Origin of the sequence: Bacteroides xylanisolvens XB1A (assembly GCF_000210075.1) — a bacterium.
Lineage (GTDB): Bacteria > Bacteroidota > Bacteroidia > Bacteroidales > Bacteroidaceae > Bacteroides > Bacteroides xylanisolvens.
This window is the reverse complement of record NC_021017.1, coordinates 5516356-5564990: the sequence shown is the minus strand read 5'-3', so window position 1 is coordinate 5564990 and position 48635 is coordinate 5516356. Positions and strand designations below refer to the sequence as shown.

The following is a 48635-nucleotide window of genomic DNA, read 5'->3' as shown; positions in this document are numbered from 1 at the left end:
TGTGCGGATATGAATTAAATTTTGGTGCGGTTGCCCTGGATAAAATATCAATAGACTAACTCAATAAAATGCATTGTTCGACACCAATTTCCTGAATAAAATAATTGTCGTGTGAGATTGCTATCACAGTACCTGCATAATTTTTGATAGTAGCAGTGATAATTTCAATACTTTGTATGTCCAAATTGTTGGTAGGTTCATCCAGGATAAACATATCAGGGGTATTGTTACTAATCATCAGACAGCAGAAAGCGAGACGCATTTTCTCACCACCACTAAGTTTCCGGCAGGATTTTGTCCCATTCGGATGCAGGAAACAAGTAACGGTTTAGAATAATCTTTATTTCATGCTCCGGCAGATTCCGGCTGTTGAAAGCGTAAGCCTGTTCAAGAATACTGTTCCGGTCGTCAATGATCGAATACTCTTGATTCAAATAGACATAGCTAAAGTCCGTCCGTGTCAGGGTTCCTTCCTGTGGTTGAAGTTGGCCGGTGATTAATTTCAATAGAGTTGTCTTCCCGCTACCGTTGGCTCCTTCTATACGGAGGCGGTCTCCGCTCTTTAGCTGAAAACTGACAGGAGCTTGCCAAAGCTGTTGTTTTGAGATACTATTTTCCTGAATATCATTGCTATTCGGATTGGGATGATAACCTGTGTCAGACGAATTTATTTCATCATTCGTCAGAATATCATTGTTAACCGAATTGGAATGATAACTGAAGTTAATCTCTTTTGCTGTCACTAATATCTTCCCGGTATGAAGCGAGGAACTATTGAAGTCGGTTTTTAATGCAGCAGTCGGAGAGAGCGAACCTCGAAGCTGGTTGCGTTCATTTGTTAACTTCTCGGCTTTCTCCTGATGAACGCCAGTCAGTTTACTGGTGCTCTTCTCGGATTTCCCTTGGAGTGCGTTCAATACAATGCGTGGAACTCCTTTTTTTATATTACTCTTTTCGCCGCGTACATTCTGTTTGTCCCTGCGTTCGGCCGTTTCGCGAGCCACTTTACGGGCAATACGTAGTGCCTTTTCTTTTTCTTCAATACGTTGTTGTAATGCTTCCTGCATCAGCGTTTTTTGTTCTTTGTAGAATTCGTAATTTCCGCCATAATAATTGATTTGATGCTTCTTTAGTTCGCAAATCTCGGGGAGAAGATTGAGCAGGGTGCGGTCATGACTTACCACCAACAGGGTGGAACGATATTTTTCTACCCAGTCATATAAACGTTGTCTGCCGGAAGAATCGAGATGATTGGTCGGTTCATCCATAAGTATGACAGATGGATGATGAATGTCCATACCTGCCAGGAATACGCGGGTCTTTTCGCCGCCACTAAGCAGATTCATCGGGTAGGATAGCGTAAACTGTCCTAATCCCCATAAATCGAGAGCGGCGATGGAACGTTCTTCGATATTCCAGTCATCATTTAGAATGGTGAAATTCTCGTTTGAGACATCTCCTGCCAGGATGGCGTGCAGAGCTTGCTGTTTACGCTCTATTTGAAGAGCTTGTGCAATGGTCAGTGAATCATATTGCCCGAAATGTTGCGGGATATAATATAGGTCGTCCGGGCGGACAATGACACCGGAAGAGGGTGATAACTGTCCGGCAATAATTTGTAGCAAAGTAGATTTGCCACAACCATTGTTACCGACTAATCCCAATTTCTGCCCTTTACTGATGGCGAAATTGAGGTCACTGAATAATACTTCTTTATCCGGATGGATATAGCTGATTTGTTGGATACTGATAGACATGACGATCTATTGGGTTTGAGGTTGAAAATAGAGTGAAAAAAAACACAGGATAGGGGGAACGACAAACACAATACTGGCTAAACAACACGGATTTCGTGATGCTTAACAAAATAGAAAAAGCATATAAGAAAAGTGATGTTTACTTAGAAGTGTTGTCTTACTTAGTAATTCTCATTGCGGTAGGTATATAGTTTAACTTGGCGGCAAAGATAACACTTTCTATTAGATTTCACTCTATTAAGACTGAAAAAGAATGAATTTCATTTATTTAGAGGCTCCGTTTACCTCATTCAGAGCCTCCGATTACTCCAAATAGAGCCTCTGTTTACCCTATTCAGAGGCTCTGTTTTAGAAGTGAGTTATACTCTTTCTTATTCTTATACATCAAACAGTTGATTTAATCCCTCACTCATACTGGGATGCGTGAAGATAAAATCGCGCAAGAATGTAGAGGTTTGCCCTGTTTTTATCGCCATAGCTACGATATTGATGATTTCTGAAGCATCGGCGCAGAATAGAGTACAGCCCATAATCTTCCCGTTATGATTATTGATGATAGCTTTTAGCATACCATCTGTCTGCCTCAATGTACGGGTACGGACGATGGAGGAAGCCGGCAACCGGGAAACCTTAAATGAATATCCTCTTTTCAGAGCTTCTTCTTCACTGATTCCGATATGTGCCAATGGCGGATCAATAAACACTGCATATTGCACAGGATCACGGTCTCCGATATCACGTTTCTTGTCGCCGAAGAGCTGATCGCGGATAATCCGGAAATCATCCAGCGAGAGATATGTAAATTGCGATCCGCCTTTCACATCTCCCATTGCCCATATATGAGGAACAGTAGTGCGTAACTGATCGTTTACGATGATAGCTCCGTGAGCATCAACTCCTACACCCGCTGCTTGCAGATTCAATCCCTCAATCATCGGTTTACGTCCCGTTGCGATAAGAATGGCATCTCCATCTACATAATAAGGAGTACCGTCGGATATGTCCGAGTAAGTCAGTGTCACTCCGTCATTCGTGTCATGGATAGACTGTGCACGAGCGTTCAGATGGATTTCAATACCTTTCTTCTCCATCACTTCTTTGACGCTGTTTGCAATATCCCGATCTTCGCGAGGCATAAATTTGTTTCCTCCTTCGAGTATCGTCACTTTACTGCCGAAACCGGCATACATAGAAGCGAACTCCAGTCCGATATATCCTCCACCTATGATAATCAGGTGATGAGGAAGTACACTTAAGTCCAAAAGCGCACTACTGGTATATACGTGCTGACTTTGCTGAATACCATCTATTGCAGGGATAATGGGAGTAGACCCCGTGTTGATAAATATCTCTTTTCCTTTCAGTTCGATTTCTCCTTCGGGAAGTTCCACTTTTATGGTATCGGCGGATATGAAAGACCCCGTTCCAGTATAGATAGTCACATTAGGACGTTTGCTTAGTCTTTCGTAATTATCATTCCTAAGAAAGGAAGTGAGGCGGTTCTTTCGGCCGATGGCCTGTTTGTACATATTCGCCTGCTTCGGAAAATCATCGTGGTAAAGCAAAGCGGAAACCTCGGCTTCATGCACCAGCGTCTTTGTTGGGATACAGGCTACATTCGGACAGCTTCCTCCATACATCATGTTGGAACGTTCTACGATGGCCACTTGCCATCCGCGGTTGGAAAGTTCGGCAGCCAGGGTTTTCCCTGCCTTGCCGAATCCTATAATAATTGCATCATATTGTTTCATAACTTCTTGTATTAATGATTTGTATGAGACTATATAACAGTCTGAAAATACGATTTGTTCCGCAATGGCAAGAAGTCAGAATCCTCTTTAGTGGTTGTCTTAGTCTTTTTTAAGTGTTTTGAGTACGCGTTGTGACGAGTCGGATAATAACACTACGGCACTGGCCAGGATCACAATGTCTTTAATCACCAACCGCCCTGCACCGGATAGTAATGGGAAACCGAATTCTCCGCTTCCCAAGTCGGGAACCCAGACTTCCGGGGTGGTGACAAGAAAAGAAAGTGTGCCGAGCGTCATGATAATGGCGAGGGTGTCGCCTGCCAATCCCACTTTTGGGAAAAAGATTCCCAAGAATACCAGTATGCCGATCCCCATAATAAGAGCTCCCAGTCCGTAAGAGAAAGTATAAGTGCGGTTTGCTTCGTGCCATGCACGATTTTCCGGGACAAAAGCACCTTCCGCATTTTTATGTTCTTTGTATTCGGGTGCACCTTTAGCATAGAAGAAACTCATAAAAGGACTGTTGGCAACAAACGGAACAATCCCGTCGGCTTCATAATGGAAATACTTCAATCCGCCTATCCATACAAATACTACCAGGATGGCAACGCGGATAAATTTCATACCAAAACTTTTCAGACTTGAAGTGAAGGTCAGTAAAGCGATCAATTTCTCTTTCATTTTGTTGGGGTTTTAATGGGTTTATCTTATGTTGCAAAGGTCGTCCATTTCCACTACCCCCAAAATAGCAATACTTCCGTATGCCTTGTCAATTTTTCCCTTCCTGTGTGTTTCTGAATTGCACGGCGCTCTGTCCAGTCATATTTTTGAAGAAACGGCTGAAAGAAGCCTGGTCTTCAAATCCCAGAATATCGGCAATCTCTTTGGCGCTTTTGTTGCTGTAAAGCAGGAGACGTTTAGCTTCCGCTTCCACCCGTTCGTGGATAACCCGAAGCGGCGAAGGCAGTTTGCAGGTAGAAAAGATGTTCGATAGTGTCTTGGGAGATTTATGCAACATATTGGCATAGTCCTGCACCTGTTTCTTCGTCCGGTAATGCTCGTCGACCAAGTTATAGTATTGGCGGACAATCTCAAAACCGGATTCTTTTTCACGGGTGATATTCATGCGGTGACGTGCAATTCGGGTACATTGGATAATGAAACGTTTTAGCAGGATGCGTAGCATCTCCTCCTGCAGGCTGTCGGAAACGGTAAACTCGTTTTCCAGTGCTTCGGTAATGGTGTCGAGTTCTTTACGTTCTTTTTCATTCAGGGTAAAACGGATCAGGTGAGAAGAACCGTTGAACAGGAAACCGCTGCATGACACTTCATGGTCGTTGCCATAGATACAATAGAAATTGCTGTTGAACAACAAAGTCAGGTATTCACCATCAATCGATTTAAATTCGAGGTGTTGCAGATGAGTGAGTGAAATCACTTCATCTTGGGTAAGTATCATTTCCTGATGGTCGATTTCTACTGTGATGCTTCCGTTGCGTACCCATATAAATTTATAAAGCCCTTTTTCTTTTTGCAGTGCTTTTTCTGTCAGATAAGAGTCTGTAAGTGCGAGTGTTCCTTTTAGTTTCGTGTGATATTGTTGTAACATAATTAATCCTCCATTGCTGATGCGTCAAATGATAACGGCAGTAGATCGCCTATACTTTTTACTTCGTAGATACATTCTTTGCCATATAATAGGATGCGGATGGGTTGTTTGTAACGCTTTTCCGTTTCCAGAATCACTTGCCGGCAAGCACCGCAGGGAGGAATCGGATGGTCGATGAAGTCCTTTTCCGTTCGTGCCGCAATGGCAAGAGTGACAACCGGTTGGTCGGGATATTGGGAGTTGGCATAGAATAGGGTAGTACGTTCTGCACAAAGCCCCGACGGATAGGCCGCATTTTCCTGATTGGTTCCTGTCACTACTGTCCCGTTGCCCAATAGCGCAGCGGCACCTACGGAGAAATGGGAGTACGGAGAATAACTACGAGCTGTTGCCTCCATGGCAGTCTTTATAAGTGACCGATCGCCCTCATTCAACTCATCATATTGATATACTTTAATAATAGCGGTAATTGTGAGGTCTTTCATATACGTCAGGGTATTGGTTTCTACAATTAATGTTACAAAGTTAGGAAAGAGATTGATAATCCCAATTATTTTTCAGATTTTTGTGCCATCTAATTCACATCTGAATAAAAATGGAGAATAAACTGCATAGACTTATCTTTTTAACCGTTGTTTTTTTCTTTGCCGTAGGAGTGCAGGCACAGAAACGGAATGCCCGTTACGTCGAGTATATAAATAAGTATAGTGATTTGGCTGTTGAACAGATGAAGCTTCATAAGATTCCGGCGAGTATTACATTGGCACAAGGATTGCTGGAAAGCGGTGCCGGATACAGCCAGTTGGCACGAAAGAGTAATAACCACTTTGGTATTAAGTGTGGTGGCAGTTGGCGGGGACGTACGGTTCGTCATGATGATGATGCCCGTAACGAATGTTTCCGTGCTTATAAGCATCCGCGTGACTCTTACGAAGATCATTCCGACTTCCTTAGAAGAGGTGCCCGTTACGCTTTTCTTTTTAAACTGGACATCACCGATTATAAAGGCTGGGCGCGTGGACTGAAAAAAGCAGGCTATGCTACCGATCCTTCTTATGCTAATCGTCTGATTACAATTATCGAAGATTATGACTTGTATAAATACGACCGTAAGGGGGTATATTCGGAACGGAAACTGAAAAAGAATCCTTGGTTGATGAGCCCGCATCAGGTGTATATCGCTAATGATATTGCTTATGTGGTAGCCCGCAACGGTGATACCTTTAAAGATTTAGGCAAGGAATTCGATATTAGTTGGAGGAAACTTGTGAAGTACAACGACTTGCAGCGTGATTATACCTTGATGGAAGGAGATATCATCTACCTGAAGAGCAAGAAGAAAAAGGCTTCCAAACCTTATACTGTATATGTTGTGAAAGATGGAGATTCCATGCATGGCATCTCTCAAAAATATGGTATCCGCCTCAAAAATCTGTATAAGATGAATCGTAAGGATGGTGAGTATGTTCCGGAAATCGGAGATAGATTGCGTCTGCGGTAGAGACTTCTCTCAAAAGTTTCGAATTTCGGAAACTTAATGACTCATTCATGTGTTATTATCTTGATAAAACATGATTAGAATATGAGTCTAAACATTGCAAAAAGTAATAAGAAACGTGTCGTCATAGTAGGCGGTGGTTTCGGTGGCTTGAAACTGGCTAACAAGCTGAAAAAGTCAGGCTTTCAAGTCGTATTGATAGATAAAAACAACTATCATCAGTTTCCTCCTTTGATTTATCAGGTGGCTTCGGCTGGTATGGAGCCAACTTCCATATCCTTCCCCTTCCGTAAAATATTCCAGCATCGGAAAGATTTCTTTTTCCGTATGGCGGAAGTACGTGCCATTTTCCCGGAAAAGAATATGATACAGACTTCCATCGGAAAAGCAGAATATGACTATCTGGTGTTAGCAGCAGGTACTACAACCAACTATTTCGGTAATAAACATATCGAAGAGGAAGCCATGCCGATGAAAAATGTGTCAGAAGCGATGGGATTGCGAAACGCTCTTCTGGCTAATCTGGAACGAGCGCTGACCTGTTCAACGAAGCAGGAACAACAAGAGTTATTGAATATTGTAATTGTGGGAGGTGGAGCTACCGGGATAGAAGTAGCCGGAATACTTTCCGAGATGAAGAAATTTGTCTTGCCGAATGATTATCCTGATATGTCCAGCAGTCTGATGCACATCTATTTGATTGAAGCCGGGCCGCGATTGCTTGCCGGAATGTCGGAAGAATCATCTGCACATGCTGAACAGTTTCTCCGTGAAATGGGAGTAAATATCCTGTTGAATAAACGCGTTGTGGATTATCGTGACCATAAAGTAGTACTCGAAGATGGTACAGAGATTGCCACGCGTACTTTTATCTGGGTGAGTGGTGTCACCGGTGTGACTATCGGAAATCTGGATGCCTCTCTGATTGGGCGTGGAGGACGTATTAAAGTCGATTCATTTAACCGTGTAGAAGGGATGAATAATGTGTTTGCTATTGGCGACCAATGTATTCAGTTAGCTGATGAAAATTACCCGAACGGGCATCCTCAACTGGCACAAGTGGCGATCCAGCAAGGAGAACTATTGGCAAAGAATCTGATTCGTATGGAGAAAGGACAGGAAATGAAACCTTTCCATTACCGCAATTTAGGTTCGATGGCGACTGTCGGGCGCAATCGTGCCGTAGCAGAGTTTAGTAAAGTAAAGATGCAGGGATGGTTTGCCTGGGTGATGTGGCTCGTTGTTCATCTGCGTTCTATCCTTGGAGTACGCAATAAGGTTATTGTACTCTTGAATTGGGTATGGAATTATTTCACTTACGATCAGTCTATGCGTATGATTGTCTATGCCCGTAAAGCAAAAGAGATTCGTGATCGTGAAAAGGTGGAGGAAACTACCCATTGGGGAAAAGAACTGATACAGGAACCGAAGCAACACTCTCCGCAGGAGATTCAGCAAGCTTCCGAACAAGAGAAAAAATAGTCAATGAGAAGTCATTATACCGTAGTTGACAATCCGGCATTATCCAGGTATACTGACCTTCCGCCGACAGGTGGATAGATTCATATTCTGAACAGTAAATTCGTACAGGGTGTCCGATATCGGACACCCTTGTTTTTTGTTACATTCTATTTATCAATTACTTATGATTTTGGCATAGATTTGGTATATGAAATGCTAAATTGATACATGATAAAATCGTAAACGATCAGATATGGACAGAGAAATTCCTAAAGAAATACGTCAGAAAGAACGTAACAAGAAGATCATTCGTTATTCATCCATCGGGGTGGCAAGTATTGTTGTCATTGGTGTACTTATATCTGTACTAAGGGCAGGAGTGGAGGCAAAAGATCTTGTCTTTTCCACAGTCGATACAGGAGTTATTGAGGTAAGTGTCAGTGCTTCCGGCAAGGTGGTTCCTGCATTTGAAGAAATAATCAATTCTCCAATCAACAGTCGTATTCTTGAAGTTTATAAAAAAGGAGGAGATAGCGTAGATGTAGGTACTCCGATTCTGAAACTAGATCTTCAGAGTACGGAAACCGAATATAAAAAGTTGCTGGACGAAGAGCAGATGCGTCGGTATAAGCTCGATCAGCTTCGTGTCAATAATCAGACGAAGCTTTCCGATATGGCGATGCAGATTAAAGTTTCGGCAATGAAATTGAGTCGTATGAAAGTGGAGTTGAGAAATGAACACTATCTGGACAGTCTCGGTGCAGGAACAACGGATAAGGTACGCCAGGCTGAATTGAGCTATAATGTGGCTCAATTAGAGTACGAACAACTTCAGCAACAATATAAAAATGAGAAGGAAGTAGCTGCTGCCGAACTAAAAGTTCAGGAGCTTGATTTTAATATCTTCCGCAAGAGCCTTTCCGAAAAGAAACGTACTTTGGATGATGCGCAAATCCGTTCTCCGCGCAAAGCTATTCTTACCTATATTAATAACCAGATTGGTGCGCAGGTTTCCGAAGGCGGACAAGTCGCTATCATTTCCGATTTAAGTCATTTTAAGGTAGAAGGCGAGATTGCTGATACGTATGGCGACCGTGTGGCAGCTGGAGGAAAAGCAATTGTTAAGATAGGAAGCGATAAACTGGAAGGAACGGTCAGCAGTGTAACACCGTTATCCAAGAATGGCGTCATATCATTCACGGTTCAGTTGAAGGAAGATAATCACCGTCGTCTGCGCTCCGGATTGAAGACAGATGTTTATGTGATGAATGCCGTGAAGGAAGATGTGATGCGTGTTGCCAATGGCTCTTTCTATGTGGGGCGTGGTGAATACGAATTGTTTGTCTGCAACTCTGACAATGAACTGGTCAAACGTAAGATACAGTTGGGTGATTCAAACTTTGAATATGTAGAAGTTTTGAGTGGATTGCAACCGGGTGACAGGGTAGTGGTAAGCGATATGAGTGCATATAAGAACAAGAATAAGCTGAAGATTAAATAATTTAAATACTAGAAGTTATGATAACATTGAACTCTCTTTCCAAAATTTATCGTACTGATGAGATTGAAACGGTAGCGTTGGAAAATGTGAATCTGACGGTAGAACGTGGAGAATTCCTAAGTATAATGGGACCTTCCGGGTGCGGAAAATCTACATTGTTGAATATAATGGGATTACTTGACGCACCTACCATGGGAATAGTGGAAATCAATGGAATACGTACCGAAGGAATGAAAGACAAAGAATTGGCCGTTTTTCGTAATAAAACGCTTGGTTTTGTGTTTCAGTCTTTTCATTTGATTAATTCGTTGAATGTGATGGATAATGTGGAGTTGCCTTTACTTTATCGCCGTGTTGGCAGTAGTGAGCGAAAGCGGTTGGCGCAAGAGGTATTGGAAAAAGTAGGGTTAAGCCATCGTATGAGACATTTTCCTACACAACTTTCCGGTGGGCAGTGCCAACGTGTAGCTATTGCCCGTGCTATTATCGGTAATCCCGAAATAATCCTTGCCGATGAGCCGACAGGTAACTTGGATTCAAGGATGGGAGCCGAAGTCATGGAACTGCTTCACCGACTGAATAAAGAAGACGGACGCACCATCGTCATGGTTACCCATAATGAAGAACAGGCGAAGCAGACTTCGCGTACCATCCGTTTCTTTGACGGACGTCAGGTGCAGTAGAACCTGCGTTTTATACATAAAACTAAATAGAAAATAGATTAATATCTCTCTAAATTAAAAACCACCATGACAAAGAATATTTTTATCGTTGCGATAGCTGTCCTGTTAAGTGTTGCTTTTTGTTCGCTATCGGCACAAAATGTGAGTAAAGATTATAATGTAGGCGACTTCTTTGCCATCAACCTGCAATCTGTCGGAAATATTATTTTCGCTCAATCGGCAGAATGTACCTGCCGTTTGGGAGGGCCTTCTGAATTTGTAGAGAAAACCCGGGTAACGGTGAAGAACGGCACACTGGTTATCGATTATAAAGAGAAGAACGTAAAGAATGTCAAGAATCTGATTTTTTACATCACTGCTCCCGATTTGAGTAAAGTGAAAATCGACGGGGTAGGGAACTTTGATGCAAAGGAAAAATTGAATCTTAAAAATATAGCTTTCGAACTTGACGGAGTGGGAAATTGCAACGTGAAAAATCTTCATTGCGATGAACTGAAACTCGATGTCGACGGAGTAGGCAATATGAAAATGAATGTTGACTGTGGCCTTATCAAGGCTAAAGTGGATGGAGTAGGTAATATCACTTTATCGGGTAAGACTGATACTGCATTCTTTAAAAAGGATGGTGTTGGTAAAATCAATTACAAAAACCTGAAATGTAAGGATATAACAAAGAAGGGATGGAATTTCTAATATGGAACGTTCTTTGACGAACTTCTGTGGAACCTAATCGAAGAAGAATAAAAAAGACGAGTAAGAAATATACTGAACTCTATACTGGTAACGATCATGATAAAACTCTATTTTAAACAAGCATTCCATCTGTTGGGAGAAAATAAACTGCTTTCATCTATTTCCATTATTGGTACAGCTTTGGCTATTGCTATGATAATGGTAATTGTGATTACTTTACGTGCGACTATTGCTCCCTTTGCACCGGAAACCCATCGTGACCGGATGCTTATTTTCCGGTTTGCCGGACTTCAAAGTAAGTCCAACGTGAATTGGCAAAGCAATGGCCCTATCGGATACAATACGGCAAAGGCTTGTTTCAAAGCAATGACAATTCCCGAAGTTGTTTCCATAACCAATATCTGGCAGGAAACAATGCTGGCTGCTAAACCGGCAGGTGAGATGGAAAGTTGTAGTGTGTTGCAAACAGACGATGCTTTCTGGAAAATATTTGAATTTGAGTTTCTATCCGGTAAACCGTATGATAATGCCGATTTTGATGCCGGAGCAGCAAAAGCTGTGATTTCCGAAGATATGGCTCGCCGTTTGTTCGGAACGTCAGAAGTGGTTGGAAAGACATTCCTTCTGAATCATTCGGCTTATATTGTTTGCGGAGTGGTACGTCCGGTCTCTAAACTGGCGAAATACGCCTATGCGCAAGTTTGGATTCCTTTGAGTTCAACAAGTGCCTTCACAGCCACTTGGGGCGATGACAATATCATGGGTATGACTGCCGTCTATATACTGGCTAAATCGAAAGACGATTTTCCGGCTATTCGTCAGGAGGCAGACCGCTTGCGGGCTATCTTTATGGCAGGGCATCCCAATTTCGATTTACTCTATCGCGGACAGCCTGATACTTATTTCGTAGCCGCGCAACGCTATTCCGCCAACAATCCTCCTGCTGTGAAAGAAGCAGTACGGCAATACATACTGACATTACTTGTCTTGTTGATTGTTCCTGCCGTCAACTTGTCCGGACTTACTTTGTCACGCATGCGTAAGCGTATCTCCGAAATAGGAGTGCGAAAAGCCTTTGGTGCCCCCAGACGGGAGCTTATGATGCAGGTACTATCTGAAAATATGCTTTATTCCCTGTTCGGAGGAATTCTCGGACTGGTATTAAGTTATGTCGCCGCTTTCCTTTTGGGAGGAATGCTTTTCTCCGTAGACTTTGTATCCAATGGGGTGGAAGATTTGCGGACCATGTGTGTAGACTTACTGTTCGATCCTACCGTATTCCTGCTGGCATTTCTGGCTTGCTTCCTACTCAATTTATTAAGTGCCGCCATTCCGGCATGGAGAGTAACTCGCACCAATATTGTGGATGCCATCAACGAAAGATAATTCTTCAACTCATCTAAATTCTAAAGAAAATGCAACTATTAAAACAAATATGGAACGAGCGCCGGTCAAACGGGTGGTTGTGGTCAGAACTATTAATTGTTTTTGTGGTCCTGTGGTATGTGGTCGACTGGACGTATGTGACAGCGCGTACTTATTACGAACCGGTAGGATTTGATATTACCGATACGTATTATTTGGAACTAAGCCTGAAAAACGACAAGAGTAATTCCTATCTTTCGAAAGAGCAAAAGAGTACATCTTTAGGACAAGATATTATCGAGTTGACTAATCGTCTCCGGAGATTGCCGGAAGTGGAGGCCGTTTCAATATCCAATAATGCGCGTCCCTATATCGGGAGTAACTCCGGTAGTATGTTACGTATCGATACATTAGTTAGTAATCCGCTACGGCGTTCGGTAACCCCTGACTTTTTTCAGGTCTTCCGTTATCAAAGTGCTGATGGGCGTGGTTATCAGCCGTTGGTGCAAGCTTTAAAGAATGGCAATGTCGTTGTTGGTGAAAATTTCTGGCCCAAAGATTATAAAGGCGATCGTACGCTGTTGGGTAAAGAAATGGTCGATGTGGATGATTCTACGAAAGTGTACAAGATAGGGGGAGTTTCGAAGAAGGTGCGTTACAATGACTTTTGGCCTAACTACAGTGATCGGTATGTAGCCATTGAATTTCCTGAAAAGATAATGGTCGAACTTGACGATGAACTTTATCCTTCGAGTGTAGAAGTTTGTCTGCGGGTGAAACCGGGGACTTCCAGAGACTTTGCGGAACATTTGATGAAATTGTCCGCCAACCAGTTGAGTGTCGGTAACTTATTCATCCTGAAAGTGCATGATTATGAAGATCTGCGGAATGACTTCCAGCAAGGAAGTTATAATCAGGTACAGGTACGTTTCTGGATGATGGGCTTCTTATTGCTTAATATCCTGTTGGGTATTGTCGGCACCTTCTGGTTCCGTACGCAGCACCGTCGTGCCGAGTCTGCGCTTCGTATAGCAGTCGGGTCCAGCCGGATGCAGCTTTGGCAACGTTTAAATAAAGAAGGATTGCTATTATTGACTCTGGCTGCTTTGCCTGCCGCCGCCATCTGTTATAATACCGGCCATCTGGAGTTGACTGAAGGGTATATGGAGTGGGGAGTAGTGCGTTTTCTTATTACATTTGTCATAACCTACTTCCTGATGTCTTTAATGATTCTTATAGGTATTTGGTTTCCTGCCCGTCAGGTAATCCGCATACACCCTGCCGAGGCGTTGCGCGAAGAATAAAAAACTTGGGCTATCTGTTTGTTTTCAATAGATTTAACGTATCTTTGTCGGCATAATATTGAAAACACCGCAGGCTTTAATTATATGAATCGACGCTACTATTGTTTGCTTATCGTTCTGTTTTTTGCTGTTCTTATTCAGGCGGCAGCAGCGGAACGTACATACAATATCCTGTTTATACAGTCATACACCTCACAGACTCCTTGGCATAGCGACCTTAATCAGGGGTTGGTCAAAGGATTTAAAGAAAGTGGCCTGAAGGTGAATATAACAACGGAGTATCTTGATGCCGATTTTTGGGCATTCAACTCCGAGAAAGTAATTATGCGTCGTTTTTGTCAGCGTGCTCGTGACAGGCAGACCGATTTGATTATAACAGCAAGTGATGAAGCTTTCTATACTCTTTTTGCCTGTGGAGATTTGTTGCCTTTGCAGATACCGGTCGTGTTTTTCGGCATTAAGTATCCTGATATGGAGCTGATTGCTACTCATCCCAATGTTTGCGGGTTCACTGCCAATCCGGATTTTGATGTCATATTGCGTCAGGCGCAAAAGATATTTCCCCAGCGGAAAGAAGTGGTATGTGTGATAGATAACAGCTTTTTGAGTAACAAAGGCCTTGAAGATTTTGAAGAAGAGTGGAAAATCTTTCAAAAAGACAATCCGGATTATAGAATGAAAGTCTATAATACCCAAAATCATACAACGAGTCACATCATTGCTGCTATTTGTTACCCTCGTAACAGCTACGAACGTCTGGTGGTTGCTCCTAAATGGTCGCCTTTCCTTTCATTCGTTGGCAAAAACTCAAAAGCTCCCGTATTTTCGAGTCAGAATGTGGGGTTAACTAATGGCGTATTCTGTGCATACGATTCCGATAGTTATGCTTCAGCATTATCGGCAGCTCAAAGGGCTGCTTTAGTCTTAAAAGGTACATCTCCCCAAGAAATAGGAGTGACAGAAATCACGCAGGGATTCATCTATGACTATAAACAGTTGGATTATTTTCATATTGACCCTGATAAAGTATCCTCTAGCGGAACCATCGTCAACGAACCGTATTGGGAAAAATATAAATACCTTTTTATACTGCTCTATCCGTCTATCCTGGCGTTGCTGATAGCTTCTATCGTGTGGTTGATGCGTGCCAACCGGCGTGAGTCCAAACGACGGATTCAGGCACAGACCCGTCTGCTCGTGCAGAATAAACTTGTGGAACAGCGTAATGAGTTTGATAATGTATTTCATTCCATCCGTGATGGTGTGATAACGTATGATACCGATTTGCACATTCATTTCACAAACCGCTCCTTATTACAAATGCTGCATTTGCCGTATGAGTCAGGGGGCCGTTTTTATGAAGGAATGATGGCAGGCAGCATCTTCAAGATATATTATAACGGTCAGGATATTCTTCATTCTATGCTGAAGCAGGTAGCTGCTAAAGGAGAAAGTGTGAAGATACCCCAGGGAGCTTTCATGAAAGAAGTGCATAGTGATAAATACTTCCCGGTGTCGGGGGAAATAGTCCCGATCCGTTCAAAGGATACGATTACCGGTATGGCACTTTCCGCACGGAATATTTCGAATGAAGAAATGCAGAAGCGTTTCTTTGATATGGCAGTAGACGAAAGCTCCATCTATCCGTGGCAGTTTGATATGGAAACCAACTGTTTCATTTTCCCGCAAGGTTTCTTGAAACGTCTTGGATACGATGAATCGGTTACTACCATCTCCCGTGATGAAATGGATCGCACTATCCATCCTGATGATTTGAAGGAAATAAGTCCGTTATTTAATAGAGCATTGACAGGAGAAGATTCCAATACCCGTCTGAATTTCCGTCAGCGGAATGTCAACGGAGAGTATGAATGGTGGGAATATCGTTCTTCCGTAATCACGGGATTGACACAAGATTCATTGTACAATATATTAGGTGTTTGCCAGAGTATCCAGCGATATAAGACTGCCGAGCAGGAGATGAGAGAGGCTCGTGATAAAGCCCTCCAGGCTGACAAACTGAAATCGGCGTTCCTTGCCAACATGAGTCACGAGATTCGGACTCCGTTGAATGCGATTGTAGGTTTCTCCGATTTGCTAAGCGATACGAGTGGTTTTACAAGCGAAGAGATTGCCCAGTTTATCGGAACCATTAATAAGAATTGCGGCCTGTTACTGGCTTTGATTAATGATATTCTTGATTTGTCACGTATCGAATCGGGAACCATGGAATTTATGTTCGCCGAGCATAACCTGCCGCTGTTATTAAAGACCGTCCATGATTCTCAACGCTTGAATATGCCACCGGGAGTAGAACTGGTGTTGCGTATGCCCGAAAGTGATAAGAAATATCTTACGACAGATAATGTACGCTTGCAGCAAGTCGTGAATAATCTGATAAATAACGCTGCTAAATTTACGAGCAGCGGTTTCATTACTTTCGGCTATGAAGATGATGAGGTTCCCGGCTACACCCGCATCTTTGTGGAGGATACCGGAGTCGGTATTTCTGAAGAAGGTATCCGTCATATATTCGAACGATTCTATAAAGTCGATAATTTCACCCAAGGAGCAGGTTTGGGATTAAGTATTTGTCAGACCATCATCGAACGTCTGAATGGTACCATCTCCGTCACCTCCGAAGTAGGTAAAGGCACTCGTTTCACTGTGCGCCTTCCTAACTACTGCGAATAATCGAACGTTCACTTTTGGGCATAGTGTCCGAAAATGGACACTTTTCTTATTTTCTAATCTGTTGATAATAAAAACTTTACTTTTTTGGCACATCGTTTGATTCTCTCATAGTGGAAAATACTGTGTATAATGAAAAAGAAAAGTATATTGTTTGCTCTTGCTGCCGTTTGCCTGCCGTTGGCATTGTCGGCACAGAAGGAAAGGGAAATAACCTTGAATGAAGCTATTGCTATGGCGCGTATTCAATCTGTTGACGCTGCTGTTGCCTTGAATGAATTGAAAACGGCCTATTGGGAATTTCGTACCTTTCGTGCCGATCTTCTGCCGGAAGTCAACCTGACCGGAACCCTGCCTAATTATAACAAATCGTATAGTTCCTATCAAAATTCGGACGGTTCTTACGGTTTCGTCCGTAATAACACATTGGGGCTTACCGGTGATCTTTCTATCGATCAAAATATCTGGCTTACCGGTGGTAAACTCTCGCTGACTTCCTCTCTCGACTATATCAAGCAATTGGGAACCGGAGGAGACCGGCATTTTATGTCGGTTCCTGTCACATTACAACTTACACAACCCATCTTTGGAGTCAATAATATAAAGTGGAACAGACGCATCGAACCGGTTCGTTATGCCGAAGCGAAAGCAGCTTTTATCACTGCTACCGAAGAAGTGACGATGCGTGCCATCACTTATTACTTTAATCTTTTGTTGGCAAAAGAAAATCTTGGCACGGCGAAACAGAACCAGACAAACGCCGACCACCTTTATGAAGTAGCCCTTGCCAAACGCAAAATGGGGCAGATTTCCGAGAATGAACTCTTGCAGTTGAAGCTCTCCGCTTTGAATGCGAAGGCTGCATTGACGGAAGCAGAGAGTGATCTCAATGCCAAGATGTTCCAGCTCCGTGCCTTTTTGGGAGTAGGAGAGGATGAAGTACTAAACCCGGTTCTTCCCGAAGCTGTGGATGGCCCGAGGATGGAGTACAATCAGGTGTTAAATAAAGCATTGGAACGTAATTCTTTTGCACAGAATATCCGTCGCCGCCAGTTGGAAGCCGATTATGAAGTAGCTACTGCACGCGGAAATTTGCGTAGTGTCGATTTGTTTGCAAGCGTAGGGTATACGGGTGAGAACCGGAATTTTCCGGCCGTTTACAGGAACTTGCAGGACAATCAGATTGTTCAGGTAGGCGTTAAGATTCCGATTCTCGATTGGGGAAAACGCCGTGGGAAAGTCCGGGTAGCCAAGAGTAACCGGGATGTAGTGCTTTCAAAAATTCGTCAGGAACAGATAAACTTCAACCAGGATATTTTTCTGTTGGTGGAGCATTTCAATAATCAGGCACAGCAATTGGACATAGCCAAAGAAGCCGATGCGATAGCCCAGCAACGATATAAAACAAGTATTGAAACTTTCCTGATAGGTAAAATCAATACCTTGGATTTGAATGATGCGCAGAACTCTAAAGATGATGCGAGACAGAAACATATTTCCGAACTTTATTATTATTGGTATTATTATTATCAGATTCGCAGTCTGACACTATGGGATTTTCGTACCAATACCGAACTTGAAGCTGATTTTGATGAAATCATCCGGCAATAAAAAGGCTAGGAAAAAACTTTTGAATCTTATGGAGGAACTTGCTGGAGATTATGGGAAAAGTTTTTCAAGTCTGCAAACAGACTATTGCGTATTTATGCCTGATTCATTTGGTATTACGAACTATTTATAGTACCTTTGAAACTCGATTTTAACACTCGGGAAATGAAAAATACGTAAATAATACAGAAAAATTCATCCCCCATTATAAATAAAGAAATAAAAAAAGAAATACTTCTTCTTGGAAGATTGAAAAAACAGAAGAAGAAGTTTTCTTGGTAGAGGAATCTTGCAATTTTAACTATGATTCTGATAATTGATGACGACAGCGCAGTGCGTTCTTCGCTTAGCTTCATGTTGAAGCGGGCAGGATATGAAGCACAGACCGTTCCCGGTCCGCGGGAAGCTATGGAAGTAGTACGTTCCGTAGCTCCGGATTTAATCCTGATGGATATGAACTTCACTCTTTCTACAACGGGTGAGGAGGGTTTGACCCTACTCAAACAAGTAAAAATATTCCGTCCCGAAACACCGGTGATATTGATGACCGCTTGGGGAAGTATCCAACTTGCCGTGCAAGGAATGCAGGCAGGAGCTTTTGATTTCATAACGAAGCCCTGGAATAATGCTGCCTTGTTGCAACGCATCGAAACGGCACTCCAACTTTCGGGCACTCCACAGGAACCAACGCAGGAACAGAGCGATTCTTTCGACCGCAGCCACATCATCGGACGTAGCCAGGGATTGATGGATGTGTTGAACACGATTGCCCGCATAGCAAAGACCAATGCCTCTGTCCTCATTACAGGGGAAAGCGGAACAGGTAAGGAATTGATAGCCGAGGCCATTCATATCAACAGTCAGCGAGCCAAACATCCTTTTGTGAAAGTGAATCTTGGAGGTATCTCCCAAAGCCTGTTCGAAAGTGAAATGTTCGGGCACAAGAAAGGAGCTTTTACCGATGCTTCCGCAGACCGTATTGGACGTTTTGAAATGGCAAACAAAGGGACGATTTTCCTGGATGAAATAGGTGATCTCGACCCTTCGTGCCAGGTGAAGTTACTGCGTGTATTGCAGGATCAGACATTTGAAGTGCTCGGCGACAGCCGTCCGCGCAAGACGGATATCCGGGTGGTATCAGCCACCAATGCCGATTTGCGCAAAATGGTAGGCGAACGTACTTTTCGTGAAGACCTCTTCTATCGTATCAATCTGATAACAGTGAAACTGCCGGCCTTGCGCGAACGTCGTGAAGATATTCCCTTGCTGGCACGTCATTTTGCCGACCGTCAGGCGGTAACCAACGGATTGCCCCGTACGGAGTTCTCTGCCGATGCCCTGCAATTCTTGAGCCGTTTGCCCTATCCGGGGAATATTCGTGAATTGAAGAACTTGGTGGAACGTACCATTTTGGTAAGTGGTAAACCGCTGCTTGATGCTTCCGACTTTGATGCGCAGTATATTCGCCACGATGACGCAAGAGTGACCGAAGGCGCAGCTCTGGTCGGTATGACTTTGGATGAAATAGAACGCCAGACCATTCTCCAGGCGTTGGACCGTTACAAAGGAAATTTGAGTCAGGTAGCTACGGCATTGGGTATCAGCCGTGCAGCACTCTATCGTCGTCTCGAAAAATATAATATAACAATGTGATAAATTTAGGCACGTGCCTAATAATATTAAGATTAACCGTTAACCACAGATAACGTGCGTATAAAAGGATTCTTTTACATACTAGTCTTTCTGCTGCTGGCATTAGGTAGTGTATTGCTGTTCCTTTCCAGTCAACTGAATACAATCTTTTTCTACATAGGGGAGGGGCTGATACTTTTCATCCTCATTTATCTGACCTTTTTCTATCGTAAGATTGTGAAGCCGTTGAATACAATCGGAAGCGGTATGGAACTGTTGCGTGAGCAGGATTTCAGTAGCCGTCTTAGCCCTGTAGGCCAATATGAGGCCGATCGTGTGGTGAATATCTTCAACCGCATGATGGAACAGCTAAAGAATGAACGTCTCCGCCTGCGTGAACAGAATAATTTTCTCGATTTGCTGATTAAAGCTTCTCCGATGGGAGTGATTATAACTTCCCTTGATGAAGACCTTTCGGAATTGAATCCGATGGCTTTGAAAATGCTGGGTGTTCGTTTGGAAGACGTACAAGGCAAGAAGATGAAAGAGATTGATTCTCCGTTAGCGGTGGAATTGGCCAACCTCCCGAAAGGAGAGAAGGTAACCGCCCGTCTGAACGACTCGAATATCTACCGGTGTACTCATTCTTCTTTCATTGATCGTGGATTTCAACATCCCTTCTACTTGGTAGAAACCCTCACCGACGAAGTGATGAAAGCGGAAAAGAAAGCATACGAGAAAGTGATTCGCATGATTGCCCACGAAGTGAACAACACGACTGCCGGCATTACTTCCACACTGGATACGGTAGAACAAGCCCTTTCCAGCGAAGAAGGAATGGAAGACATCTGCGACGTGATGCGTGTATGTACCGACCGTTGTTTCTCAATGAGCCGTTTCATTACCCGCTTTGCCGATGTGGTGAAAATCCCCGAACCGACACTTTCTTCTGTCAATCTGAATGATTTGGTTTTCACCTGCAAGCGGTTTATGGAAGGAATGTGTAATGACCGTCGCATTACACTCCGCATGGAAATAGACGAAAGTCTGAAAGATGTGATGCTGGATGCCGCTTTGTTTGAGCAAGTACTCGTAAACATCATCAAGAATGCAGCGGAAAGCATTGAGACCGATGGGGAAATAATAGTCCGCACCCTCGCTCCGGCCACTGTTGAAGTGATAGATAACGGTCTGGGGATCAGCAAAGAAACAGAAGCTAAACTGTTCAGTCCTTTCTTCTCTACCAAACCGAACGGACAGGGAATCGGACTTATCTTTATTCGCGAAGTACTGATGCGTCATGGATGTACATTCTCTTTGCGAACCTATGCCGACGGACTGACCCGATTCCGTATTACTTTCCCCTAATTGTGTCAAATAAGAACATTTCTTCCGTCAAATAGACCTTTTTTTGTCTTGAAATCACTCCTACCTTTGCCCCGCTCAATTCAATAGGATTTAAGGTATGAGATTAATGAAAAAAGGCACATTGACGCTCTTTCTTTTATTGGCTATCAGTATTCCGCTTTGTGCGCAGTATGTGGTACAAGGGGTGGTGACTGATTCTCTGACCAAAGAGCCTTTGCCTTATGCATCTGTACGCTTAAAAGACACGACCGAAGGAACTACTACTGGAAGCGACGGACGCTTTTACTTCAAAACCCATCGCTCGGAAGCAGTGCTTGTAATCTCTGTAATCGGATATAATGACTATGTCCGCACCATTCGCCCTGCCGGTAATGCATCCTATAAAGTAGCGCTTGCGCCTACCGAATACGCGCTTGGTGAAGTGGTAGTCAAACCCAAACGTGAGCACTACCGAAAGAAAGATAATCCTGCCGTAGAATTTGTCCGCCGTATGATTGAAAGCCGTGACAACTACTCTCCCTACGAGAAAGACTTCTGGCAACGCGAACGTTATGAAAAGACCACCTTTGCGTTGAATAACTTCGATGAAGAGAAACAGAAAAAATGGTTATATCGTAAATTTGATTTCCTGACGGAATATGTAGATACTTCAGCCGTTACCGGTAAACCGATTCTGACGGTATCAGCCCGTGAACTGCTTGCCACAGACTATTACCGGAAATCTCCCCGTTCCGAGAAGCAATGGGTGAAAGGGCGCAAACAGGCCGGTGTCGATGAGTTTCTCTCTAAACAAGGGATGCAGGCAGCCATCAATGAAGTCTTTAAAGACGTCGACATTTACGAAAACAACATTTCCCTGTTTACAAATAAGTTTGTCAGTCCCTTGTCCCGTATCGGTACAGGCTTTTATAAATATTACCTGATGGACACGTTGCAGATTGCCGGAGAGCCTTGTGCAGACCTCGCTTTCACACCTTTTAATTCCGAGTCTTTCGGTTTTAACGGACACTTGTATGTGACGCTCGACTCTACCTACTTTGTCAAACGTGCCGTATTTAACTTTCCCAAAAAGATAAACCTGAACTTTGTAGACTACATGTTGCTCGAACAGGAATTTAAGCGTGCCGAAGACGGCACACGCCTGCTCGATCATGAAAGTATCACTGTTGAGTTTAAACTGACCGAAGGACAGGACGGTATTTTTGCCCGTCGTGTAGCGGATTACAGCAACTACACCTTTACGCCGACTGCCGAAGCCGACAAAGCCTTTACCAAACCCGAACGTATTATTGAAGAGACGGAAGCCCTGTCGCGTCCCGAAACATTCTGGGCGGAGAATCGTCCGCAAGCCGCCATCTCCCAGCAGGAAAACTCGGTAGACCGCCTGATGACACAATTACGCAGTTATCCGGTGTATTATTGGACGGAGAAAGTGCTTTCCATTCTCTTTACGGGATATATTCCCACCTCCAAAGAAGCGCCACTTTTCTATATCGGCCCGATGAATGCCACTATTAGCGGTAACACATTGGAAGGACCCCGTATCCGTGCCGGAGGTATGACTACCGCCTGGCTCAATCCGCACCTGTTTGGCAAAGGATATGTGGCTTACGGGTTTAAAGATGAAAGAGTGAAAGGATTGGCGGAACTGGAATATTCTTTCAAGAAGAAGAAAGAATACGCCAACGAATTTCCCATCCATTCATTGAAATTGCGTTACGAATCAGATGTGAACCAGTACGGACAAAATTACCTGTATACAAGCAAAGACAATGTGTTCCTGGCCTTGAAACGTGAGAAGGATGACCGTATCGGCTATTTCCGGCAGGCGGAGATGACCTATACCAATGAGTTTTATTCCGGCTTTTCTTTCCAGTTGACAGCGCGTACACGGCAAGATGAGTCCTCCTACCTGATTCCTTTTTTAAAGAAAGAAGGAGATACCTACACCCCGGTAAAAGATTTCTCTGTCAGTGCGGCAGAGTTGAAACTGCGTTATGCTCCGAACGAGAAATTCTTCCAGACCCAATGGAACCGTTTTCCCGTATCGTTGGATGCACCGGTGTTTACCTTGTCGCATACCATTGCCGGAAAAGGAGTGTTGGGCAGCGATTACACCTACAATCATACCGAAGCCGGTATTCAGAAACGCTTCTGGTTTTCTGCGTTCGGCTATACGGACGTTATACTAAAAGCAGGTAAAGTGTGGGATAAAGTACCTTTCCCGCTGCTTATCATGCCTAATGCCAACCTTTCTTATACCATCCAACCGGAATCTTACTCGTTGATGAATGCGATGGAGTTTATGAACGATGAGTATTTCTCGTGGGATGTTACTTATTTCCTCAACGGATGGTTGTTCAACCGGGTGCCGTTGTTGAAAAAACTTAAATGGAGGGAAATAGTTTCCTGTCGTGGATTATATGGACATTTGAGCGATAAAAACAACCCGGCTTTGAGTGACGGTTTGTTCGCTTTTCCGATAGAAAACACACAAACAATGGGAAAAACACCTTATGTGGAGGCGGGTGTAGGTATCGAAAACATTTTCAAGGTGTTACGTTTGGACTATATCTGGAGGCTCACTTATCGTGATTCGCCCGGGATTGACAGATCAGGCTTGAGAATAAGTCTCCACATGACCTTTTAAAAGTTAAATCCTGCTAATTGCAATGTTTATATGACAAATAAAGACTGTATTAGTAATTAATTAATCTTATTTTTGCATCAATTTTAGTTTAATTTTAATAGAATAGAAATGAAACAAGAAATTAAACCCGCTACCGGGCGTCTTGGCGTCTTGGTAGTCGGAGTGGGTGGTGCGGTAGCTACCACGATGATTGTAGGTACACTAGCCTCTCGCAAGGGACTGGCAAAACCGATAGGATCTATTACACAGTTAGCCACAATGCGCATGGAGAACAACGAAGAAAAACTCATCAAGGACGTTGTGCCCTTGACGAATTTGGAAGACATTGTTTTCGGAGGATGGGATATTTTCCCGGACAACGCATACGAAGCTGCTATGTACGCCGAGGTTTTGAAAGAAAAAGACCTGAATGGAGTAAAAGAAGAGTTGGAAGCTATCAAACCGATGCCGGCTGCTTTCGATCACAACTGGGCAAAACGTCTGAACGGTACACACGTGAAGAAGGCTGCTACCCGTTGGGAAATGGTAGAACAACTTCGTCAGGATATCCGCGACTTCAAAGCTGCTAACAACTGCGAACGCGTAGTGGTGCTTTGGGCTGCAAGTACTGAAATTTACATTCCGCTGTCTGACGAACACATGTCACTCGCTGCTTTAGAGAAAGCAATGAAGGAAAACAATACAGACGTGATTTCTCCGAGTATGTGTTACGCGTATGCTGCTATTGCAGAAGACGCTCCGTTCGTGATGGGTGCTCCTAACTTGTGTGTGGATACTCCTGCTATGTGGGAATTCTCTAAACAAAAGAATGTACCTATCTCCGGTAAAGACTTCAAGAGTGGTCAGACACTGATGAAAACCGTATTGGCTCCGATGTTCAAAACCCGTATGCTGGGTGTGAACGGTTGGTTCTCTACCAATATCCTCGGTAACCGCGACGGTGAAGTGCTCGATGATCCGGACAACTTCAAGACAAAAGAAGTCAGCAAGCTGTCTGTAATTGATACTATCTTCGAACCTGAAAAATATCCGGATCTCTACGGAGATGTTTATCATAAAGTACGTATCAACTATTATCCTCCCCGCAAAGACAACAAAGAAGCATGGGACAACATCGACATCTTCGGATGGATGGGCTACCCGATGGAAATCAAGGTGAACTTCCTTTGCCGCGACTCTATCCTTGCAGCTCCTATCGCTCTTGACCTTGTGTTGTTCAGCGACTTGGCAATGCGTGCAGGCATGTGTGGCATCCAGACTTGGTTGTCATTCTTCTGCAAGAGCCCGATGCACGATTTCGAACATCAGCCCGAACACGACTTGTTTACACAATGGAGAATGGTAAAACAGACATTGCGTAACATGATTGGTGAAAAAGAACCTGATTACTTAGCTTAATCAGTAACCCCAAATAATAAGTTGAGATTGAGATTTACCATCCTATAAAGACTGGTGGATACTCAACCTCAACTTTTACTTTTTTATTGTACAAATTCCCCATTCGTTTGGGGGACTCGTGACACAACCGACTCGTAGTTTGTAATTAGTAATTAGTAATAAATGAAGCGTCCTCCCTTTCTACCTGTTTTTATAGGCACGGGCTTTGGCTCCGGTTTTTCTCCTTTTGCTCCCGGCACGGCTGGGGCGTTACTGGCTTCTATCATTTGGATTGCACTTTATTTTCTCCTTCCTTTCTCTTGGGTATTATGGCTGACTGCCGCTTTGGTGATTGTATTTACATTCGCCGGCATTTGGGCTGCCGATAAGCTGGAGACTTATTGGGGAGAAGATCCTTCGCGTGTGGTAGTGGATGAGATGGTGGGAGTGTGGATACCGTTGTTGGCTGTTCCCAATGATGACAAATGGTTTTGGTACGTGATTGCGGCTTTTGCCTTGTTCCGCATCTTTGATATAGCCAAACCGTTGGGCATACGTCGTATGGAAAGCCTGAAAGGTGGGGTAGGGGTCATGATGGACGATGTTTTGGCGGGAGTGTATAGTTTTATATTGTTAGTGGGAGCGAGATGGGTGATTGGCTGAAAAAAGTTGCACGGATGATTTCCCAGAAAGGCGGCATCTTCATGTTTTTGAGGGCGCAGCTTTCTGCTCAAATGGCAACTATTGCAGACTTTCTCGTTACGATTCTTCTGGTCAGGCTGTTTGATGTCTACTATGTATATGCCACCCTGGCGGGAGCTATCTATGGAGGAATCGTTAATTGCGTTATCAACTATAAATGGACTTTTAAATCGAAAGGAAAGAAAACACACGTTGCTGTAAAATTTATCCTTGTATGGGTTTGCAGTGTTTGGCTCAATACGTGGGGAACGTATGCACTGACGGAATCATTAGCGAAGATTCCCTGGGTACGCAACACACTTAGCCTGTATTTCGGAGATTTTTTCATTATTCCTAAAGTGGTAGTGGCAGTCATCGTGGCACTGTTCTGGAACTATAATATGCAACGCTTTTTTGTTTACCGGAATATAGATATAAGAAGTTTGTTCGGAAAAAGAAACTGAAAAACGGATTGAAAAGACTGATGAGAAAACGAAAGAATTAGATATATACAGATTGAGAAAACAGAAGATTTAGATAAAAATAGCTATAAACAGATTTAAACAGATGAATTACAGAGATTATTTACAACAGTTGATTTATAAGATTATCAATCCCCTGATACGCGGAATGATTAAAATAGGAATCACTCCTAACTTTATCACCACTACCGGATTTATCCTGAATGTAGTAGCGGCAGGTATGTTTGTATATGCCGGCATATATGGCGGACAGAACGATTTGGCCATTATCGGCTGGGCAGGAGGTGTGATTTTGTTTGCCGGACTGTTCGATATGATGGACGGACGTGTAGCTCGCCTAGGCAACATGAGTTCCAAGTTCGGTGCGCTTTACGATTCAGTACTCGACCGTTATAGTGAATTGATGACTTTCTTTGGTATCTGTTACTATTTATCAATGAAAGATTATTTCCTTTATGCCCTCATTGCATTTGTGGCACTAATCGGCTCACTGATGGTAAGCTATGTGCGTGCCCGTGCCGAAGGCTTAGGAATTGAATGTAAAGTCGGATTCATGCAACGTCCGGAACGCGTAGTGCTGACCAGTCTCGGAGCTTTGTTCTGTGGCGTTTTCAAAGATATCACCGTTTTCGAACCAATCCTGATTATGATTGTTCCTCTGGCTTTTGTTGCCCTGTTTGCCAATATCACGGCATTTGCTCGTGTGAGACATTGCTACAAAGTGATGAAAGAATGAATTAATTTACTGTTGGACGATTTACTATTTACATCGTACATCCTAAATAGTACATCGTAAATAGTCCAATAGTAAATAGTCCAATAGTAAATAGTCTAATAGTAAATAGTCTAGTTGTCTAATCAAAACATTATAATGATAAAGAATATTCAAATGCCGTCGAAGAGAGAAGCCCTGACTGTGACAGTCATTATGGCTCTTTTCCTTTTGCTGACAAGTATCTTCATCGGGCTTCGTTCCGAGCACCTGTTAATGGCGGTACTCTATTTAGTTTTATTTTTTGCCGGATTACCTACTCGTAAGTTGGCTGTGGCCCTGTTACCTTTCGCCATTTTTGGAATCTCGTATGACTGGATGCGTATTTGCCCCAACTACGAAGTGAACCCGATTGATGTGGCCGGACTGTATAATCTCGAAAAGTCTCTTTTCGGAGTAATGGATAATGGTCTTCTGGTTACTCCTTGCGAATACTTCGCTGCACACAACTGGCCGATAGCGGACGTTTTTGCCGGAATCTTCTACCTTTGTTGGGTTCCCGTTCCCATCCTGTTCGGTCTTTGCCTGTATTTCAAGAAAGAAAGAAAAACCTACCTTCGCTTTGCGTTAGTATTCTTGTTTGTCAATTTGATTGGTTTTGCCGGTTATTATATTCATCCGGCCGCTCCGCCTTGGTATGCCATCAACTACGGTTTCGAACCGATATTAAACACACCGGGTAATGTTGCAGGATTGGGACGCTTTGATGCATTCTTCGGAGTAACCATCTTTGATTCTATCTACGGGCGTAATGCTAATGTTTTTGCGGCAGTGCCTTCACTGCATGCGGCCTATATGGTAGTTGCATTGGTGTATGCCATTATTGGTAAATGCAGGTGGTATGTGGTTACTCTTTTCTCTATTATCATGGTCGGCATTTGGGGAACAGCTATTTATTCATGCCATCATTATATCATTGATGTATTACTTGGCATCTCTTGCGCGTTAATCGGTTGGCTGGTATTCGAATACATATTGATGAGAATCCCGGCGTTCAAAAGATTCTTCGAAAGATATTATACGTATATAAAGTAAGATTATATGTGAATAAAGTGAGATATATACCCATACAAAAAGCAAGTATATACTCATATAAAAGCAGATATATACCCATATAAAAAATAGATATAAGTCTCACAAATAGTGAAGAACAAGTACCGTAATATATTTCTCGCTTTTGGTATCATTGCCGTTCTGATAATGATATTCACTTTTGATATGGATTATCAGGAGCTTTGGCTGAATTTGAAGCGTGCAGGGGTATATTTACCTTTGGTTTTGTTGCTATGGCTGTTTGTCTACCTTATTAATACAGTATCGTGGTACATCATCATCCGTAGTGGTGGTAAGACGGGGTTTTCATTTGTCCGGCTCTACAAATTCACAGTAACAGGTTTTGCGCTTAATTACGTGACTCCTGTTGGGCTGATGGGAGGCGAACCATATCGCATTATGGAGCTGAAACCCTATATAGGAATAGAACGCGCCACCTCTTCCGTGATTCTTTATGTGATGATGCATATCTTTTCCCACTTTTGCTTTTGGTTAAGTTCAGTGTTGCTTTACGTTTGTCTCTATCCGGTGGGGTGGATGATGGGGATAATCTTAGGAGCTATTACTGTCTTTTGCTTGCTGATTGTTATTCTTTTTATGAAAGGCTATCGGCAGGGGATGGCTGTGGCTTTTGTCCGTATGGGTGGTCGTATTCCTTTTCTGAAAAAGAAAGTATTTCATTTTGCAAACGCGCATAAAGAGAAGTTGGAGAATATAGACAAACAAATTGCCCTTCTCCACCAACAAAAGAAACAAACCTTTTATAGCGCCCTCTTACTGGAATATACCGCCCGTGTAGTCAGTTGTCTTGAAATATGGCTGATACTGAACGTGCTGACCACCCATGTCAGCTTTGCCGACTGCTGCCTGATTGCGGCTTTCTCTTCTTTACTTGCTAATCTGCTGTTTTTCCTGCCTATGCAATTGGGAGGTCGTGAAGGTGGCTTTGCCCTCGCCGTAGGCGGCCTTTCCCTTTCCGGAGCTTACGGAGTCTATGCCGCTTTGATTACCCGTATACGCGAAATGGTCTGGATTGTAATCGGACTTGTACTAATGAAAGTAGGAAATTTTAAACAATCAAAAGAAAGATATTCTGCTTAAATTTATAACTTTGTCTGATCTATAAAGACTCTTATGAAGGGCTCTATAAAAGAACTTATAGAAAAACTTGTCAAAGGAGTTCTATTTGGATCTATAGAAAAGACTGACGAAAAGACCTATAAAGAAAACGACAATGAATAATTTTATCTTTTACAGCCCTACTGAATTCGTGTTCGGTCGGGATACGGAAGCGCAGACCGGAGTGTTAGTACAGAAATACGGTGCACGCAAAATAATGATTGTTTATGGTGGCGGTTCCGTGATACGTAGCGGCTTGTTGGCCCGTGTTGAGAAATCATTGCAGGAAGTAGGTATTCCCTATTGCATGCTGGGTGGTGTACAGCCTAACCCGATAGACACGAAAGTGTATGAAGGAATCGATCTCTGCCGGAAAGAAAACGTAGACATGATGCTCGCCGTTGGTGGTGGCTCTGTGATTGATACGGCGAAAGCCATTGCAGCCGGAGTTCCTTACAACGGAGATTTCTGGGATTTCTACATCGGAAAAGCCATTGTGACGAAAGCATTGAAAGTAGCCGTTGTGTTAACGATTCCTGCTGCCGGAAGCGAAGGTTCCGGTAACACCGTCATCACGAAAGTCGATGGCTTACAGAAATTAAGCCTCCGTGCTCCCGGTGTACTACGTCCTGTTTTTGCCGTGATGAACCCCGAGCTGACCTACACACTTCCTCCTTTCCAAACCGCCTGCGGCATTGCCGATATGATGGCACACATCATGGAACGCTATTTCACCAACACGAAAGATGTAGAAATAGGCGATCGCCTGTGCGAAGGTACCCTGCTTGCCATCATCAAAGAGGCAACTACCGTCATGAAAGACCCCGAAAACTACGGAGCCCGTGCCAATCTGATGTGGTGCGGAACGATCGCCCACAATGGAACCTGTGGTGTAGGTTGTGAAGAGGACTGGGCTTCCCACTTCCTCGAACATGAAATCAGCGCCATCTATAACGTGACTCATGGTGCCGGACTCTCCGTAATCTTCCCTGCCTGGATGACATGGATGACAGAACACAATGTGGATAAGATAGCCCAATACGCCATCCGAGTGTGGGGAGTGGCAGAATCAGACGATAAAAAGGCGGTAGCCCTTGAAGGAATTTCCCGTCTGAAATCCTTCTTTACTTCCATCGGCCTGCCTGTGACCTTCAAAGAACTTGGCATTGAGAATCCCGACATCGACCGCCTTGCAGATAGTCTGCACCGGAATAAAGGTGAATTGGTAGGCAACTATGTCAAATTAGCGAAACAGGACAGCAAAGAGATATACCGTCTGGCATTATAAAAAAACAGATATAACCGACAGCTGCATCATTTGCCTTTTGATAGAGGATAAATGATGCAGTTATTCTTTTTGCTATTGATTAATACCTAAACAGAAGCAAAAAGATTTTGCTTTAATTATATTTTGGTATAATAGTTGTGTAAAATACCTAAAATTCGTGATTGCTCCGTCTATCATATAAGAATACTTTTGCGGGTGTAATAACTATATATATCCGTTATGCAAAAGCTAAATTCCGGGGCTTTGAATAGAATCTTATTGTTTGTATACATTTTATCACTATCTACTAATGCAATAGCCCAAAACAAAAATAATTCAAAAGAGACATATCTTCTTCCTCCACACGGAAATTATGTTTATGGCCGGGTGATTGAGAAACTCTCTAAAGAACCGATGGTAGGAGTGACGATTCGTTTGGATGGTCATTCTACTGGTGTAATTACCGATATAAACGGTTGCTATGTATTGACCCTGCCCGAAAAAGGCGGTCTGGTTATCTATTCCTACATCGGTTTTGAAACCCGTAAAATCAAAGTCACTTCCCGGCAGAAAGTCGATGTGCAGATGGTAGAAGCTACCGAAAGTATTCAGGAAGTGATTGTAACCGGCTATAACTCCATACAGAAAGAAAGTTTCACTGGAAATACCACAAAGATAGAGAAAGAAGACCTGTTAAAAGTCAACCCGAACAACCTGATTTCGGCCATTCAGACTTTCGATCCCTCTTTCAGAATACAGGAGAATCTGGCTGCTGGTTCCGATCCCAACAGCCTGCCTCAATTCGTCTTGCGTGGTCAGACCGGTATCGGAGAAACGACACTTGGGCAGACCTCCACCTCCTCCATTTCGCGGGAAGTGCTAAGCGGTAATTCCAACCTGCCTATCTTCATACTGGACGGCTTTGAAGTCGATGTAGAAAAGATATACGACCTCGATATGAATAGCATCCACAGCATCAATATCCTGAAAGATGCTGCCGCCACTGCCATGTACGGTTCACGTGCGGCCAACGGAGTAATTGTCATTGAACGGCGTGCGCCTGAAGCCGGAAAGTTCCGTGTACAGTATTCCGGAGTACTTTCTGCCGAACTGCCGGATTTATCCTCCTACAATCTGGTGAACGCCCGTGAGAAGCTGGAAACCGAACGCCTGGCAGGACTATATGACAGCAACACCCCGGAAATAGACCCCTATACCAACGGTTACTACCAACGACTCAATAATGTACTGACAGGTGTCGATACCTATTGGCTTTCTCAAGGACTACGCACGGCTCTGAACCATAAGCACTCCGTTTTCATAGACGGTGGAGAAAACGACGTGCGCTGGGGAGTGGAACTGGGATTCAGAGGAACGGAAGGAGTGATGAAACACTCTTCCCGTAAGAATGCCAATGCCGCTTTTTATGTAGACTACCGCATTGGCGGACTACAAATAAAGAACAAAGTGACCTACACTTATAACAAAAGTACAGATGTCCCCTTCAATTCATTCAGCGATTACTCCCATTTACTTCCTTATATGCGTCTGTATGATGAAAATGGCGATTATGTGCGCCGTCTCGAAAAGTTCGACGGGGCTAGCGGCACACAAGTAAATCCACTGTACGAAATCAACTTCTACAACAGCTTCGACCATTCCGGTTATGATGAAGTAACCGATGATCTTAGTCTGAATTGGCGTATCACCGACGGTCTGCGTCTGCGCGGTCAGTTTTCCGTCCTGATGAGAAATTCTACCGGTGATCTGTACAAAGATCCCGCATCGGCCAGTTATTCAGCCAGTACAGGCAACATCAATGGTGAAAAAACAGAATCCACACAAAAGAGAACAGTGATAGACGGAAGCCTGTCACTCATGTACAACAATACCTTCAAGGGACACAATCTCAATATCTGCTTGTCCTCCAACATGAGACAAACGCAGAGCACTGCTTCCGAAACACGTTACCGGGGATTTCCGGGTGGCGACCTTGTCTCTTCAAACTATGCGGCAGAAGTATACGGAAAGCCCAGCAGCTCCGATAATACCACCCGCTTGGTAGGAGCCTTGCTCACTTCCAACTACACCTACAACAATATCTATCTCGCCGACCTTACAGGACGTATCGACGGTTCTTCCGAATTCGGTTCCGATAAAAGATGGTCCATGTTCTGGTCAACAGGAGCAGGAATCAACATTCATAATTATGATTTTATGAAGTCGAATGAACTCTTTTCCATGTTGAAGTTCCGTGTCTCCTACGGACTGACCGGAAAGACCAACTTCTCCCTCTATTCGGCCAAAGATATGTATCAGCTGCAAACAGACAGCTGGTATCCCACAGGCTACGGTGTATTCCTCTATCAGATGGGAAATCCGAACCTGAAATGGGAACGTAAATACACCCTCGACTATGGAGTTGAAATCGGACTGTGGCACGATAAAATCTATCTGAAAGCCTCTGCCTACGACGAGCGTACCATCGACCTGATAACCGATTATACCATCCCTTCCTCTACCGGATTCACCTCCTACAAAGAAAACATGGGAAAGGTGAAAAACACCGGCGTCGAACTGGAACTGCGGGCACGACTTTACAGTGACAGAAACTGGCTCTTCCAGCTCTACGGCAGCTTTGCAAGAAACAAAAACACGATTATTGAAATCTCCCAGGCAATGCGCGACTATAATAAAAGAGTGGAAGAACTGTTCAGCGGATATAACCCCGAAAGCAGCTCCGATTCAAAATATGCTAAAACATACCTGAAATATTACGAAGGAGCCTCTCTGACCTCTATTTACGGGATGAAGTCATTGGGAATCAGCCCCACAAACGGCAAAGAAATCTACCTTCGCCGGAATGGTGACGTTACCGATGTATGGTCTGCCGACGAATGGACCATTATTGGCGATACAGCTCCCAAGGGACAAGGCTCATTCGGTTATACCCTGTCCTATAAACAGTTATCCATGTTTGCTTCTTTCCTCTATACCTTTGGTGGAGATGCTTACAACAATACCCTCGTCTCCTATGTAGAGAATGCCGACATTAAAAATGACAATGTAGATAAGCGGGTATTGCTCGACCGTTGGCAGAAACCGGGAGACATAACCACCATGAAAGATATTCGTGACCGTAATGTCACCACCGGCGCATCTTCGCGTTTTGTACAGAAAAACAATACCCTGCAATGGAGTTCATTGACAATGAGCTACAATTTCCGTCCCGAACAATTAAAGAAACTCCATCTGTCCGGCCTGCGTCTTTCGTTCACGATGAACGACCTGTTCTATTGGTCTACCATCCGTCAGGAACGGGGACTGGATTATCCTTATTCGCGTTCATTCAATCTGACTACTAACATCATATTCTAACCATACAAATGAAGAAACTAATCAGCCATATACTAATAGCCCTGACAGGAATGTTAGCCGTTTCCTGCAATGCCTGGCTGGACGTAACACCAGAAAATGCGATAGCCGACGACGATCTGTTTTCCACCGGTTTCGGCTACCGGAATGCCCTGAATGGTATCTACACCAATCTGGCGTCCGACGAACTTTACGGTAAGCAACTAAGCTGGGGATTCCTTAGTGCCATCTCCCAGCAATACAATCAAAAGGCGGGAACCATCTCTCCGATGTATGCCGACGCTTCCGAACTTATCTATAACACGGTCGACACCGAACCCGTCGTGACAGCTATCTGGGAAAAAGGCTATAAAGTGATAGCCAACCTGAACAAGCTCATCGAGAACATCCGGCCCACGGACATCTCTTTGTTCGAATACGGAGAAGAAGAGAAAAACCTCATTTACGCCGAAGCCTTGTCATTAAGAGCCATGATGCATTTTGACCTACTTCGCTTGTTTGCTCCTGCAACGGCAACCAATCCTTCGGGCGCCTATCTTCCTTACCGCGATAAATACGAAGCCGCAGTGGTAGAAAAATGTACCGTTACCGATTTTATCGAGAAAGTCCTGAAAGACCTGCTCGAAGCGGAAGACATTCTGCGTAAGTTTGACACCGAATACCATCCCGAAGCGATGTACGCTTCACAAATGTACGAACCTACTCCCGAATGGAATGCCCGCTACCGCTTCAACTCCGGTTCCTATATAGACGATATGGGAGCATTCTTCTGGTATCGTGGCATCCGCTTCAACTATCTGGCATTGCTGGGGTTGAAAGCCCGTGTCTGCATCTATGCCGGTCCTGCCTACTACAAGAATGCCGAGACAGCCGCCAAAGAACTTTACAACACCTATTACCAGCAGAAACGGTGGATAGGCTTTACAGAAGGAGAGAACATTACCTGCAATCTCAATTCCCGATATACAAAAGTCTCCCACGACATATTGTTCGGCTTGTACAAGAAACAGCTGGCTACGGATTATGAACAGGCCGTATGGGGCTCTTCCTCTTCTTCGTCAACCACCCGTTTGCCGTTGGCAAATATCCCTTCCCTGTTTGCTTCGGACAATACGGGCGTATATACCGACTATCGGCTCACCTACCTGATCGGGACTACCAATGAAACCCAGTCGAAGTATTACACACTGAAGTATAACCCTTCCGTAGAATCAGTAGTAGAAGCAATGGAGAATCCGATGATACCAGTGATCCGGTTCAGTGAAATCTGTCATATCCTGGCGGAGATCAGTAGCTATAATGGCAAGATAACCGAAGGAATCAACTACCTCGAAACAGTTCGAAAAGCCCGTGGAGCTGAACGTACCCTTAGTCTGACAGTCAGCACCCGTGAACAACTGGATGCCGAAATACTGCTCGATATACGGAAAGAAATGATAGGCGAAGGTGGAACCTTCTACACCTACAAACGGATGAACCTCTCCACCGTGCCCGATTCCGACGAGGAAGGAGAAATCAACATGACAGGTTCTTATGTACTTCCATTGCCTACCAGTGAAACAACCAACTAATGCCCGGATAAGATGAAACGAATATTGACATATACCATCTTCTGCCTGCTGTTCGTTCTCACCTCTTGCAGTGAAGAGCAGCTGGACGTTTATAATGGAGACAATTACGTCTATTTTACTTACATGAGCGATAAGTCTCCACAGAAAATAACATTCAACTTTGCTACAGATGCACCCTTGCTTCGAGAAGGAACCGTGAAAGTGAAAATGACACTTCTTGGCTACCTGCTCGAAGAAAATGCCACCTGTGATATTTCCGCAGTGGGAGAGAAAAGCACCGCCCGTTCCGGCATCGACTATGCCCCTTTGACCTCCGGCATCTTCCATAGCGGACTGGCGGAAGACACCTACGAAGTCACCGTCTATCGCAATGAAGACCTGCTCAACACAGACTACACCCTTACCCTTTCACTGGATGCAGTGGAAAACTGTCTGGTGGGTCCGGCAGAATACAAACACGTCACGATTCAAGTGACCGACCGGATTTCCCAACCTGTTTGGTGGAACCAGAGTTCGGCAGCCAATCTGGGTACTTATTCGGATATGAAATACCGTGTTTTTATCATTTTCATGGATGGTGAGATACTCGAATCATTGGATAAATACACCGGTATTGAGTTTGTCAACCTGATAGCCGACTTCAAGGCCTGGTGGAAAGACCAGTGGCAGCAAGGCAATTACCAATATTATGATACAGACGGAGTGACACCGCTGTATGAAACCATTCTCGATAACTGATAATAAATTATGAAGCGAAAAACAATACTATTCATTTCAATCCTGCAGCTTCTCGTGATAACCGGCTGTTATGACGATTTGGGAAACTATGACTATACAAACTCTACCAAAGTTTCTTTTGTGAACTCCGCTTCATCGGACTACACGTTTATGGTAGGCGACCTTTTCGAGATGGATGCGCCCATCAACTTCTCAACGGACATCGGGAATGTTGATGAACTTTTCACCGTTCAATGGTATCTGAACCGTGAACTGATCTACACAGGTTATCATCTGAAGTATCAGTTCGAAAAAGGCGGAACGTACGAACTGATACTGAAAGTCATCAATAAGGAAACGAATGAAACATACATCAGCAATAAATATACCTTGACGGGAAAGAACAGTTTCGACTGGGGCTGGATGATTCTCTCCAACAAAGGAGACGGAAAATCTTCTTTATCTTTCATCAATCCCGGCCTCCGGGCTACGCACGATGTAGAAAACATCATCGAAGATGGTCTGGGTACAGACCCGCTCGGGATCTATTACTATTATGTATTAGGCTCTATCTCCGGTTCCTACGTGTCAGGTTTGCCGAAAATCCTGATAAATCAGGGTAGTGGAAGTGTCACGCTAGATGGCAATTCGTTGCAAAAAGACATGTGGCTTGCCCACGAATTTGAAAACCGTAAAGAGCCGGAAGGCTTGAAGATAATGGACTTCGCATTCAAGGAAGAATATTACGTGATTTGCTCCGAACAGGGGGAAGTGTATATCCGTGCCGTAGGCACTGACAATAAAGCGATTCCTTATTACGGGAAGTACGGCGCCATGCCGTATGAGTTTGAGGGAGGTAGCCGTATCACCTGTTTCGCACCGTTCCACAACGTCACTTATTGGTGTGCCGACGAAGAACGTTGTATCTTGTATGATGAGCAAAATGCCCGTTTTATCGGCATTACACATTATCCGCAGTGGGGAGCAGTTTATACTCCTGCCATCGTCTACTTCAAAACATACGATCAGGATTTGGAAGTTCCCTCCGGTGTGTTGCGGGTGAACAATATGGGAGCGGGAACCCGCTGCCTGGCAATAGGGGCTTACGAAAAGAAAGATGTAGCCTCCAACGGCGGGCTGACATTTTGGTCAAACTACGTGTCGCTGATTGACGTGCAGGGAACCGGAAATTATGATTTGCACGAGTTTGCCGTAAAAGACATGGATAATAACTCTCACCTGATAACCGGTACGGATCAATACGGATTCAGCGGCAGCTCCTTATTGACTCCGCAAAGTGTCATTAAGATGTCCTCCAATTTTGAAAAGAACCCTTATTTCTACTTTACCGATGGAGATAAGAATCTCTATATATACAGTATGCAGATGCGCAGCCATATGCTGGCTTACACAGCAGGCAGCCGTATCACCGGCATCAGTGGAAGTCCTGTTGTTTGTGAGTTTTATGGCTATGGGGGAAATAGCACTGATCCGAATTTCCGGCTGGCACTTTCGCAGGAAAATGGGGATATCGCCATCATCGATGTAAACACGAGCCAGATGGTACGTCTCTTCGAAGGTTTTGCTCCCGATTTGGAATTGAAGACTTTTAGCGGGTTTGGCGATGTGAAAGGCATGGTATGGTGCACGAACTATGAAGGAGAATATTAATTGGAAAAAGAAAATAACCTATCAGTAAATAATTAATCATTTAAACGAGAAAAGTATGAAAAATAGACTGTTTTATTTTGCTGCTTGTGTAGCTTTAGTATTGTCTTCAGTAAGTTGCAGCAGTGACGATGGTGAAGAAGAAGATGCAGATATTCCCGTAGTGGGGAAAATTGCTGTTTCCGGTGCTTATAATGTGTATTCCCATGGAAGCCAGGGATGGATTGAAGCGGACAAGATAGGAATATATGTGTTGTCCGATGGCAAACCGCAGGAAAACTTGCCGTATGCTCCGTCGGAAGTAGCGGTGGCTACTACTACAGAATTGGATGGTAAAACGTATATAGTATATGATCGTGATAGTCGTGTGACTGAAGATATTACGCTGAATCCTTCTTCCGAACTTGCTGCAGGATTTAAGGGTGGCGATCACACTATTTATGCCTATACGCCCTATAACGCAGCTTCACAAGATTATAAGGCTGTCGCTTTGCCCAACTTAGCTGTGCAGGAGTATTATGAATCAGAGTTTATGCCGCATCGTAATTATAGCTTTGCTTATGCTTCGGCTACTACATCTAGCTATTCTGCTGCAACTGTTTCTTTGGGAGAATTCAAACCATTGTTTTCTCAAATCACTTTACCGGGTGCGGGATGCCCGGATTCTTTTGTCGGTAAGAAATTTACTAAAGTGGTGGTGAGCTGTGACCATCCGATTGCCTACGAAGATGGAGCAACTGTAGATTTGTCGACAGGTAAAATTTCCGGTACTCCGATAAACAGTATTACTTATAATCTTCCTAATGGCGGCTTCGAGATAACTGCCGGGTATTTTGGTGCCAGTTTGGAGACCTGTTATATGATGATTGCCGTACCTTTTGAAACAGGGCTAACTTATACCTATAATTTTACTTTGACAATTGATGGACAGGAATATACTATTTCAGGCAAACCGAATGAAAAGATGTCTAGTATCAACAACTTAAATATGTATGGCATTGCCGGTATCGAATAATTATTATCTTTGTATCTGTATATAAATATTAAAAAAGAAAGCATGAAGAAATTAGTTTCAATTCTGATGATTCTGGCAATGATCGTTCCATTGGCCGGAGCACAATCGACGGACATCTTCAAGAAAAAGAAGAAAAAGAAGAGCAAGACGGAAGCGGTGGATAAAGCCAAGGCTGACTCCATTGCCAAGAGTAAGAAAGATGCTCTGCAACCTTACGCAAAAGTAATCACCGGCAAAGCCAAAACAATGGACGGCTTTTTTAAAGTGCATTACGTAGATGGTAAATATTTCTTCGAAATAGCCGACTCTCTTTTCGGACGTGATATTTTGATTGTGAACAGAGTTGTGAAAGCACCGGTAGACGCGCAGAAACGTAAAGTAGGCTATCCGGGAGATTACATCAGCGACGAAGTGATCCGTTTCGAGAAAGGACGCGGCGACAAACTGTTCGTGCGTGAAATCTCTTATCTCGAACATTCTGCTGATACACTGGGTATGTATCAGGCCGTATTGAACTCCAATGTTCAACCCATTGTGGCCACCTTCCCGCTGAAAACTGTCCGTAAAGAAGGAGAAACTACCAACTATGTGATCGACATGACCGACTATATCCGTAAGGACAACGAAATGTTTTCATTCACCAGCCGGGTGAAAGACAACATCGGAGCGAGCAGCATGGTAGACGACGCCAGTTATATCGACACACTGAAAGCCTTTCCGCAAAACATCGAAATACGTACCGTGCGTACCTTCCAGCGGAAGAAAGGAGGAGGCAGTGGACTTGAGAAACTGCTGGCAGCTTTCTTTGCCACCTCTACCACTCCGTTGACTTACGAACTGAACAGCTCTATGCTATTACTTCCCAAGGAACCGATGAAACCGAGATTGCACGACGACCGGGTAGGTTACTTTGCTGTGAGCTATAAGGATTTTGACGAGAATCCGCAAGGAGTGAAGTATAAAGCGAATATCACCCGCTGGCGTCTCGAACCCAAAGACGAAGACCGCGAGAAATACCTGCGTGGCGAATTGGTGGAACCAAAGAAACCGATTATCATTTATATCGACCCTGCCACTCCGAAGAAATGGGTTCCGTACCTTATTCAGGGAGTGAACGACTGGCAAGCCGCTTTTGAGAAAGCAGGATTCAAAAATGCAATCTTCGGCAAAGAAGCACCGACGGACGATCCTACCTGGAGCTTGGAAGACGCCCGCCATTCGGCTATCGTGTACAAGCCTTCCGATATTCCGAATGCAAGCGGACCTCACGTGCACGACCCTCGCAGCGGTGAAATTCTTGAAACGCATATCAACTGGTATCACAATGTGATGAGCCTGCTTTACAACTGGTACATCGTGCAGGCAGGAGCCATTGATCCGGGAGCACGCAAACCGATGTTCGACGATGAACTGATGGGCGAACTGGTACGTTTTGTATCTTCCCACGAGGTGGGACATACATTAGGACTGCGTCATAACTTCGGTTCTTCCAATACCGTCCCGGTAGAGAAACTTAGAGACAAAATATGGGTGGAAGCCAACGGTCATACACCGTCTATCATGGACTATGCACGCTTCAACTATGTGGCACAGCCGGAAGACAACGTTTCACGTTCGGGAATATTCCCCCGTATCGGTATGTATGATAAATGGGCGATTGAATGGGGCTATCGTTGGATGCCTGAATATGAAACGGCGGAAGCCGAAATACCTCACTTGAATAAGTGGATCATTGAGAAGCTGCGGGAGGACAAACGCTATACGTTCGGAACGGAACTCGACAGAAACGATCCCCGCAACCAGAGTGAAGATTTGGGAGATGATGCCATGCTGGCAAGCTCGTATGGAATCAAAAACCTGAAACGTGTGATGCCTGAAATCATGAACTGGACTTATGAACCGAATGAGGGTTATATGAAAGCTGTCCGTTTGTATCAGAATGTGGTGGGACAATTCGACTTGTACATGGGCCATGTGGCTACCAATGTGGCCGGTATCTACCACAATCCGATTTCTGTGGAACAGACAGACATGAAAGCGGTGGAATATGTTCCGAAGGATATTCAGAAGAAAGCGGTCGACTTCCTGAACAAGGAACTGTTTACCACACCGACCTGGCTGATGGATGATAAACTGTCCGAAAGAACTGGTATCAATACTTTCAATTCGATCTACCGTGTACAGAGCAGTACATTGAAACAACTGCTTAGCAGCCGCACACTTGATAAGATGACGGACAACGAACTGGTCAACGGAGCGAAGGCATACACAGCCAACGATTTGTTCCGTGATTTGAAGAAGAGTATCTGGAGCGATATGCAAGGAGGAAAGAAACCGGATGCTTCCCAACGTAGTTTGCAAAAGACTTATGTCAATGCGTTGATTGGAATGCTTGATAAACCGAAGAACAGTTCCGGTTCGCTCGGAAGTCTGGGTGGTTATTCGCTCGTAGCTTTCGATTTCCCTTCTGAAGCACCGACTATTGCACGCGGACAGTTGACTGATCTTAGAAGAGACCTGACCAATGCGGCAAATGCTTCCAGTGGAATATACAGAAGTCATTATCTGAACTTGAAAGCGTTGATTGATGCTGCATTCGACGTGAAGTAGAAAAATAATTTACGATTAAGTTCATTTACGATTAGACGATTTACGATGTACGATTGGAGTTAGTACATGGTAAGTCGTCTAATTTGTAGATTAGCTGATTGTAAATACGTTCTTTTTGCCCCATATTTACGACAGTATTAGGTGGCTTTGCCCCATTTTTGAAACATGAACGATAGACTTTTTCCCCATCTTTGAAACAAAATCAATGGTATTTTGCCCCATCTTTGGAAATTCTTTATAACTTTGTTGCTGAAAATCAATAAATTTGTGGTTTATGTTTAAAAGAGATATCTTATTTCATCTGGAAAGATGGAAAGACGATACGCATAGAAAGCCTTTGATATTGCGTGGAGCAAGGCAAGTCGGTAAAACAACGGTAGTCAACGAATTTGGAAAGCAGTTTGACAATTACCTGTATTTGAATTTGGAGAAACGGGAGGCAGCATCCTTGTTTGAGTTGAATGTATCTCTAAAAGATTTGATGCCTTTATTTTTTGCACATTGTGGAAAGATAAGGAATGAAGGAACTATATTACTTTTTATTGATGAAATTCAAAATTCAGCAAAGGCAGTAGCGTTATTACGCTATTTCTATGAAGAATTACCTGATATTTATGTAATTGCTGCCGGTTCATTATTAGAAAACCTGATAGATGTACGTGTTTCATTTCCGGTGGGAAGGGTGCAATATATGGCATTGCGTCCTTGTTCATTTCGCGAGTTTCTGGGTGCTGTTGGAGAAGAACCTTTATTATCCGTTTTAGATAAGCCTGAAATCACTCTCGCTTTCCATGATCGTTTGATGTTATTGTTTAATATCTATACGTTGATTGGAGGTATGCCGGAAGTTGTGCAACTCTATGCGGAGCGCAGGGATATTTTATCCTTGGAGTCCACTTATGAAACTCTTTTGCAAGGCTACCGGGATGATGTGGAAAAATATGCTTTGGGAAAACAACTTCCGGAAGTGATTCGCTTTATATTAAAAGAAGGATGGCATAAAGCTGGACAAATTATAACTTTAGGAGGATTTGCTGGTTCGTCTTATAATGCTCGGGAAGTGGGAGAGGCTTTTCGTTTATTGGAAAAGGCGATGTTGCTGGAATTAGTTTATCCGACTACGGCAACGGAAGTTCCGGCCACTCCTGAAATAAAGCGTATGCCCAAACTGGTCTGGTTAGATACAGGATTGGTGAATTATGCGGCACAAGTACAGAAAGAGGTTTTGGGAGCAAAAGATATAATGGATGCTTGGCGTGGTATGATAGCGGAGCAGATTGTAGCGCAAGAACTGTTGACACTGACAGATAAAGTCAGTCAGAAACGTTGTTTCTGGGTGCGTAATAAAAGTGGTTCTAATGCAGAAGTCGATTATGTGTGGGTGCAGGATTCTATGGTTTATCCCATTGAAGTCAAATCAGGGCATAACGCCCACTTGCGTTCCTTACATTCTTTTATGAATCACTCTAATCAGACTGTTGCAGTCAGAATATGGTCGCAGCCTTATGCTGTGGATGAGGTAAAGACGGCAGACGGAAAAGAATTCAAATTGATAAATCTACCTTTTTACCTCGTTGGAAAATTAGACAGCATATTGCGTCGGTTTGAAACAACCTTTGATAACGCGTAGTCTAGCAAAATCATAAGTTAAAGATTAGGCACGGATTACATAGATTTCACGGTTAGTGCTATGCTTGTACAAAGCAACCGTGAAATCCGTGTTATCCGTGCCTAAATTATAATAAAGCTATTTTTTTTTAGACTTTATCCCAATCCGTTTCAGCATTAAAACAGGGACAGGCCTTGATCCATTCTTCCGGTTCTATTTCGCCGTTTCCGTTCAGGTCGGGACTTAGATCCCGATGTCCGCAGATCCGGCAATTCGGATAATCTTTCAATAAAGCGAGAATCAATACCCGGAGCGAATGTTTCTGCCATTCGGTACGGGTATCTTTCGGTTGTCCTTTGCAATCGAGTCCGCCCTCATAGCAGATACCTATACTTTCTTTGTTGAAACCGCGGCTGTGCGCACCAATTCGTTCTATCGGACGGGTAGATTTTATATCCCCGTTCTTGCGGATATAGAAATGATAACCCGTTCCGTTGAATCCTCGTCTGCGATGACAGACGTCCAGGTCATATTCTGTGAAACTCTTGTCTTCGCGCGTAGTGGAGCAATGGATTACTATCAGGTTTATAGTTCTCATGAATGGATTAAATAGATTGAATAGGTTCTGTAAATTGCACAGGTTCCATAATTTGCATTAATTGAATCATTATCATGCCTCTGCTGCACTACGTTGTGCACATTCCTTATTAATACATTGTAAGGCAGCAGCCTGTGCCAGCTGATCTCTTAATGAGAATATCTCCGTATGCATCTCTTTCACTTTCGAGCTAAGGTCGAAATAATCCTTCAACACTTTTTCCAATTGCTGCATCAGAAAAGTATATTGGTCTTTCACCAGTTCGCTGAACTCTTTTACTTCTTGCGCCATTACTTTGCGCTTTTTGCGATTACTGCCCAGAAAGGGCAGGATCGTCATAATGATCTCTATGATTTTATCGAGCATTTTAATAAATTGAGGATTGAAAATTGAGAATTAAAAAATAAATGTAGAAGAAAACAGAAACCGCATGGAGAGTAACTGTAGAAATCACTCTGTAATACCCATGCGGCACTGTTTTTAATGATTAAGCTGCCGGGTCCGGAGCTTCTCCGCTTCCACCGCTACCGCTGTTTCCACCATCCGCGTCTTCTCCGTCACCCTTTCCGGCCAGGATGAAATCGACATTATTCTCGCCTCGGGTAGTGGCATGACTCGTATTCACCAGCTGAAGTGCCTTGTCTGCCACAAAACGAACATTTACTCTGCGGATATTGCGCACCGTGCAATCCTTCTCCTTTTCCGCCCCTTCGCTGCTCAACGTGATATGGAACGTGCCCAATCCGTCGATCTTCACCTTGTCGCCCTGGGTAAGCGACAGGCGCAACTGATCAACAAAAGCCTCGATGGAATGCTTCACATCTCCTGCTGTAAGCGATGAGTTCGCTTCGATGGCATCGGCCAGCTTGTTGATGTCCATCACTCTCACTGTACCCGATTTCTGGCGTACATAATACAACATCTGTGAATCCGGCTGATTCACATACTTTCTGCGCTGATAGCGCTCCACTAATACATTCATACAATTAAAAAAGTTAAGGTTTAAGTAATAATATTTTCTGTCCTTGTTGACATTACAAATATACGAAATTTGAAAGGGAAAGTCAAGTATTTTGCTATTTATTTTATATCAATAATGAAATAAAAAAAGAAATTCCATACAGCTATATATTGTAATATAAAATTGTATGGAATCGGGGTGAATCTGTATCTATTTAGCATGTTTCAGCATGTATTCCAGCGGTGGGACGTATTCGGTGATTTTTGTCATTGCCGAATTATGCCTGAAGTATACGTTTCCCGTCTCTCCGTTGCGTTGTTTGGCTATGATTGCTATGCCTAGTTCTTCGGTAGGGTAACCGCTTTCGCGGTCGGTTGTTATTCGTGCGAGGGCGGGGCGGTAGAGTAATATCACGACGTCCGCATCCTGCTCGATTGCGCCACTTTCGCGGAGATGTGCCAGTTCGGGGCGGCCTGCGGGGCGGTTTTCCGATTCGCGGTTTAGCTGGCTAAGCAGTACCACCGGTACGTTTAGCTCTTTGGCCAGCAACTTCGCTTTGCGGGTGGCTTGTGCCACTTCCTGTTCGCGGTTGCGGTTGTTTTGGCCGGTTGTCATGTCGCAGAGTTGCAGGTAGTCTATAATGATCGCGTCGCACGCATGTTGGCTTTGCAGCAGTCGCGCGCTGGATCGTACGTGTTCCATGTTGACCGAGGTGCTGTCGTCTACGTGTATCGGCAGACGTTTGAGGTCGGCGGCTGCCGTGCGTGCCTCTGCAAGCTCTTGCGGGCTGACGGTTCCCGACCGCCAATGGCGGGCACTGACTTCGCTGGCTGCTGTCAGCCATCGGTCGGCCAGTCTTTCTCCTTGCATTTCGAGGCTGTAGACGGCTACGGCATGTCCTGCCATGGCTGCGTTTCGTGCCAGATGTAGTGCGAATGCCGTTTTTCCTACGCCGGGACGGGCGGCGATTACCACTAGTTCGCCGTTTTGGAGTCCGGACGTCATGCGGTCCAGGTCTGCCAGTCCGGTAGGGATGCCGGTCACTCCGTTTATGTTGTTGGCAATACGTCCTTCGGCTTCGGTCATGGTGGCGGTCATCAGTTCATCCATGTCCCGCATGTGGTTGTTGTGGCCGAATTCGCCTTCCAGACGGTCGAGCAGGTTGTGCGCGTCCATCAACGAGTCGTCGATGTCCATCGTTTCGTCTAGCGAGCAGGCGAGTAGTTTGTTGAATCCCAAGGTCATTTCGCGTCGTAGATATTTCTCGTGTACGATCTGCGCGTGATATTCGAGGTGGGCGGAAGTCGCCACTTTGCTGCTCAACTGGGTGATGCCGAACGCTCCGCCCGCCTCTTCGAGCTTTCCGCGGTGGGAAAGCTCTTCTTTTACGGTGAGGATGTCTATTTTCATTCCGGCGTGGTACATAGCCAGTATGGCGGCGTAGATCAGTTGGTGGCGCAGGACGTAGAACATTTCGGGGCGCAGCTTGTCGGCTATCAGTGGTATAGCCCTCTGCTCTATCAGGCAGGCGCCGATGATGGCTTCTTCTATTTCGGGAGCCTGTGGTGAAACTCTGTTTTCGGTATTCATAATCAGTGTTTGTTTAATCAGTCTTCGTTTAATTGGGATTCGTTTTATCAGTATTCGTTTAGGAAAGCTTTGTTGGATAAATAGCTGGCGGCGTGGAGCAGGTAGTTGATGTTTGTTTGGTGGAAATAATAATCTTCTACCTTGTCGATGGCGAGTTGCTGTTCCTTGTCGCTTAATTTTTTCCATTCGCGTTGCGCTTTGGCGATGTTTTCTTTGGGAAGCTGCGTGATGCTGTGAAACTCATTCCAAAACAGGCGGAACTTCTCGTTGACGGCTTTCTTTTTCTGCTTGCCGCTGTCGGGGGCTCCTACCCATTTGTCGTATTCGACGACACGGATATGCAGGGACGAGTTGTTGGGATGGGGGACGATTTCGATGATCCCCAGGATGGCAAGGGCGTGTATGAATCGGAAGGTTTTTCCGACAGACCAGCGGAAAATGCGGCTCCAGTCGCGGTAGCTGAACATGCTTTCGCCTCTTTTGCACAGGTAGTCTTTGTGCTGCCGGTCGCTGTATAACGTGTCCGAATAGTTTACTTTCATCAGGATTTTCAGGAGCGCTTCTATTTCTCCGGCTTCTATGTTCGGGTCTTCTATCTGTTGTTGTAGCAGGGCTTTGGGGATAATGAGAAAACCATGTTCCATCATGGCTTCAAAATTGAAATTGTTCATTGGGTTATCGTTTTAAATTTCTGTAAAGGTACGCCGTTCTTGTGCGATGCGCAAGGGGTGTGGTTCCGTGCGGACGGGTGTGGATGAATAAAGGGTGCCGCGATGCGCAAATGGCTGTTTTTTTCTTCTTTCATGAAGCCGGGGAAGGAGTGGGGATGGAACGAATGCTCTGTTGGTGGTTGGCGGAGCTTCTGTTGGTGGTTGGTGGAGCTTCTGTTTGTGACTGGTGGAGCTTCTGTTGGAGAAAAAACAAAGCCTTCGTTTGGGGGGATTCGAAGGTCTTGTTTGTAGTGAAAAAACGGTCATTTTTGCCGAACGCTTTGTGGAACGCTTTTTTCTTTCTGTAAATAGCTGTATGATTGGTAGTTATCTTCGTTTTGAAAAAAAGTGATGAACGCAAAGTGGAATACATAATAAACAATAAAAGATAAATGATATATTTAAAAATATATAGTTCGATTTTCCTTTTATTTCTTGTCCGTGTTTTCGTTTTCTGTTACGCGCTAAACGTTTGTCGGCAAGTCAATGTGGGGAGGTCCCCAGTGTCGGTAGATGATTAGCTGCATTTCAGGACTGACATCGATTGTTTGGCTGGTGTAATACGCAGCAACCAGTTGTTCGTTCAATGTCTTGTTTGCTTTAATGCGTTTGCGCATTTTTTTGCTGGCGGAAGAAGCGTTTGCCAGATCGGGAAAATACTCCTTCGCCAATTCGGAGAAATACTTGAATCCATTAATGCTGTAGCGTTCGGCAGCTGGTTCATTGTTGTTCATTAATTTTTTTTATACTTTAAATGGTTAAAATAATATGTTGTTTGAAAAATTGCGCAAATGTATGAAATTTACTTTGATGATTAATGTAAATGTTTTAGTTTTTATTTTTTAGATTTTATGTATGTAAATTTTTGAAGATATATTTTTGTATTTTACTAAAGTAAAATGTGGGAAAAGTAAATATTAATTATTAATTTATTTTTAATGAAAAAGGAAAGTTTTACTTTGTTTATGAAACAAGTGGCTGTTGATTTGCAGCAGAGTGGAAATTTAGGGACTGCTCATGTATACAGAAGTACGTTGAATGCGATTCTTACTTTTCAGGGTTCCGATCGTTTGTCGTTTCGGGAAATCACTCCGGAGTGGCTGAAGCATTTTGAGGGTAGTCTTCGTGCACGTGGGTGTAGTTGGAATACGGTGTCTACGTATCTTCGCACGTTGCGTGCGGTTTACAATCGCGCTGTCGATCTTCGGAAGGCATCATACGTGCCGCATCTTTTTCGCTCCGTATATACAGGTACGCGGGCAGACCGCCGTCGGGCATTGGATATGGAGGATATGAAGAAGGTATTTGCCCGTCTGTTGCAGTCGGACGCCATCACTCCTGCCATGAAGGGGGCGCAGGAGTTGTTCATTCTTATGTTCTTGCTTCGGGGACTGCCTTTTGTCGACTTGGCTTATTTGCGCAAGAGTGATCTCCGGGGAAATGTGATTAGTTATCGTCGTCGTAAAACGGGACGTCCGTTGTCTGTGACGTTGACGACGGAAGCGATGTTTCTTTTGCAAAAGTATATGAATCGGGAGGAACAGTCGCCTTATTTGTTCCCGATTCTTCATAGTGACGAAGGTTCGCCAAAGGCGTATAGGGAATATCAACTGGCATTGCGCAATTTTAATTATCAGTTGGAATTATTAGGAAAGGCATTGGGACTCAAAGACCGGTTGAGCTCGTACACCGCCCGCCATACCTGGGCTACGACTGCGTATTATTGCGAAATTCATCCGGGTATTATTTCCGAAGCGATGGGACATTCGTCCATCACCGTGACAGAAACTTATTTGAAGCCTTTCCGAAATAAGAAAATTGATGAAGCAAATATGCAGGTACTTGATTTTATAAAACGATCTGTGGTCGGCGTAAGTGCTTGATTTTTA

At 44.0% G+C, this 48635-nt stretch carries 38 protein-coding genes and 1 pseudogene; 28 read left to right on the top strand and 11 right to left on the bottom strand.

Going from position 1 to position 48635, the window contains the following annotated elements; genetic code table 11:
• Window positions 1–55 precede the first annotated feature (55 nt).
• The 5 genes and pseudogenes from BXY_RS21875 to cdd all read right to left on the bottom strand — a co-directional run bounded on the left by BXY_RS21875 (window position 56) and on the right by cdd (window position 5602).
• Window positions 56–1757, bottom strand: a pseudogene (locus BXY_RS21875) (ABC-F family ATP-binding cassette domain-containing protein).
• 377 nt (window positions 1758–2134) lie between these two features.
• Window positions 2135–3508: an FAD-dependent oxidoreductase gene (locus BXY_RS21870; protein ID WP_004311331.1), complete on the bottom strand. Its 1374-nt coding sequence runs from the start codon at window positions 3506–3508 to the stop codon at window positions 2135–2137.
• Between the two features lie 99 nt (window positions 3509–3607).
• Window positions 3608–4189, bottom strand: a complete 582-nt coding sequence (locus BXY_RS21865; protein ID WP_004304234.1) for a DUF417 family protein — start codon at window positions 4187–4189, stop codon at window positions 3608–3610.
• An 88-nt stretch (window positions 4190–4277) separates the two neighbouring features.
• Window positions 4278–5117, bottom strand: coding sequence for an AraC family transcriptional regulator (locus tag BXY_RS21860; protein ID WP_015532972.1), 840 nt, complete (start codon window positions 5115–5117; stop codon window positions 4278–4280).
• A 2-nt stretch (window positions 5118–5119) separates the two neighbouring features.
• The gene (cdd, locus tag BXY_RS21855; protein ID WP_004304232.1) at window positions 5120–5602 is read right to left on the bottom strand and encodes a cytidine deaminase; all 483 of its coding nucleotides are present in this window, start codon (window positions 5600–5602) and stop codon (window positions 5120–5122) included.
• Window positions 5603–5712: 110 nt separating this feature from the next.
• On the opposite strand from cdd, the gene BXY_RS21850 reads away from it, so the two are divergent.
• From BXY_RS21850 to BXY_RS21725, 26 genes are all read left to right on the top strand, one after another.
• Window positions 5713–6618: a glucosaminidase domain-containing protein gene (locus tag BXY_RS21850; RefSeq protein ID WP_004311330.1), complete on the top strand. Its 906-nt coding sequence runs from the start codon at window positions 5713–5715 to the stop codon at window positions 6616–6618.
• An 81-nt stretch (window positions 6619–6699) separates the two neighbouring features.
• The gene (locus BXY_RS21845; RefSeq protein ID WP_004311329.1) at window positions 6700–8097 is read left to right on the top strand and encodes an NAD(P)/FAD-dependent oxidoreductase; all 1398 of its coding nucleotides are present in this window, start codon (window positions 6700–6702) and stop codon (window positions 8095–8097) included.
• A gap of 232 nt (window positions 8098–8329) precedes the next feature.
• Complete coding sequence (locus BXY_RS21840) at window positions 8330–9577, top strand: efflux RND transporter periplasmic adaptor subunit (RefSeq protein ID WP_004311328.1); 1248 nt, start codon at window positions 8330–8332, stop codon at window positions 9575–9577.
• Between the two features lie 17 nt (window positions 9578–9594).
• Window positions 9595–10260: an ABC transporter ATP-binding protein gene (locus BXY_RS21835; protein WP_004311327.1), complete on the top strand. Its 666-nt coding sequence runs from the start codon at window positions 9595–9597 to the stop codon at window positions 10258–10260.
• A gap of 66 nt (window positions 10261–10326) precedes the next feature.
• A complete protein-coding gene (locus BXY_RS21830; protein WP_004311326.1) occupies window positions 10327–10953 on the top strand; it encodes a GIN domain-containing protein in 627 nt (208 codons plus the stop codon).
• A 96-nt stretch (window positions 10954–11049) separates the two neighbouring features.
• Window positions 11050–12339, top strand: coding sequence for an ABC transporter permease (locus tag BXY_RS21825; protein WP_008025744.1), 1290 nt, complete (start codon window positions 11050–11052; stop codon window positions 12337–12339).
• 29 nt (window positions 12340–12368) lie between these two features.
• Complete coding sequence (locus BXY_RS21820) at window positions 12369–13622, top strand: ABC transporter permease (RefSeq protein ID WP_134993158.1); 1254 nt, start codon at window positions 12369–12371, stop codon at window positions 13620–13622.
• Window positions 13623–13706: 84 nt separating this feature from the next.
• Complete coding sequence (locus tag BXY_RS21815; protein WP_015532971.1) at window positions 13707–16316, top strand: sensor histidine kinase; 2610 nt, start codon at window positions 13707–13709, stop codon at window positions 16314–16316.
• A 129-nt stretch (window positions 16317–16445) separates the two neighbouring features.
• A complete protein-coding gene (locus BXY_RS21810; protein WP_015532970.1) occupies window positions 16446–17924 on the top strand; it encodes a TolC family protein in 1479 nt (492 codons plus the stop codon).
• Between the two features lie 300 nt (window positions 17925–18224).
• A complete protein-coding gene (locus BXY_RS21805; RefSeq protein ID WP_008644665.1) occupies window positions 18225–19574 on the top strand; it encodes a sigma-54-dependent transcriptional regulator in 1350 nt (449 codons plus the stop codon).
• A 54-nt stretch (window positions 19575–19628) separates the two neighbouring features.
• Window positions 19629–20921 (top strand): sensor histidine kinase, encoded by a 1293-nt coding sequence (locus tag BXY_RS21800; RefSeq protein ID WP_134993159.1) that lies wholly within the window; start codon window positions 19629–19631, stop codon window positions 20919–20921.
• Between the two features lie 97 nt (window positions 20922–21018).
• Window positions 21019–23571, top strand: coding sequence for a DUF5686 and carboxypeptidase-like regulatory domain-containing protein (locus BXY_RS21795; protein ID WP_032842231.1), 2553 nt, complete (start codon window positions 21019–21021; stop codon window positions 23569–23571).
• A 108-nt stretch (window positions 23572–23679) separates the two neighbouring features.
• Window positions 23680–24969 (top strand): inositol-3-phosphate synthase, encoded by a 1290-nt coding sequence (locus BXY_RS21790; protein WP_004300682.1) that lies wholly within the window; start codon window positions 23680–23682, stop codon window positions 24967–24969.
• Window positions 24970–25131: 162 nt separating this feature from the next.
• On the top strand, window positions 25132–25611 hold the full coding sequence (locus tag BXY_RS21785; protein ID WP_004326579.1) for a phosphatidylglycerophosphatase A family protein: 480 nt from the start codon (window positions 25132–25134) through the stop codon (window positions 25609–25611).
• 14 nt (window positions 25612–25625) lie between these two features.
• Complete coding sequence (locus BXY_RS21780; RefSeq protein ID WP_081104589.1) at window positions 25626–26093, top strand: GtrA family protein; 468 nt, start codon at window positions 25626–25628, stop codon at window positions 26091–26093.
• Between the two features lie 103 nt (window positions 26094–26196).
• Window positions 26197–26847, top strand: a complete 651-nt coding sequence (locus tag BXY_RS21775; RefSeq protein WP_009040796.1) for a CDP-alcohol phosphatidyltransferase family protein — start codon at window positions 26197–26199, stop codon at window positions 26845–26847.
• 153 nt (window positions 26848–27000) lie between these two features.
• A complete protein-coding gene (locus BXY_RS21770; RefSeq protein ID WP_004326585.1) occupies window positions 27001–27918 on the top strand; it encodes a phosphatase PAP2 family protein in 918 nt (305 codons plus the stop codon).
• 108 nt (window positions 27919–28026) lie between these two features.
• Window positions 28027–29037, top strand: a complete 1011-nt coding sequence (locus BXY_RS21765) for a lysylphosphatidylglycerol synthase transmembrane domain-containing protein (RefSeq protein ID WP_032851591.1) — start codon at window positions 28027–28029, stop codon at window positions 29035–29037.
• A gap of 133 nt (window positions 29038–29170) precedes the next feature.
• Window positions 29171–30343, top strand: coding sequence for an iron-containing alcohol dehydrogenase (locus BXY_RS21760; RefSeq protein ID WP_004314277.1), 1173 nt, complete (start codon window positions 29171–29173; stop codon window positions 30341–30343).
• 219 nt (window positions 30344–30562) lie between these two features.
• Window positions 30563–33700, top strand: coding sequence for a SusC/RagA family TonB-linked outer membrane protein (locus BXY_RS21755; protein WP_008648740.1), 3138 nt, complete (start codon window positions 30563–30565; stop codon window positions 33698–33700).
• Between the two features lie 8 nt (window positions 33701–33708).
• A complete protein-coding gene (locus BXY_RS21750) occupies window positions 33709–35268 on the top strand; it encodes a RagB/SusD family nutrient uptake outer membrane protein (protein WP_004304210.1) in 1560 nt (519 codons plus the stop codon).
• Between the two features lie 12 nt (window positions 35269–35280).
• Window positions 35281–36006: a DUF4843 domain-containing protein gene (locus BXY_RS21745; protein ID WP_004314272.1), complete on the top strand. Its 726-nt coding sequence runs from the start codon at window positions 35281–35283 to the stop codon at window positions 36004–36006.
• Between the two features lie 9 nt (window positions 36007–36015).
• Window positions 36016–37656, top strand: a complete 1641-nt coding sequence (locus tag BXY_RS21740) for a PKD-like family lipoprotein (protein ID WP_008016860.1) — start codon at window positions 36016–36018, stop codon at window positions 37654–37656.
• A gap of 55 nt (window positions 37657–37711) precedes the next feature.
• The gene (locus BXY_RS21735; protein WP_004311311.1) at window positions 37712–38668 is read left to right on the top strand and encodes a fimbrillin family protein; all 957 of its coding nucleotides are present in this window, start codon (window positions 37712–37714) and stop codon (window positions 38666–38668) included.
• Window positions 38669–38710: 42 nt separating this feature from the next.
• Window positions 38711–41278 carry a zinc-dependent metalloprotease gene (locus tag BXY_RS21730; protein WP_074705543.1) on the top strand — a complete coding sequence of 856 codons (2568 nt, stop codon included), beginning with the start codon at window positions 38711–38713 and terminating at the stop codon, window positions 41276–41278.
• A 274-nt stretch (window positions 41279–41552) separates the two neighbouring features.
• Window positions 41553–42908 carry an ATP-binding protein gene (locus BXY_RS21725; RefSeq protein ID WP_004314315.1) on the top strand — a complete coding sequence of 452 codons (1356 nt, stop codon included), beginning with the start codon at window positions 41553–41555 and terminating at the stop codon, window positions 42906–42908.
• 127 nt (window positions 42909–43035) lie between these two features.
• Here the strand turns inward: BXY_RS21725 and BXY_RS21720 are convergent, their stop codons facing one another.
• From BXY_RS21720 to BXY_RS21700, 5 genes are all read right to left on the bottom strand, one after another.
• Window positions 43036–43485, bottom strand: a complete 450-nt coding sequence (locus BXY_RS21720; protein WP_015532968.1) for an N-acetylmuramoyl-L-alanine amidase — start codon at window positions 43483–43485, stop codon at window positions 43036–43038.
• Window positions 43486–43557: 72 nt separating this feature from the next.
• The gene (locus BXY_RS21715) at window positions 43558–43851 is read right to left on the bottom strand and encodes a hypothetical protein (protein WP_008648736.1); all 294 of its coding nucleotides are present in this window, start codon (window positions 43849–43851) and stop codon (window positions 43558–43560) included.
• 121 nt (window positions 43852–43972) lie between these two features.
• The gene (locus BXY_RS21710) at window positions 43973–44467 is read right to left on the bottom strand and encodes an HU family DNA-binding protein (RefSeq protein WP_015532967.1); all 495 of its coding nucleotides are present in this window, start codon (window positions 44465–44467) and stop codon (window positions 43973–43975) included.
• A 189-nt stretch (window positions 44468–44656) separates the two neighbouring features.
• The gene (gene dnaB, locus BXY_RS21705) at window positions 44657–46036 is read right to left on the bottom strand and encodes a replicative DNA helicase (RefSeq protein WP_004314319.1); all 1380 of its coding nucleotides are present in this window, start codon (window positions 46034–46036) and stop codon (window positions 44657–44659) included.
• A 47-nt stretch (window positions 46037–46083) separates the two neighbouring features.
• Window positions 46084–46707 carry a hypothetical protein gene (locus tag BXY_RS21700; protein ID WP_004314320.1) on the bottom strand — a complete coding sequence of 208 codons (624 nt, stop codon included), beginning with the start codon at window positions 46705–46707 and terminating at the stop codon, window positions 46084–46086.
• 83 nt (window positions 46708–46790) lie between these two features.
• Between BXY_RS21700 and BXY_RS21695 the strand changes: the two genes are divergently transcribed.
• Window positions 46791–47054, top strand: a complete 264-nt coding sequence (locus tag BXY_RS21695; RefSeq protein ID WP_004314321.1) for a hypothetical protein — start codon at window positions 46791–46793, stop codon at window positions 47052–47054.
• A gap of 156 nt (window positions 47055–47210) precedes the next feature.
• On the opposite strand, the gene BXY_RS21690 is transcribed toward BXY_RS21695, so the two are convergent.
• Window positions 47211–47480, bottom strand: a complete 270-nt coding sequence (locus tag BXY_RS21690) for a DUF4248 domain-containing protein (RefSeq protein ID WP_004300655.1) — start codon at window positions 47478–47480, stop codon at window positions 47211–47213.
• Between the two features lie 204 nt (window positions 47481–47684).
• On the opposite strand from BXY_RS21690, the gene BXY_RS21685 reads away from it, so the two are divergent.
• Window positions 47685–48629: a tyrosine-type recombinase/integrase gene (locus BXY_RS21685; RefSeq protein ID WP_004314322.1), complete on the top strand. Its 945-nt coding sequence runs from the start codon at window positions 47685–47687 to the stop codon at window positions 48627–48629.
• The last annotated feature ends 6 nt before the right edge of the window (window positions 48630–48635 follow it).

Bases quoted from the DNA above. Each gene is read 5' to 3' on its own strand.
- BXY_RS21870 (WP_004311331.1), bottom strand. From the start codon at position 3,508: ATGAAACAATATGATGCAATTATTATAGGATTCGGCAAGGCAGGGAAA.
- BXY_RS21865 (WP_004304234.1), bottom strand. From the start codon at position 4,189: ATGAAAGAGAAATTGATCGCTTTACTGACCTTCACTTCAAGTCTGAAA.
- BXY_RS21860 (WP_015532972.1), bottom strand. From the start codon at position 5,117: ATGTTACAACAATATCACACGAAACTAAAAGGAACACTCGCACTTACA.
- cdd (WP_004304232.1), bottom strand. From the start codon at position 5,602: ATGAAAGACCTCACAATTACCGCTATTATTAAAGTATATCAATATGAT.
- BXY_RS21850 (WP_004311330.1), top strand. From the start codon at position 5,713: ATGGAGAATAAACTGCATAGACTTATCTTTTTAACCGTTGTTTTTTTC.
- BXY_RS21845 (WP_004311329.1), top strand. From the start codon at position 6,700: ATGAGTCTAAACATTGCAAAAAGTAATAAGAAACGTGTCGTCATAGTA.
- BXY_RS21840 (WP_004311328.1), top strand. From the start codon at position 8,330: ATGGACAGAGAAATTCCTAAAGAAATACGTCAGAAAGAACGTAACAAG.
- BXY_RS21835 (WP_004311327.1), top strand. From the start codon at position 9,595: ATGATAACATTGAACTCTCTTTCCAAAATTTATCGTACTGATGAGATT.
- BXY_RS21830 (WP_004311326.1), top strand. From the start codon at position 10,327: ATGACAAAGAATATTTTTATCGTTGCGATAGCTGTCCTGTTAAGTGTT.
- BXY_RS21825 (WP_008025744.1), top strand. From the start codon at position 11,050: ATGATAAAACTCTATTTTAAACAAGCATTCCATCTGTTGGGAGAAAAT.
- BXY_RS21820 (WP_134993158.1), top strand. From the start codon at position 12,369: ATGCAACTATTAAAACAAATATGGAACGAGCGCCGGTCAAACGGGTGG.
- BXY_RS21815 (WP_015532971.1), top strand. From the start codon at position 13,707: ATGAATCGACGCTACTATTGTTTGCTTATCGTTCTGTTTTTTGCTGTT.
- BXY_RS21810 (WP_015532970.1), top strand. From the start codon at position 16,446: ATGAAAAAGAAAAGTATATTGTTTGCTCTTGCTGCCGTTTGCCTGCCG.
- BXY_RS21805 (WP_008644665.1), top strand. From the start codon at position 18,225: ATGATTCTGATAATTGATGACGACAGCGCAGTGCGTTCTTCGCTTAGC.
- BXY_RS21795 (WP_032842231.1), top strand. From the start codon at position 21,019: ATGAGATTAATGAAAAAAGGCACATTGACGCTCTTTCTTTTATTGGCT.
- BXY_RS21790 (WP_004300682.1), top strand. From the start codon at position 23,680: ATGAAACAAGAAATTAAACCCGCTACCGGGCGTCTTGGCGTCTTGGTA.
- BXY_RS21785 (WP_004326579.1), top strand. From the start codon at position 25,132: ATGAAGCGTCCTCCCTTTCTACCTGTTTTTATAGGCACGGGCTTTGGC.
- BXY_RS21780 (WP_081104589.1), top strand. From the start codon at position 25,626: ATGATTTCCCAGAAAGGCGGCATCTTCATGTTTTTGAGGGCGCAGCTT.
- BXY_RS21775 (WP_009040796.1), top strand. From the start codon at position 26,197: ATGAATTACAGAGATTATTTACAACAGTTGATTTATAAGATTATCAAT.
- BXY_RS21770 (WP_004326585.1), top strand. From the start codon at position 27,001: ATGCCGTCGAAGAGAGAAGCCCTGACTGTGACAGTCATTATGGCTCTT.
- BXY_RS21760 (WP_004314277.1), top strand. From the start codon at position 29,171: ATGAATAATTTTATCTTTTACAGCCCTACTGAATTCGTGTTCGGTCGG.
- BXY_RS21755 (WP_008648740.1), top strand. From the start codon at position 30,563: ATGCAAAAGCTAAATTCCGGGGCTTTGAATAGAATCTTATTGTTTGTA.
- BXY_RS21750 (WP_004304210.1), top strand. From the start codon at position 33,709: ATGAAGAAACTAATCAGCCATATACTAATAGCCCTGACAGGAATGTTA.
- BXY_RS21745 (WP_004314272.1), top strand. From the start codon at position 35,281: ATGAAACGAATATTGACATATACCATCTTCTGCCTGCTGTTCGTTCTC.
- BXY_RS21740 (WP_008016860.1), top strand. From the start codon at position 36,016: ATGAAGCGAAAAACAATACTATTCATTTCAATCCTGCAGCTTCTCGTG.
- BXY_RS21735 (WP_004311311.1), top strand. From the start codon at position 37,712: ATGAAAAATAGACTGTTTTATTTTGCTGCTTGTGTAGCTTTAGTATTG.
- BXY_RS21730 (WP_074705543.1), top strand. From the start codon at position 38,711: ATGAAGAAATTAGTTTCAATTCTGATGATTCTGGCAATGATCGTTCCA.
- BXY_RS21725 (WP_004314315.1), top strand. From the start codon at position 41,553: ATGTTTAAAAGAGATATCTTATTTCATCTGGAAAGATGGAAAGACGAT.
- BXY_RS21720 (WP_015532968.1), bottom strand. From the start codon at position 43,485: ATGAGAACTATAAACCTGATAGTAATCCATTGCTCCACTACGCGCGAA.
- BXY_RS21715 (WP_008648736.1), bottom strand. From the start codon at position 43,851: ATGCTCGATAAAATCATAGAGATCATTATGACGATCCTGCCCTTTCTG.
- BXY_RS21710 (WP_015532967.1), bottom strand. From the start codon at position 44,467: ATGAATGTATTAGTGGAGCGCTATCAGCGCAGAAAGTATGTGAATCAG.
- dnaB (WP_004314319.1), bottom strand. From the start codon at position 46,036: ATGAATACCGAAAACAGAGTTTCACCACAGGCTCCCGAAATAGAAGAA.
- BXY_RS21700 (WP_004314320.1), bottom strand. From the start codon at position 46,707: ATGAACAATTTCAATTTTGAAGCCATGATGGAACATGGTTTTCTCATT.
- BXY_RS21695 (WP_004314321.1), top strand. From the start codon at position 46,791: ATGAATAAAGGGTGCCGCGATGCGCAAATGGCTGTTTTTTTCTTCTTT.
- BXY_RS21690 (WP_004300655.1), bottom strand. From the start codon at position 47,480: ATGAACAACAATGAACCAGCTGCCGAACGCTACAGCATTAATGGATTC.
- BXY_RS21685 (WP_004314322.1), top strand. From the start codon at position 47,685: ATGAAAAAGGAAAGTTTTACTTTGTTTATGAAACAAGTGGCTGTTGAT.